The following is a 56,057-nucleotide window of genomic DNA, read 5'->3' on the forward strand; positions in this document are numbered from 1 at the left end:
CGCCCGTCCTCGAAGGCGTAGTCGCCGAAGGCGTTCTCCCAGCTGCCGTCGTGGGCGTAGATCGGGCTGGGGTCGGCGGCGACGGACAGGTACGGCACCAGGGCCTCGTACAGCGCGGTCAGCCGGTCGCTCTCCGCGCCGCTCGGTCCGGTCGGGGCGGGTGTGCGGTCCCGGCCCATCCAGCCGGCGGAACCCATCCAGGCGGCGAACATCAGGTAGGCCCCGTAGGGCAGCAGGACCAGGACGAGGAACCCGGCTCCCACGGAGGCCATCAGCGCCGGTCCGCGCCGGTCCTTGGGCGTGCTGCCCCACCAATCGCGCGCCCAGCCGGCCTGGCGGCGCAGCCCGCGCGCGATGACGAAGAGCGGGTGGAGGACGTCCGTGGTGCTGTCGACGGCGGCCCGCGCGAGCTCACGGCCGCGGGTGAGCGAGGGGCGGCTGCTCAGGAGGGCGGAGAGGGGACGCCGGACCACGGGGAGCTCCAGAGGATCGTTGCGGGGACGGTACGACGGAACGGAACGGGAAGGGCCCGGAGCGGAGCGGCGCCGGGCCCGGTGGATCGGCCGTGCGGGACGGCCTAGAACTTGATCCCGCCCAGGAGGCTCGCCAGGCTCGCCCCGCCGGCCTTGATGCTCGGGGCGATGGCGGTGCCCGCGAGGTAGAAGCCGAAGAGGGCGCAGACGAGCGCGTGGGACGCCTTGAGCCCGTCCTTGCGGAAGAACAGGAAGACGATGATGCCGAGCAGGACGACGCCTGAGATGGACAGGATCATGGGGGCTACTCCTGTGTGATGGGGACTGTCACCATGAGTTGTTCCAGAATTACAGATAGTAATATGTTCTGAAAAGAGGCAAATGGGTGATTTATAGGGAAGTTCACCTGTTCAGCTTCGCTGAACTGTCTTCCGGGGTGATCCTCGCCGGTCGTCCGGCGTGTCATGTGGCAGGCCCCGCCGACGGAGCAGCGAAGTCGCCCGTTCGAGTGATCAAAATCGTTAAGCTTCGGCCATGGCTTCTCGTGCGGTCCGCGCCCCCCGAGCCGGCGTGCACCGGCGGCACGCCCGGCAGGGCCAGGGCGGTGGGGGCCGCTTAGGGTGGATCACAGGCGGTCCCGCCCGCGCACGGCGAGCAGCCACGCCTAGTGAGGAACGATGAGCGAGCCGACCCCGCAGAACGACCCGGCCCAGGACCCCGAAGTCCTGCGACTCGCCGCCGAACTCTTCGACCTCGCCCGCCGGGGAGGCACGGAGACCCTGACGGCGTACGTGGACGCCGGGGTGCCGGCCAACCTCACCAACGACAAGGGCGACACCCTCCTCATGCTGGCCGCGTACCACGGCCACGCCGCCACCGTGGCCGCGCTCCTGCGGCACGGTGCCGACCCCGACCGCGCCAACGACCGCGGCCAGACGCCGCTGGCCGGTGCCGTCTTCAAGGGCGAGGACGAGGTGGTCCGCCTCCTCGTCGACGGCGGCGCCGACCCCGCCGCGGGCACCCCCTCGGCCATCGACACCGCCCGCATGTTCGGCCAGGACGCGCTCCTGGAACTCTTCGGCGCCGCATGACCCCCGGGCGCGCCACGACCACCGCCGCACCCACGATGAAGAGAAGTGGACCCATGACGGAAACCGACAGCTGGAACAACCCGCTGCGCGATCCATCCGACCGGCGGCTGCCGCGCATCGCGGGACCGTCCGGGCTGGTGATCTTCGGTGTGACGGGCGACCTGTCCCGCAAGAAGCTGATGCCTGCCGTGTACGACCTGGCCAACCGCGGGCTGCTGCCGCCGGGCTTCTCGCTCGTCGGCTTCGCCCGCCGCGACTGGGCGGACGAGGACTTCGCCCAGGTCGTCCACGACTCCGTCAAGGAGCACGCGCGCACCCCCTTCCGCGAGGAGGTCTGGACGGAACTGGCCGCCGGAATGCGCTTCGTGCCCGGCGACTTCGGCGACGACGACGCCTTCGACGCCCTCCGCGCGACCGTGGAGGAACTGGACAAGGCCCGGGGCACCAGCGGCAACTTCGCCTTCTACCTCTCGGTGCCGCCCAAGTTCTTCCCGACCGTGGTCCAGCAGCTGAAGAAGCACGGGCTGTCCGACCCGCCCGAGGGCTCCTGGCGACGCGCCGTCATCGAGAAGCCCTTCGGTCACGACCTGGCCAGCGCCCAGGAGCTCAACCAGGTCGTCCACCAGGTCTTCCCGCCCGCCGAGGTCTTCCGGATCGACCACTACCTGGGCAAGGAGACGGTCCAGAACATCCTGGCGCTGCGGTTCGCCAACACGATGTTCGAGCCGCTGTGGAACCGTTCCTACGTCGACCACGTGCAGATCACGATGGCCGAGGACATCGGCATCGGCGGCCGCGCGGGCTACTACGACGGGATCGGCGCCGCGCGCGACGTCATCCAGAACCACCTGCTCCAACTCCTCGCGCTGACCGCCATGGAGGAACCCGCCTCCTTCGAGGCCAAGTCGCTGGTGCAGGAGAAGCTCAAGGTCCTCCAGGCCGTCCGGCACCCCGACGACCTGGGCGCGCACACGGTGCGCGGGCAGTACGCGCACGGCTGGCAGGGCGGGGAGGAGGTGCTCGGGTACCTGGAGGAGGACGGCATCGACGCCAAGTCCAAGACCGACACCTACGCCGCCATCAAGCTGGCCATCGACAACCGCCGCTGGGCGGGCGTCCCCTTCTACCTGCGTACCGGCAAGCGCCTGGGCCGCCGTGTCACCGAGATCGCGGTCGTCTTCCAGCGCGCCCCGCACTCCCCGTTCGACAACACCGCGACCGAGGAGCTCGGGCAGAACGCCCTGGTCATCCGGGTCCAGCCGGACGAGGGCGTGACGATCAGGTTCGGTTCCAAGGTGCCGGGCACCTCGATGGAGATCCGGGACGTGACGATGGACTTCGCCTACGGCGAGTCCTTCACCGAGTCCAGCCCGGAGGCCTACGAACGGCTGATCCTGGACGTCCTGCTCGGCGACGCCAACCTCTTCCCCCGGCACCAGGAGGTCGAGGAGTCCTGGCGGATCCTCGACCCGATCGAGGAGTACTGGGACCGGCACGGCAAGCCCGAGCAGTACACCGCCGGTACCTGGGGTCCGAAGGCGGCGGACGAGATGCTCGCACGAGACGGCAGGAGCTGGCGCCGGCCATGAACATCGATCTGACCGAGACCACTTCAAGCAAGATCAATTCCGCGCTGATCAAGGCGCGCAGGGCCATCGGCAGTCCGGCCGTCGGCATGGTGCTGACCCTCGTCATCGTCACCGACGAGGGCAACCACTACGACGCCCTCAAGGCCGCCTCCGACGCCTCGCGCGAGCACCCCTCGCGCATCCTGGTCGTCATCAAGCGCCCCGGCCGCTCCCCCCGCGACCGGCGCAGCGCCCGCCTCGACGCCGAGGTGCGCGTCGGCGGCGAGTCCGGCACCGGCGAGACCGTCCTGCTCCGCCTCCACGGCGAACTCGCCGACCACGCCCACAGCGTGGTCCTGCCGCTGCTGCTGCCCGACGCCCCCGTGGTGGTGTGGTGGCCGGTCGACGCACCCGCCAACCCCGCCGCCGACCCCCTCGGCGCGCTGGCGCAGCGCCGGATCACCGACGCGTACGCCGTCGAGCATCCGCTGGAGGAGTTGAAGACCCGTGCCGCCGGCTACACCCCCGGCGACACCGACCTGTCCTGGACCCGGCTCACGCCCTGGCGGTCCATGCTCGCCGCCGCGCTCGACCAGGCCCGGGCCAGGGTCATCTCGGCCGCCGTCGAGAGCGAGGCCGACAACCCCAGCGCCGAACTCCTGGCCCGCTGGCTCGGCAACCGGCTGCGCGTGCCCGTCGAGCGCGTCGTCACCGACGGCCCGGTCGTCACCGCGGTCCGGCTGAGCACCGCGGACGGCGACATCCACATCGACCGCCCCGAGGGCCCGCTGGCCAACCTCACCATCCCCGGGCAGCCCAGCCGGCACCTCGCGCTGAAGGTGCGGTCGACCGCCGAGCTCATCGCCGAGGAGCTGCGCCGGCTCGACCCCGACGAGATGTACGCCGCGTCGCTGCGCCACACCGACGCGGCGGAGGCGCCCCGCCCGGCGAAGACCACCGCGCGGAGCAGCAAGAAGCGGCCCACCCCGGCCAGCGCGGAGGCCGCCAAGTAGACCGACTGCCGCAGCAGTACGCCGGGGGCGGCGCACACCGCCTGCAGGAGCAGCATCGCGGCCGTGGTGAACAGGTAGCAGACCACGACCGTCAGCGCCGACTCCAGGTGCGCCCGCCACCCGGCGCGGCCCCCGCCGAAGGTGAAGCGCGCGTGCAACTCGGTGGCCAGCACCGTCGAGGCCACGGTCACCACCGCGTTCGCCAGGGCGAACGGCACCGGTCCCGACAGCGCCATCAGCACTCCGGAGGACGCCAGCCCCACACCGCCGCCGCACACGGCGAAGCGCACGAACGCGGCCGGAGCGGAAGGCACGGGGCCCGCGGTGCGGAGGCGACGGGCGGCGGCGGGAGGGGCGGATCGCTCCGCGGTGACGGTGTCCATGCCCGCACACTGCCCGCCCCCGCTGACAGGGCGCTGACCGCACGCTGACACGCCACCCCCACGGGCCCGACGCCCCCGCCCGACGAGGTCGCGGCCCGGGTCAGGACAGGGCGAACGGGCCTTCCGTGGCCTTGCGGTGCTGCATGGCCGTCAGTTTGCGGACGAACAGGATGGCGAGGACCGCGGCGAGGATGTCCACGCCGTCCACGGCGATGGCGAAGCCGGCGGCGTCGCGGAGGTCGTCCGCGTAGCCCGAGCTCTCGTCGAACATGCCCCCCGAGAGCCGGCCCAGCACGGAGGAGGCTATCCACGCCGCCCACCAGTAGGAGACCGGGCCCGAGTCGGCGGGCCGAAGGCGGCCGTCCTGCGTCGTCTGGGAGCTCGCGACCCAGGTCTCGCGGGCGACCCTGAAGGGGATCCACAGGTTGCCGATGGGGATGAACCAGCCGCCGATCGCCCACCCGCGGCCCTTCTCGAACCCGTTGGGGGCGAACACCTCGCCGTTGGAGCGGACCCGGTGGAACCAGACGACGAAGACGACGGTCGTCGCCACCAGGGCGATGACCTGCAGGACCGCGGCGGAGCCCGTCCACAGGTCCGAGCGGTTCAGCGCGGACGGGTCGACGGTGGCGAGTTCGTCGGCGACCGCCGTGCCCATGAGGGCGTAGCGGGCGGCCTCCGCGGCGATGGCGAGCACATCGACCGCGATCACCAGCGACAGCAGCACCGTCACCGCGGCCGCCAGACCCAGCGGGGAACGGAGCACGGCGGAGGTCGCCGGAGGCCCGGCGGGTACGGGGTACGGAGCCCCGGGCGGCGGCCCGACAGGGTTGAGCGACATGGAATCCCCCCAGGGACACAACATGGAGACGTGCCCGTCGAGCGGCGGGCAGGAGGACATTACGGCAGGAGATCTTGACCAGTCCACATGATTGAGCCGCGCCCGCGCGCCTTCGGCCCGGTCACGTCGGCGGTGTGGGGGAACGGCGCGCCACCTGCGGGTTTCCGCAAGGGAAACGGGGTCGCAGGGGAGCCCTGTCCAGCGTAAGTAATGCGGGGGTCGAGAGATTCTCGTCCCCAGGTCCCGCGGCTCCCGGAGCCGGCCCTGGGGTTCACCTGCGAGCCCGGCGACGCACGTTCGACGCGGCACCAGTGTCGACACTCCTGCCACTGTGCGCGGGATCGGCCGGCGGACCCGACGGGCGCTCTGACCAGGCAAGATGTGATACCGGTGAAGACGATAAAGGGGAGGGGCGGGCACACTGTAATGACACCTTGTGGGTAGACATCGAGTGTATAGACAGCGTGTATATTCACTGCATGTTCTTCGACCCGCTCAGACTCCCGTTCGCGCCGCCCCCGCCCCAGGCCGCGTCCCGCAACCGCCGAGCCGTCACGCGCGACGGCATTCCGTGCCCAGGGGGCCCCGCATGAACCGTGACGGTGCCGGGGCCGCGCCGGGGCGGTTCCGTTCGGCGCTGGGAGATCTGTGGCTCGGCGCGCGGCTGGCGGGCTCCGGGGGCCGCGAGGGGCGGATCCGTACGGCGCTGACCGCGGTGGGCGTCGGGCTCGGGGTGGCTCTGCTGTTCCTCGCCGCCGCGGTGCCGAACGTCCTGGGCGCCCGCGCGGAGCGCGGGCACGCGCGTGAGACGCCGAACTTCGAGAGCGAGGTGTCGGTGCGGCGCGCGGACACGACGTTCCTCTGGTACGACGCGAGCACCGAGTACCGTGGCGAGGCCGTCGGCGGGCAGTTGCTGCGCCCGGACGGTCCCGGTGCTCCGCCGCCGCCGGGTGTGGCACGGATTCCCGGGCCGGGGGAGATGGCGGTCTCGCCCGCTCTGCGCGAGCTGCTGGGCTCGTCGTCCGGCGCGCTGCTCAAGGAGCGGCTCGGTTACCGGATCACCGGGACCATCGCGGACCGGGGTCTGCTCGAACCGGGGGAGCTGCGCTTCTACGCGGGGAGTGCCACGCTCACCAGGAGCGGGGGTGCGATCAGGTCCGCAGGGTACGGCCATGACCCCGGCTCCGGGCGGTTCGATCCGCAGTTGGTGGTCCTGGTCGCTTTGATCTGCGTCGTCCTGCTGGTTCCTGTGGGCGTCTTCATCGGTACGGCCGTCCGGTTCGGTGGGGACCGCAGGGACCGCAGGCTGGCCGCGTTGCGGCTGGTCGGTGCGGATGTCGGGATGACCCGGCGGATCGCGGCGGGTGAGGCGCTGTTCGGCGCCGTGCTGGGTCTGCTGGTCGGTACCGGGGTGTTCCTGGGGGCGCGCCGGCTGGCGGGGTCGGTGCGGCTGTGGGGCGTGAGTGCTTTTCCTGCCGATGTCGCCCCTGACCTGCTGCTGGCGGGACTGATCGTGGTGGCGATCCTGGTGGGGGCGGTTGTGGTCACCCTGTCGGCGCTGCGTTCGGTGGCGATCGAGCCGTTGGGGGTCGTGCGGCATGCCACGTTGCGGCCGCGTCGGTTGTGGTGGCGGCTGGTGAGTCCTGTGGTCGGTGTCGGTGTGCTGATGCTGACGGGGTCGGCGGACGGGGAGTTGGGGTCGGGTGGTGTGTATCCGGTCGCGCTGGGTGCGGTGCTGGTCCTGGTGGGGTTGACCGGGCTGTTGCCGTGGCTGGTGGAGGCCGTGGTGAGGCGGCTGCGCGGGGGGCCGGTCGCGTGGCAGCTCGCGGTGCGCCGGTTGCAGTTGAGCAGTGGGACGGCGTCGCGGGCGGTGAGCGGCATCACCGTGGCGGTGGCCGGTGCGATCGCGCTGCAGTTGGTGTTCGGCGGCATGCAGGAGGACTTCGCCTCGCCGTCCGCTCCGAAGGCGGGGCGTGGGTCTTCCGCTCCTGCCGATGTCGTGCGTGCGGATTTCCGGGTTGCCGCGGCTTCGGAGAGCGTGGGCGATCCGGTCCTGGCGGAGCGGATGGCCGAGGAGTTCCGACAGGTCAAGGGTGTGCGGCGGGTGGTCGCCACGGTCGAGGCGTATGTGAGTCGTCCGGATGCGGGTGGTGGGCCGGGGTCCGTCACCACGTTGACGGTGGGCAGTTGTGCGACGTTGCGGTCGTTGGCCTCGTTGTCTTCGTGCCGTGACGGTGATGCCTTCGTGGCGCACCGGCCGGGTGCGTCGCGGCGGGCCCGGGAGGCGAACCTCCTCACCGATGAGGCTGCCCGGCCGGGTGGGCGGATCGATCTCGACGCCGTTTCGGAGGGCGTTTCGGAGGGCGAGTCGTGGACGTTGCCGGTGACGGCTCGGGCGGTGGTGGCGGTCCGGGATCCGGTGGGCGAGGTCCATGACGGCATCCTGGCCACTCCGGGGGCGCTGGCCGGGCACCGGTTGCCGCAGGCGTCGACGTTCGCGTCCGTCGCGATCGACCGCCGGGTTCCCGATGCGGCGGAGTACCTGCGCAATGCCGCGGCGCGGGTGGATCCGATGCTGCGGGTGGGCGGGTTGGTGAACGTGCAGCGTGACCGGCAGTACTCCAGTGTGCAGACGGGTCTGCGGGTCGGGGGGACCTTGACGGTCGTGCTGATCGCGGCGGGGATGCTGGTGGCGCAGGTGGAGCAGTTGAGGGAGCGTCGGCGTCTGCTGTCGGTGCTGGTGGCGTTCGGTACGCGGCGCAGGACGTTGGCGTGGTCGGTGCTGTGGCAGACGGCGGTGCCGGTGCTGGCGGGTACGGTCGTCGCGATCGTTGGGGGGCTGGTCCTGGGGCGGGCGATGCTGGGCGTCGTGGTGAAGCCGGTGCGGGACTGGTGGGTGTTCCTGCCGTATGCCGGGATCGGTGCGGTGGCGGTCCTGGTGGTGGCGGTGCTGAGCCTTCCGCCGTTGTGGCGGATGATGCGGGCGGACGGGCTGCGTACGGAGTGAGGGTGTGTGCCGCCGGTCCGCTGTGCGGGCCGGCGGTGGTCAAGTGGGTCCGGCTAAAGGGCTGTTGACGTGCGGGGACGGCCTGGCGGGGTGGTGCCGGGGAGGAACCGCGTGAGGGCCCTTGACGTGTCCTGATGGCCGGTGCCAACATCGCGTCCATCAAATGTTTGCGTAAACGTGCGCCGGCTGCGGTCGCTGATGTTTGCGCAACCATCCCGGACCCGCCCGATGTGGCGGGACCCCGCACGACGATGTGAAGGATGGGATCATGGCTGCCATACCGCCGCCACCGGGCACCGGCCGGGCCGCTCCTCCCCGAGGACGCCGGGGCCGGCGCTGGCTGGGATGGGGCTTCGTGGCACCGTTCATGATCGTCTTCACACTGGTCTTCCTGGCGCCGATCGGCTACTCGATCTACCTGAGCCTGTTCCGCGACCGCCTCATCGGCGGGACCTCCTTCGTCGGTCTGGACAACTACGTCCAGGCCTTCCAGGACGGCCAGTTCTGGTCCGGCCTCGGCCACGTCGCGCTGTTCCTCGGCGTCCAGGTGCCGGTCATGCTGGGCATCGCGCTGCTGGTCGCCCTCGCGCTGGACAGCGGGCGGCTGCACGGCCGGAAGTTCTTCCGGATCACGATCTTCCTGCCCTACGCGGTCCCGGCGGTCGTGGCGACGCTGATGTGGGGCTTCATGTACGGGGACCGCTTCGGCCTGGTCGCCGACATCAACGACGCCTTCGGTGCCTCGCTGCCGAACCCCCTGTCGCCCGGACTGGTGCTGGCGAGCATCGGCAACATCGTGACCTGGGAGTTCGTCGGCTACAACATGCTGATCTTCTACTCGGCGCTGCACGTCGTGCCGCGGTCCCTGTACGAGGCGGCCGAGATCGACGGCGCGAGCCAGCTGCGGATCGTCACCTCCATCAAGATCCCGGCGATCCGCGGGGCCCTGGTCATCGCGACGATCTTCTCGATCATCGGCAGCTTCCAGCTGTTCAACGAGCCCAGCATCCTCAAGCCGCTGGCGCCCAACGCCATCACGACGTACTTCACGCCGAACCTCTACACCTTCTCGCTGTCCTTCTCCGGGCAGCAGCACAACTACGCGGCGACCGTCGCGATCGTCATGGGGGTCGTCACGATGATCATCGCCTACGTCGTGCAGCTGCGCGGCATGCGCAAGGAGGCCTGACGATGGCCCAGGCGAGCACCCAGGCGGCCGCCACGGCCCCGCAGCGCGAGCGCCGCGGCGCCGCACCGTCCGAGCGCCCGGCCGGCCGGCGGCACTCCTCCGACCGGCCCCGGCGCAGCGTCCTGCTCACCGTCCTGACCGCGCTGGTGGCGGTCTACACCCTGGTTCCGCTGGCCTGGCTGCTGTTCAGCGCGACCAAGACCCAGAAGAGCCTGCTGGACTCCTTCGGGTTGTGGTTCAGCGGTGACTTCGCCCTGTGGGACAACATCCGGCAGACCCTCACCTACGACGACCACATCTTCGTCCGGTGGCTGCTCAACACCCTGCTGTACGTGGCGGTCGGCGCCGGGGGCGCGACGTTCCTGGCCGTGCTGGGCGGTTACGGCCTGGCGAAGTTCGACTTCCCCGGCAAGCGCGCGGTCTTCGCGGTGGTGATCGGCGCGGTCGCCGTGCCGAGTGCCGCGCTGGCCGTGCCCACGTTCCTGATGTTCAGCAAGATGGGCCTGACCAACACCCCGTGGGCGGTGATCGTGCCCTCGCTCGTCTCGCCGTTCGGCCTCTACCTGATGTGGGTCTTCGCCTCCGAGGCGATCCCCGACGAGCTGCTGGAGGCCGCCCGGGTCGACGGTTCGGGGGAGATCCGCACCTTCTTCAGGATCAGCCTGCCGCTGCTGGGACCCGGCATCGTCACCGTGCTGCTCTTCACCGTGGTCGCGACGTGGAACAACTACTTCCTGCCGCTGATCATGATCAAGGACCCGGACTGGTACCCCCTCACCCTGGGGCTCAACGCCTGGAACGCCCAAGCCGCCACCGCGGGCGGGCAGCCGGTGTTCAACCTGGTGGTCACCGGCTCGCTGCTGACCATCGTGCCGCTGGTCGCGGCCTTCCTCCTCCTGCAGCGCTTCTGGCAGTCCGGGCTCGCCGCCGGCAGCGTCAAGGAGTGATCACCGGCGCGGCGGCGCCATACCCACCTCCCCCTGCGGTCCTGCGCCCGGCACACCCGTGCCGTGGCGACGGGCGGTGCCGCAGACCATCACCACAACGAAGTGAGATGCGATGACGAACAAGCCACTGCGCCGTTCGGCGCAGGCGATCGCGGTGCTCTGCGCGGCGGCGCTGTCCCTGACCGCCTGCGGTTCCTCCGACGAGTCCGGCTCGGGTGCCAAGGCCGCGGACGCGGGCAGCGTCGAGGCGGCGCTGGACAAGGGCGGCAGCCTGACGGTGTGGGCGTGGGAGCCGACGCTGAAGCAGGTGGTCACCGACTTCCAGGCCACGTACCCGAAGGTCAAGGTGAAGCTGGTCAACGCGGGCACGGGCAACGACCAGTACACCGCGCTGCAGAACGCGGTGCAGGCCGGCTCCGGGGCGCCGGACGTGGCACAGATCGAGTACTACGCGCTGAGCCAGTTCGCGCTCGGCAAGTCGGTCACCGACCTCAGCCCGTACGGCGCCAAGGACCTGTCCAAGGCGTACTCGCCCGGCCCGTGGAACTCCGTGGCCGTCAACGGCGGGGTGTACGCGCTGCCCATGGACTCCGGGCCGATGGCGATGTTCTACAACAAGAAGGTCCTCGACAAGTACAAGATCGCGGTGCCCACGACCTGGGACGAGTACCTGACCGCGGCCCGCGCGCTGCACAAGGCGGACCCGAAGGCGTACATCACCAACGACACCGGTGACGCCGGCTTCGTCACCAGCTTGATCTGGCAGGCCGGCGGTCACCCGTACGCGGTGGACGGCACGAAGGTGGACGTGGACTTCGGTGACGCGGGCACCAAGCAGTTCACGGAGGTCTGGCAGAAGCTGATCTCCGAGAAGCTCCTCGCGCCGATCGCGTCATGGAGCGACCAGTGGTACAAGGGCCTGGCCGACGGGACGATCGCCACGCTGTCGACCGGTGCCTGGATGCCCGCCAACTTCGTCTCCGGCGTCCCCTCGGCGTCCGGTGACTGGCGTGCGGCGGCGCTGCCGCAGTGGCAGGCGGGCCAGAGCGCCAGCGCGGAGAACGGCGGCAGCTCGCTGGCGGTGATGGAGGCGGCCAAGGACAAGCCCCTGGCCTACGCCTTCATCAAGTACGCGAACAAGGACGCCGGCGTCCAGGCCCGCATCAAGGGCGGTGCCTTCCCGGCCACGACGGCGGACCTGAACTCCCGGGCGTTCCTGGACACTTCGTTCCCCTACTTCGGCGGCCAGAAGGCCAACGAGATCTTCGCGAAGTCGGCGGCGGACGTCGTCAAGGGCTGGTCGTACCTGCCGTACCAGGTGTACGCCAACTCGATCTTCAACGACACCGTCGGCAAGGCCTACGTGTCCTCCACGCCGCTGTCCGACGCGCTGGGCACCTGGCAGGACGCCTCGGTGAAGTACGGCAAGGACCAGGGCTTCAGCATCGGCGGCTGACGCCCCCTCACGATCCGCGGCCGGCCCCGGCGGCCCTCTTCGAGGGAGCGCCGGCGCCGGCCAGGGGGGCCCGCGGACCGCCGGTCCGCGCAGCTCGGCCCCCTAGACTTCTGACCACCAACGGCAGTGAAACGTATGAGGTGTACGACGCACGTGGACGGGACCGGACAGAGCTCGGCGGCGGGTGCGCAGCGGCGGCGGCGCGGTGCGTCGATGGCCGACGTGGCCAAGCTGGCGGGTGTCTCCGCGCAGACCGTCTCCCGGGTCTCCAACGGTTTCCCCGGGGTGCTGGAGGAGACCCGGCAGCAGGTGCTGGCCGCGATGAAGGAGCTCGGCTACCGGCCCAACAGCGCGGCCCGGGCCCTCAAGCGGGGCGAGTTCCGCACCATCGGCGTCATCTTGTTCAACCTCTCCAGCACCGGCAACATGCGCACGCTGGAGGCCGTGGCCTCGTCCGCGGCCCGGGAGGGCTACGCCACGACGCTGCTGCCGGTCACCGTGCCCACGCAGGACGGGGTCCAGGGCGCGTTCACCCGGCTCGGGGAGCTGGCGGTGGACGGGGTCGTCATGATCATGGAGGTCCATCTGCTGGACGCGATGACGGTGGCCCTGCCGCCGACCGCGCCGGTGGTGGTGGTGGACTCCGACGCCGGGGACCGGTACTGCGTGGTCGACACCGACCAGGCCAGCGGTGCCCGGGCGGCCGTGGAACACCTGCTGGGTCTCGGTCACGGCACGGTGTGGCACGTCGCCGGCCCGAAGGAGTCGTTCGCCGCGGAGCGCCGGGTGGGTGCCTGGCGGGCGGCCCTGGAGTCGGCGGGGCGCGAGGTGCCGCCGCTGCTGCGCGGGGACTGGTCCGCGGAGTCGGGTTACCGGGCCGGGCTGCGCATCGCGCGGGACCCGGGCTGTTCGGCGGTTTTCGTGGCCAACGACCAGATGGCGCTTGGCCTGTTGCGTGCGCTGCGCGAGCAGGGCCGTCGGGTGCCGGAGGACGTCAGCGTGGTGGGCTTCGACGACATCCCCGAGGCCGCCTCGTACATGCCGCCGCTGACGACGATCCACCAGGACTTCGCCGAGGTCGGCCGGCGCTGCGTCGACGGGGTGCTGCGGCAGATCCGCAAGGACGAGGCGGAGCGGGGCACCACGCTGGTGCCCACCAGCCTGGTCGTGCGCAGCAGCACCGCGCCGCCGCCGCGCGGTCGCTGAGCCCAACCCCCCGACGGTTCCCCCGTGGTCACCGCATCGTCGCGATGGCAACGCAAACATCCCGTCACGGGCGTCCCCGCCGGCACCGGCGAGCTCCCCGCGACCGCACCACACGCACTGCACGCACCACACGCACCAGAACTCGACTCCACTGGAGGAGCACGGCCCATGCCCGTACTGCGGATCGAAGGGAACGAATTCCGCCTCGGCGGCGAGCCGTTCCGCATCATCTCCGGTGGCCTGCACTACTTCCGCGTCCACCCCGGCCAGTGGCGTGACCGGCTGCGCAAGGCACGGCTGCTCGGACTCAACACCGTCGACACCTACGTGCCGTGGAACCTCCACCAGCCGCGGCCGCACACCTTCCGCACCGAGGACGGCCTGGACCTGCCGGCCTTCCTGGAACTCGCACAGGACGAAGGCCTGCACGTGCTGCTGCGCCCCGGCCCGTACATCTGCGCCGAGTGGGAGGGCGGCGGACTGCCGTCCTGGCTGCTCGCCGCGCCCGGCATCCGCCTGCGCACCGCCGACCCGCGCTACCTGACCGCCGTGGACGACTACCTGGACCGGCTGCTGCCGCTGGTCGTCCCCTACCTCGCCACCAACGGAGGGCCCGTCCTGGCGGTGCAGGTCGAGAACGAGTACGGTGCCTACGGCGAGGACCCCGCCTACCTGACGCACCTTCAGGACAAGCTGCGCCAAGGCGGTGTGGACGTCCCCCTGTTCACCTGCGACCAGCCCGCCGACCTCGCCCGCGGCAGCATCCCGGGCGTCCTGGGCACCGTCAACTTCGGCAGCCGCCCCGCACAGGGCCTGGCCGCGCTGCGCGAGCACCAGGGCGACGGGCCGCTGATGTGCACCGAGTTCTGGAACGGCTGGTTCGACCGCTGGGGCGGTGTGCACGTCATCCGTGACGCCGCGTCGGCCGCCGCCGACCTCGACGAGATGCTGTCGGCCGGTGCGAGCGTCAACCTGTACATGTTCCACGGCGGCACCAACTTCGGCTTCACCAGCGGCGCCAACGACAAGCACACCTACCGCCCCACCATCACCTCCTACGACTACGACGCGCCCTTGGACGAGGCCGGCGACATCACCCCCAAGTACCTCGCCTTCCGCGACGTCCTCGCCCGGCACACCAGCGTCCCCGACGAGCCGCTGCCCGAGCCGTCCAAGAAGCTCAACCTCCTCGGCGTCCGGCTCACCGCGAACGCCCCGCTGCTCGGCTCCGCCGGCCACCTCGGCCAGGCGGTGACCGGGCCGCGCCCGCTGACCATGGAGGAACTCGGCCAGGACTTCGGCTTCGTCCTGTACGAGACCGCGCTGCGCGACCCGGGCCCCACCCTGCTGCACTTCGCCGCGATCGCGGACCGGGCACAGGTCTTCCTCGACGGCGCCGCCGTCGGCGTCCTCGAACGTGAACTGCACGAAGGCGCCCTGGCCGTCACGGTGCCGGCCGGCGGAGCGACCCTGACGGTCCTCGTCGAGAACCAGGGGCGCGTCAACTACGGGGAGGGCATCCACGACCGCAAGGGCCTCACCGGCACGGTCACCGCCAACGGCGCCGAACTGTCCGGCTGGAGCAGCAGGCCCCTGCCCCTGGACGACCTGTCGGGCCTGACCTTCACCACCGGCGGCCCGCAGCCGGTGGGGCCGGCGTTCCATCGCGGGGTGTTCGAGGTGGAGCAGCCCGCCGACACCTACCTGGACCTCACCGGCTGGACCAAGGGCAACGCCTGGATCAACGGCTTCGCCCTGGGCCGCCACTGGTCCCGCGGCCCCCAGCGGCGCCTCTACGTCCCCGGCCCGGTCCTGCGGCCCGGCACGAACGAACTCGTCGTCCTCGAACTGCACGCCAGCGCCCGCGCGACGGTCGACCTGCGGGACACCCCCGACCTCGGACCGACGGAGGAATGAGCGGGGCACGAGCCGGGATTGAGCGCGCCGCACCGCCCCGCCGTCCGGCACCCCGGACGGCGGGGCGGCTCTGCCATCAGGGGACGGTGTACCCGGCGGGCTTCGCGGCCCTGCTGCCCGTTCTCGCGGACATCGCCACCGGCCGCCGGCCGGGGAAGTCCCGGCCGGCGCTCGCACCGGCCGGCCGGATCGTGGGCGAGGAGGGGCAACTCCACGAGCCGGGACACGTCCGCGCGCACTGCGCGGCAGAGCTCGACGACATGCGCCGGGTGACCCGGCGGCACCTGGTGGCGCAGCCCTTCGACGGCGAGGAGGGCGAGTACCTCTACGCCCTGCAGGCCCTCCTGGCCTTCGAGGGGGGTACCGGTGTGGCACCAGGGCGTGGTCCCCGACACCCACGAGGTGGTGTGCCCTTCGTGCGCGGCGCCCCTGGAGATCGACCTGGACGACACGCGCAGGGGCAGCCGCCTCCACGATCCGGACCGGACGTGGAGGCGCGAGGTGCAGACCGGCGTCCGCCCTACCCCGGCCGCCGCGCTCGCGTAGCCGGCGTCCCGGCTCCACCGCCTGGCCACCGAGGCCGGGCAGCACGCGGCCGCCGAGCATCTGACCTACCTGTCCGGCCGCACCACGTGCCCGGCCTGCGCCGCCGAGTTCTCCGTCCCGGAGCGGATCGCGGCCTCCGTCCCTGCCCGGGCGCGCGCAGCGCTCGGCCCGGATGCGACCCTCGGGGCCGGAACCGTGCTCAGCGCCGGACGCACGGGACGCCCACAAGGCCGGCGCCGCCTTCCTCGTCACCCCTGCGGTCAGCGAGGGCATCGCTACCGGCCGGGAGCTCGGACTCCCGGTCCTCGCCGGGGTGATGACCCCCACCGACATCCTCCAGGCACTGCGGCTCGGCGCCGACGCCCTCAACGTGACTGGGGTTCATCTGCGGCGGCGGAGGCGCAGCATCAGCCACAGGTCGGCGGTCTCGGCCCACGATCTGACGCGGCCGGCGAGGCGGCGGACGGTGGAACGCCGCAGGGTGCAGAGCCAGACGTAGGCGCTCAGGGAGACGCAGAGACAGGCCCAGGTCCGCCACCACCACAACGGCGGCACGCTGCCGGCGCCGGAGTCGGCGAGCAGGCCGAGGATCCAGGTGAGCGCTCCGGCGGTGACGACGGCGACGGCGACGGCCCGGCGCGCGAGACCCCGGGCCGCCCAGCGGGAGCCAGGGCCCCGACGGGGATCTGCACGAGGACGTGGACCATCGCGATCCACAGCATCAGCACGAAGGTCTGCCCGTAGGAGATGGCGTCGGCACCGGCAAGGGTCAGCATGATGAAGCCCGCCGGCAGGAGCACTCCGCTCAGATGCATCGCCGCGATGTTCAACGGCCCGTGCCAGCCCCAGGCCCACCGGCGGTCGTCCTCACCCACCGGTCCCGCTCGCCCCGGGCTCGGCCGCGGTGGCCCGCAGAAGGTCGCGCAGGAGGTCGAAGTCCATGCGCTCGGGCGTGCGGAACCGCAGGCAGCCCTTGCCCATGTCCTGCCCGGCGAGGCGGTCCTCGAAGGCCGCGCGGACGTCGGCGCGCATGAGGTAGAAGGAGATGTACTGCTTCTGGGCGGCGAAGGCGATCTCGGCCGTGCCCCCGCGCTCGTAGACGGGCATGCCGTACGCCATCACCTCGTCGAACCCCTTCAGTTCGGCCCGGCACAGCTCACGCAGCCTGACCAGCGCCTCCCTGCGTTCCTCCGGGACCTCGGAGAGGTAGCCGTCGACGTCCGCCGCCCTGCTCTGCACCATGGGGCCAGGCTACGCGGCGGCGCGGGGTCAGGACGGGGCGCGGAGGGCATCCACGGGTTCCATCCGGGCGGCGCGCAGGGCGGGGTAGAGGCCGGCGAGGAGGCCGACCAGGGCGCCGGCGACCGGGGCGCCCAGGGCGAGGCGGAGGTCCAGGACGGGCGTCCAGTCCTTCACGGCGGCCACGCTGACGACGACCACCACGCCGAGGGCCGCGCCCACGACGCCGCCGAGGAGTCCGATGGTGGTGGACTCCGCCAGGAACTGCCCGGCCACCTGGCGCCGGGATGCGCCCAGGGCCCGGCGCAGCCCGATCTCGCCGACGCGTTCCATCACGGTGACGAGGGTGACGTTGGCGATGCCGATGGCGCCCACGACCAGCGAGACCAGCCCGAGGACCAGGAACAGGCCGTTGACGTCGCCCTGGACACCCTTCCTGGCCTTGGACAGGTCCGGTGGGGCGGTCACGGTGAGCGCCTCCTCGTGTCCGGGGGACAGGGCGATCGGCGCCTGCCGGGCGACCTGCCGGGCCGCGCCGAGGGAGGTGTTGACCAGGACCCGGGTCACGTTGTCCATGCCCATCCGGTCCGCCGCCGTGGTCGGGGGCAGGATCACCGAGGCGGACAGGCGCTGCTCGCGCTGGAACCCGCCGAGCACGCCGATCACCGTGTACGACTGCCCCTTGAAGAAGACGGCTGGGGCGTCGCGTACGTCGTCGATGCCCAGCAGCCGGGCCGCCTGGTCGCCGAGGACGGCGACCCGGTCGTGACGTGCGATGTCACCGGTGTCGAAGAACCGGCCGGTGGCCATCGTGCCGCGGACCGCCTCCGGCAGCGCCGGGGTGGCGGCGACGACCGCCAGGGTCTGCTCGGTCAGCGCGCCGGGGGCGACCACGTCGTTCGCCCGGACCTGGACGTTCGCGCTGTCCTCGGAATCGGAGAGCGCGGCGGCCGACTGCACACCGGCGAGGCGCTCGACCGCCTCGACACCCGGCCAGTCCACCAGCGGCGGGTCGGCGGACCCCGGCTGCGGGGCCGGCACCACGACGGTCACCGAGGTGGCGGTGAGGGCGTCGAAGCGGCCGACGATCTGGTTCGCCGCCGTCGAGGCCACGCCGATCGTGATGACCAGCGTGCCGATGCCCAGCACCGTACCCAAGGTCGTCAGGGCGGAACGGACCGGGCGGGCGAGCACCCCGGCCAGGGACTCCGACCACAGGTCCCGCGGGTCCATGAAGGGGCGCTCGTGGGCGGGGGCGCGGCGCCGCACGCCACGGATGCCGGGCCTCATGCGCCCTCCTGCCGCAGCATGCCGTCGCGGATCCGCACCCGCCGGCCGGCCCGCCCGCTCACGGCGTCGTCGTGGGTGATCACGAGCAACGTCATGCCCTGGGCCTGCAGTTCGTCGAAGAGCGCGAGCACCGACTCGGTGTTCTCGCTGTCGAGGTTGCCCGTCGGCTCGTCGCACAGCAGCAGGGCGGGCTCGCCCATCAGGGCCCGGGCGATGGCCACCCGTTGCCGTTCGCCGCCGGACAGGCGGCCCGGCAGGAAGCCGAAGCGGTGCCCGAGTCCGACCCGCGTCAGTGCGGCCCGGGCGCGCTCGGCACGGGTGCGGCGCGCACGGCCCGGGCGAGGGGTCCGGTAGGTCTCGGCGAGCATGACGTTCTCGTCAACGGTCCGGTACGGCAGCAGGTGGAAGGACTGGAACACGAAGCCGATGCGGGCACCGCGCAGCGCCGTACGCTCGGGATCGCTCAGGGTGTTGGTGAGGACCCCGTCGAGCCAGTAGCTGCCCGACGTGGGCCGGTCCAGCAGGCCCAGGGTGTTGAGCAGCGTGGACTTCCCCGAGCCGGAGGGGCCGACGATCGACAGGTGTTCCCCTCTCCTGACCTCCAGGTGCACGTCGCGCAGGGCGTGCACGGGAGGGTCGGTGTCGAACACCCGGCTCAGGCCGCTGAGCCGGATCACGGTGTCCGGGTCCGGCGCCTGCTCAGGGGCCGGGCGGGGCGGTACGGGTCTGCGCCTCACCGTCCGACCACCACCTGGTCGCCCTCGTCCAGCGAGCCGCCGTCCGCCCTCACCTCGACCTGCCCGGCGGCCGAGAGGCCCACGGTGACGGGCACGTTCACCACCTCGCCGTCGCGGTCCACCCGCACCCGGGCCTTGCCGTCGGCGCTGGTGTGGACCGCGGCTACGGGCACCACCAGGACGGCGCCCTTCGAGGCGCCCACCTCGATGGTCACCTTGGCGGTGCCGCCCGCCTGGTCCTTCAACGGGCCGGGTTCGGGTACGGAGATCACCAGCTGGACCGGAGCGGACGGGTCGGCGCCCGGCTCCGCGCCGGCGTCGGCACCGGGTTCGGTCCCGCCCTCGTCCTTCGCGTCCGCGCCGGTGCCGTCGCCGTCCTTTCCGGTGTCCGCCTGGTTCCCGGCGCCGCCCACCTGCGCGACGACGCCGCGTACACGGGTGCCGTCCGCCGTCTCGATCCGTGCGGTCATGCCCTCGCGCAACGCGGAGCCGTCGGCTCCGGGCACGACCGCCCGCACCACCACGTCGGAGCTCGTCACGGTGGCGACCTCGCCGGCCGGGGTGTCACCCAGGCGCACCTTGACCTTGTCGACCCGGACCGGCAGATCGGGCAGGAAGACGACTTCGCCCGCCGGGACCTTGGTGCCGTACGTGGCGGTGAACGCGCTGAGCGCCGCGTTGGCCCGGTCCAGCCGCTGCCGCGCGGAGCGCAGTTCGAGGGCCGACGCCTCGCCGGAGGCCGGCGGGCCCGCCGTGCCGGAACCGGCCTTGCCGCTGTCAGCCCCGCTGTCGCCTCCGCCTTCGCCCCCGCTGTCGGCTCCGCCGCCCTGCGCCGCGAGGACCGCGAGCTGCGCGTCGGTGACGGCGGCCTCCAGGTCGCCCAGCTGCTGCTGGTCGGCGACGCCCGGCTGCTGCGGCGTGAACCCCTTGCCCTGGTACCAGCGGGTCACCGCCGACGCGGTGCCCTGCCGGTAGTTCCCGGTGACGGCTCCCGGATCGTGCCCGATCCTGCGCAGCGCGCTCTGCAACTGCCTGACGTCGTCGCCCGAACTGCTGGGGCCGAGGGCCCGGTACATCGGGACCGAGCCGCGCAGCACGAACACCGGACGGCCGTTCACCTGCATCAGGACGCTGCCCTCGCGCAGTGTGGCACCGGCCTGCGGGAGCCTGGTGACCCGCTGGGTCGCCTCACCGTCCCCGGAACCGCCCGCGGACCCGACGGACCCGGACAGCGACACCCCGTGCGGTGCCCCGAACTCCACGCCGCCCTGAGCGATGACGTTCGCGGTCAGTTTCCGGCGTTCCACGGCGACGGTGACCGGACCCGCCTCCGGCGGCCGGCGCGAGGCGGCGGCGTCGGCGGGCGACTGCATCTGGGTACCGGCGAACCAGCCGCCCGCGCCGACGAGCGCGACGACGCCCACGATCATCCCGACCTGCTTGCCGCGCCCGTTCGGGCCGCTCGGCAGACGCCGGCTCATCCGGTGATCCCGTAGAGGGGGTGCTTGGCGAGCTTGGGGAAGTAGGCGGCCCGGAACTCCTTGCCGCACTCCAGGTCCTTGCGGGCGATGGTGATCTCCTGGGCGAGCTTGGCCCGCGCCGTGTCCTGGTCCATCTTCTGGACGCCGTCCTGCGGAGTCTGCTGGGCCGTCGCGAACTTCACCATGTCCCCGATGGCGGTCGGCTGCGTCGTCGTCACCGCGATGCCCTCGTCACGCAGGCAGGACGCGAACCGCTGCGCCAGGGAGATCAACCGGGGATCCCCGTTGAGGGCCTGCTTCGCGGCGCGGTCCCGCTCCTCGTTCGCGGCGTGCTCACGGTCGAGTTCGGCCTGGGACTTCTCCGGCCCGTAGGCCTTCTCGATCCCCTCCTTCACACATCCCGGGAGCATCACCTTCTTCCCGCTCGCGAGTTGCTTCGCGGTGCCCATCGCCTTGTCGTAGGCCTTCCGCTGGGCCGGGGACAGTGCGTTGAGGTAGGCCTCGTCCGGGTTGGTCATCTCCCGGGCCTCGTGGGCCTTGCTGCCGGGGACGTCGGGGTCGTCCGGGTAGACGGCGCCCGCGAAGAAGCCGAAGCCGTACTTGTCGCGGTACTTCTTGGCCAGTTCGTAATCCTGACCGTCGACCGGGATGGCGGCGGTTTCCACGCCCGACACGTGCGGCGTGTAGGTGAAGCCCTTCTTCCGCATGCAGGCGGCAATGGTGTTCTGCGACACGTATTGCTGTCTGGTCCCCTCGTCGGCTCCCTCGGGAACGGTCAGTTCACCGTTGACGGCGGCCCGCGAGGGCGACGTGTGGCCGTCGGAGGAGGAGCCGGCGGGTGCGGCGGAACCGCCGTCGCCCTGGGTGCATCCGGCGAGCGCCAGGGTGAGCGCGAGGACACCGGCGGCCGCGGCCGGCCGCAGTGCACGCGTGGTGGGTGTGGGAGCCATGTCGTTCCATCACTTCGTTCGAAAGGTGTCACGGCGGGGCGATGCGCCCCGTTGACGTCCTCAACCCGGTGGACCACCGCTCAGGGACGAGCCGTTTCCGGCGATGTGACGCACATCACGGTTCGGGGCGGGAGGCCTGGTCGGCGGCGGGTGTTCCCCGGGCAACCGAACGGCGCCCCACCTGGTTGGAACAGGAGTGAGGAGTTCAACCGGGAAGGGAGCGCGATGGCAGGGGGCCTGCACGGTGCGGGAGTCGGGGCCGGGCTGCCGTCCCGTGGAGGGGAGTGAGGACCATGCGCGCCGCACCTGACGAGCAGTGGCACGAGACGGAACAGGCGCTGCGCCGCCTCCTGCGCGACGTGGTGCCGCAGACCGCCGGCCCCGCCGACCGCATGACGCGGATCAGGCGGCGTGTGCAGCGGCGCCGGCGGCGCCGCGCGGCAGCCGCCGGCGCGGCCACGGCGGTGGCCGCCGTCGTGGCCTGCGTGACCCTCGCACCGGGGCTGTGGCCACCGGGCGGGGCACGGACGCCGGCCGACGCGGCGGGACAGCGGCACGCCCTCCCCGCAGCGACGCCCTCGCCGGGAGCCACGGGGGACCGCACGACGGTACGCCTCCTGAGCGGCACCGGACTGACGCTGCGGGTACCGCGGACCTGGCACAGCCTGTCCGTCGACGACCGCGGCACGGCGACGGGCTTCGTCGCCTCGCAGCTCCTGAGCCTCCCGTCACGCGACTCCTGCCCCGACCTGGCGGAGGAAGCGCTGCCCGCCTGCGAGCCGCTGGAGGAACTCGGCGAGGACGGGGTGCTGATGACGTTCCGGACCGCCGTGACGGGCAAGGCCGGCCCGGCGACGCCCCTCACCCTGGGCGATCCGGTGGCCGCGGGAAAGGGGTGCCAGGTACTGCGGGGCGACACGGAGATCCTCGCCTGGGGTTACGGCCGCTCGGCGGCGTACGGCAAGCCCTTCGAGGTGCGCATCGACGTGTGCCTGCGCGCACCGTCGGACGCCACCCTCACCACGGTCACGGAGGCCCTGAAGTCGGCGTTCTCCAGCGCCGGCGGCTGACGGGAGACGGCGGGCCCGTGGACCGACCGGCGACGGCGCGTTCCAGGGCGTCCCGGCACAACCAAACCCTTGCCCGGCATGTCGTACATCGAAAGCAGGCAAGAGCCGCAATGCAAGGGGGAACCATGCGTGCGAAACGATACGGGGCGGTCCTGGCCGCCCTGGTGATGGCGGGTGCGGGGGTGGCCGTGGCAGCGCCCGCGGTGGCCGCGGCGCCCGCGGCGGCGTGCCCGACGGGCTGGGGCAGCCTCCCGAAGTCCGGGACCGACGCCGACCTCGGGTCACTGACCGACATCAGGACCGGCAGCCACGAGTGCTACGACCGTGTGGTGTTCGACGTGCCCACCGCAGGCACGGACGCGATCGGCTACACCGTGCAGTACGTCGACGCCGTCCACCAGGACGGCTCGGGGCGGGTCATACCGGTCTCCGGTGGGGCGATCATCGAGATCCGGGTGGCCGCCCCCTCGTACGACCCGCAGACCGGCGCCGCGACGTACCCGGGCCGCGCGGGGCGGACGCTGCCGGGCGTCGACCTGACCGGCTACCGGACCTTCCGGGACGCGAGGTTCGCGTCGAGCTTCGAGGGTGACACGCAGGTGGGCCTCGGTGTGCGGGCCCGGCTGCCGTTCCGGGTGTTCCAGCTCTCCGACCGTCTGGTGATCGACGTGGCCCACACCTGGTGAGGTGCTCCCGCCGGCCGGGCCCGGTGGCGTGGCGCCACCGGGCCCGGTCTGGGCGGCCACGGCCTTGACCAGTAACTCCTGTGAATTCCTGGGGCGGTTGAACACTCCGGGGGTGGTGTCCGTATGTGTGGACGGCTTGTCGTGTTCAGGCCGCCAATCATCAGGCGCGCAGGAGGGTTTCCTTGGTACGCAATTCGCGCAGACGTGCTACCGGCACACGTAGTGGCACCTTTGTAGCCGTCGCCCTGATGCTGGGAGGCGGTGTCCTGGTGACGGCGAACGTGTTCGCCTCGGCGACCGAGGGGGACTCGTCGGGTCAGACGGCCCAGACGACCTCCGCGGGCCAGGCGATCACGGTCGACTGTCCGGACGTCGGCACGGAGCTCACCTCCGTGCCCGAGCAGGCGAAGGAGGACGTCGACAAGGAACTCGCCCTCCTGGACCAGCAGATAGCCGAGGCCTACCAGAGGCTGAAGGACACGTCGGCGGCCCAGCAGCAGGACCCCGGTTTCGTGGACAACGCGGTCCTGGGCCCGCTGAAGGACAAGCGCGCCGCGACGATCGCGCGCATCCTGCAGGCCATCGACCGCGTGGGGGACCCCCCGCAGGGCGTCGAGGGCCTCGCGGGGTGCACGGTCCGCTCCACCGACGCCCAGGAAGGCCGGCAGGGCCAGCAGGGACAGGAGGGCCAGCAGGGTCAGGAGGGCAGCGCGCAGCCGTCCACGGGTGACGGCGGCCAGAACGGCCAGAACGGCCAGAACGGCCAGGGCGCCCCGGCCGGACAGGGCGGCAACGGCCCTGTCGTGGCGGACTTCGCCGACATCATGAGCGTGAACCCGAACGCGCCGCGCGGCCCGCAGCCGTCGGACGCCTCTTCCGGCACGTTCTCGTCCGAATGCGGTGTCAACGCAGGCGGCCTGTTCAACTCCGACAACATCATCGTCGCCCCCGGAGTGACCAACGGCGCCCACCACTTCCACGACTACATCGGCAACCAGTCCAACAACGGACTCGCCACCATCGACGACCTCGCCGAGGCGGAGACGAGCTGCAAGGACCAGGGCGACAAGTCGTCGTACTACTGGCCCGTGCTGCGCGTGCAGGACGGCACCGTGGAGCGGGACGCCGGGGCGCCCGGCGGCGGCACCGAGGGCAACGCCGGGAAGATCGTGACCCCCAAGGAGGTCACGCTCACGTTCGTCGGCAACCCCGTCAGCAAGGTCACGCCCATGCCGCGCCTGCTGCGCATCATCACGGGCGACGCGAAGGCCTTCGTCAACGGGCCGGCCAACGCCAACGCCTCCTGGAGCTGCACGGGTCTGGAGGACCGGCAGCTGAAGGACAAGTACCCGCTCTGCCCCGACGGCAGCGACGTGGTCCGCACCTTCCGGTTCCAGAGCTGCTGGGACGGCCAGAACGTCGACAGCGCCAACCACCGCACCCACGTGGCCTTCGCCGACGCGGGCGGCAACTGCCCGCAGGGCTTCAAGGCCATCCCGCAGCTCGTCCAGCGCATCGTGTACGACGTCCGGACGCCGAGCGTCCAGGACGGCGGCAAGACGGTGCCGTTGTTCGCGGTGGACTCCTTCCCCGAGAACCTGCACAAGCCGATCACCGACCACGGCGACTTCATCAACATCTTCGACGAGGGCCTGATGCAGGAGGTGGCCGACTGCATCAACCAGGGCCGCACCTGCGGCGCCGGCGACGACGGTGCAGAGGAGCCCGGCAACGGCGGGAACGGCGACCCGGGTACGGAGGAGCCCGGCAACGGCGGGAACGACGACCCCGGTACGGAGGAGCCCGGCAACGGGGGCAACGACGACCCCGGTACGGAGGAGCCCGGCAACGGGGGCAACGACGACCCCGGTACGGAGGAGCCCGGCAACGGGGGCAACGACGACCCCGGCGCCGAGGAGCCCCCGGCGGACAACCCGGACGACGACCAGAACGGAGGCGACGACACCCCCGACGCTCCTGTCACGGTGACGCCCAAGGCCGACACCACGCCTACGGCGGGCCAGGACGACACCGCCAACCCCCCCGCCGGCGGCCACCAGCACCACGGCGAGGAGCAGGGCGGGCAGCAGGGCGAGGAGCAGGGCGGCCAGCAGACGACGGCGCCCGGGCAGTCCCCCGCCCCCGGCGGGTTCGCCCCGAGCCCCGCGGGACAGGCCAACCAGCAGGCGATCAACGGCGGTCTGGCCGACACCGGGACCAACCTGTGGCCGGCCGGCCTCGGAGCGGTCCTGGCGATCGCGGGATTCCTCCTGCTCCGCCGGGTGAAGCGCGGCGCGCTCTAGCTCCGCTTCCCCTGCGGCCGCAGTGAAGTCCCCCTTGGCGACCGGGCGTACCGCCCGGTCGCCAAGGGCGTCGTCCACCTAGTCGGGGACCCCGGCGCCGTCCAGGAGCCGGTGCATGTCCTCGGCGGGCAGACCGGGGTTGCCGGCGGCGTGATGGGTCGTGCCGGGGTCGTCGAGCAGTTCGCGGATCAGCGGTACGGGCAGCCGCGGGTGACGGGCCGCAGCCCAGCGCCGGTCGGGGTCGCGGGCGAACTCCTCCAGGGTCCGCACGGGCAGGTCCGGGTCGGTCAACGCGAGACGACCTGCCTCGGGGTCCGCCGAGTCCGCGAAGCGCTCCGCGAGGCCCGCGGCGGGGAACCGCGGGTGGTTGGCGAACCACTCGACCGCGCGGTGGGTGCCGTTGAGGTAGAGGTCCAGCAGCGTTTCCGGCGGCGGTTCCGGGTGGAACTCGCACAGCAGGAGCCGCACGGCGAAGTCCTCGTCGCGGGACAGCAGTTCGACGTACTCGGGCTCCAGGCCGGGGCACACGGCGGCGCTGCGGCGCAGCCACGTGTGCGCGGAGGTCGCACATCGCCGCAGGACCTCCGGGTCGTCCTGGGCCTCCCGAACCCAGTCCAGCGCGTCCAGGCGGTCCTCGGGGCCCACGGTGTAGTCGACGGCCGCGCGTTCCCGCTCCGTCAGCTCCGGCCTGGCGGAGACGACCAGCCGCACGTGCGGATCCGGGTGGGTGGCCAACCGCGCGACGAGGTCCGGTGGGAGGGAGGGGTTGGCGGCGACGGCCCCCGGGCGGTCGCCGGTGACCAGGCGTTCGGCGAGCTCGCGGCTGAGCAGCCCGCCGCGGAGCACCCTGGCCAGGTCCCAGGGGTTCGTGAGGCTCTCCACGAGCCAGGCCGTGCGTTCTGCGTCCTGATGGCAGACGCGCATTGCGGCGGCGCGTCGCACATCGAGGTCGTCGTCGTGGAGCAGCGCTTCCTTGGCGTCGTCGGTGAGGGAGTCCCACGCGCGGCAGGCCGCCTGGCGCAGGGGGCCGTCCGCATGGTCCGCAAGTCGCGCCAGGAGGTGGCCGGGCACGAGGCGCGAGATGACGGTCTCGCAGCGGATCCGCCCGTCCGGGTGGGCGAGGAGACGTTCGTACGCCCAGTCGGGCAGCGGGTCCACGCGTGTCCTGTACGGCGTCGGGCCGATGGCCAGGCCCAGGATGACCCGCGGCGACGGATCGTCGAGGAGGCGGGCCCGCTGGGCCGGGTCCGCGTTCTCGCTCTCGGCGAAGCATGCCCGTAGCGCCGGGTCCGGGTCCGTCAGGATCGCGTCGACCACTTCCAATGGCAGACCTCTTCGCTGGGCGACGTTCCGTCTGATGACCCGGTCGTCGTGCCTGAGCAGTCGCAGCAGGACGTCCGCGGGCGCGGAGGGATTCCAGGACAGATACGCCAGGGCGGCGACGTGGTGGTCGGCCATGGTGTCAGGAACCCCCCACCGCGCGGCGCTCGGCGACCCGGAGCGTGGTGGCGGCCGCCACGCCCGCCGCAAGGCCGAAGGTCAGCGCGGCCGGGACCCCGATGCCCAGACTGGCGGAGAGGGACAGCAGCCCCCAGTGCAGACCGGCCCCGTCCACGGTGACCCGCAGCAACTGCGAGGCGATCAGCCCGAGGACGGTCGCGCAGACCGCGCCGACCGCCATCGCGGGGAACGTGGCCCGTGTCAGCAGTACGGGCAGCCGCCGCAGCATCCACCACACCACGGCGAGCAGCAGCAGGTCGGCGGCGCGGGCCAGGAGCCAGTCGGTCAGCGGGCCGCCTGACGGGGTCGTCCAGGCACCGAGGAGCAGCCACTGGCGCAGCAGGTCGCCCGGTTCGGAGAGCAGGCCGATGCCGGGGGAGTAGGTCTGGAGGGCGGCGGCGACCGACTGGTACGAGAGCACCACGAGGGACACCGCGACCACCGCCGTCCCGACGGTCGCGGCCAGCCGGCCCGCACGCGCCGGGACGACCGCCTGGGGGAGCGGGTCCGCGCCCTTGGCCGTGATGCGCGCCGTGAGCACCGTCACCGCCGCCGCGAGCAGCGCGGCCACCGCGACGGCCTCCCGCCCGGTGGTGATCACCGCGGCCAGCTGGGGCAGGAAGCGGTAGCTGCCGTGCCCGTGCGAGGCGATCAGCCACGGCGCGGAGACGGTGACCGCCAGCGTTCCGGCCACCAGGCCCCACGCCCACACCGCGAGCAGCGTGGCGGGCCACCGGCCGTGCACCGGGGGCAGCCTGCGCAGCAGGAGCAGCGCCCCGGGCACGAAGGACGCGAAGACCGCGGCGAACCGGATCTGCAGCCCGGTCCTGTACAGCGTGAGGTAGTCGGTGCCGCCGGTCGGCGCGCCGAAGGGCTGCCCCCAGCCCGGCGGGTCGTACGACCAGGGGGTCAGCCACGTGCCGAGTTCCGTGGCCGCCCGGCCGCCGATCACGTCGACGGTGCCCGGCAGGTTCAGCGCGTGCGCGCTCGACCCCGCCCACCACAACAGCGCCGTGAGCAGCAATCCCCCGGTCAGGACCGGTATCGCCGCACGCCGGTAGGTCATCGTCCGCCCCCGCTTCGATCGTTCGTCCAGCGGGCGTTGATCATAGGGGCACCCGGCCCCTCCGGATCCCGCAGCTCCCGGGTGCCGGCCGCCACCGGCGGTTCGATGTGCCCCGTACGCCGACGACAGCGCATGCACTTCATGCCTTCCCACGCCCCGAATTCCGGTTACGGCGGGCGATTCTGCGGCACCCCCAGGGGCTTGCCGCAAGCCCCCCGGTGCGCTGTACGTTGGGAACGGATTGGAGCGGACGAGCTCCTTTCCCTTTCTTTTTTGCGCGCGCCGGAGCCCGCCGGAGGGGCGTCCCGGTACCGTCCCGGCGCCTTCGCAGCACCGAGGCCCAGGCCCCGCCCCCGAACGCAGGAAATCCCCGTACCGCAATTGCGGTACGGGGATTTCCTCACGTATATTGAGTGTTTCTGTGCGCGCACAGAAACGGCCCCTCACCGGGGGCCACTGGAATCACCATATCGGACAGGGAGCGAATGTGTCAACTCGCGAAAGAGTCGAACTGCAGAAGGAGCAGGAATTCATCGACCGGCTCTACGAGCGGGTCGACACGCTGCGCGGGGTCGCCACCCGGCGCGTCGAGGACGCGCTGACCCCGGTGGGCAACGGCATGCAGGCCCGTCTCGAACGCGACGTCCTCGTCGCCGAGCGTTCCGGTCTGCTGGCGGCCCTCAACGCGGTCGACGGCTCGCTGTGCTTCGGCCGGATCGACCTCCAGGACGGTGCCGCGCACCACATCGGCCGCATCGGGATCCGTGAGGACGACACCGACCACACCCCGCTCCTGATCGACTGGCGCGCACCGGTCGCCCGGCCGTTCTACGTCGCCACCGGGCACACGCCCATGGGACTGCGCCGGCGCCGGCACATCACCACCGACGGCCGCCGGGTCACCGAGCTGCACGACGAGATCCTCGACCTCGAGGACGACGACCGCAGCGGCTTCGAGGACCGCACCGGCGACGCGGTGCTGCTCGCCGCCCTCAACTCGGCCCGCACCGGCCGCATGGCCGACATCGTGCGGACCATCCAGGCCGACCAGGACCGCATCATCCGCGCTCCGCACCGCGGCGTCCTCGTCGTCGAGGGCGGCCCCGGCACCGGCAAGACCGCGGTCGCGCTGCACCGGGCGGCCTTCCTGCTGTACGAGCACCGTGAGCTGCTGGCCAAGCGCGCGGTCCTGATCGTGGGTCCCAACCCGGCCTTCCTCCGCTACATCGGCGAGGTGCTGCCCGCCCTCGGCGAGACCGGCGTCATGCTCGCCACGCAGGCCGAACTCTTCCCCGGCGTCCACGCCCGCGGCACCGACACCCCGCGCGCGGCGGCCGTCAAGGGCAGCGCGGAGATGGCCGAGGCGCTCGCTCTCGCCCTGCGCGACCGCCAGGTACTGCCCGAGCCCGGTGCGCCGATCGTCATCCCGCACGACGACGGCGAACTCGTCCTGGACTGGGAGATCGCCTACCAGGCCCGGGACGCCGCCCGCGAGACGCGCCTGCCGCACAACCTCGCCCGGCCGTACTTCGCGTTCCACGTCATCGACGCCCTCACCGCGCAGCTCGCCGACCGCATCGGCGCGGACCCGTACGGCGGCCCCAACTTCCTCGGCCCGGACGACCTCGCACAGCTCGGCAAGGGCGTCGCCGCCAGCGCGGGGGTGCGGGCCGCCGTGGCGGAGCTGTGGCCGCTGCTCACCCCGCAGGAGTTCCTCGCCGGCTACCTCGCCGAGCCGGCGTACCTGCCGGACGAGGACGCCCGGGCGATCCGCCGCGCCCCGGACGACGGCGAGTGGACCCCGGCCGACGTGCCGCTCCTGGACGAGGCGGCCGAACTGCTCGGCGTCGACGACAGCGCCGCGCGGGCCGCCGCCGAGGCCGAACGCCAGGAGCAGATCGCCTACGCCCAGGGCGTCCTGGAGGTGTCGCGCGGTTCGGAGTCGTTCGAGTTCGAGGACGCGGAGTCCGAGGTCCTGGCCGCCCACGACATCATCGACGCCGAGCGGATGGCCGACCGGCAGGAGGAGGCCGACCACCGCAGCGCCGCCGAGCGGGCCGCCGCCGACCGTACGTGGGCGTTCGGGCACATCATCGTCGACGAGGCGCAGGAGCTGTCGCCGATGGCGTGGCGCCTGCTGATGCGACGGTCCCCGACCCGCTCGCTGACCCTGGTCGGCGATCCGGCGCAGACCTCGGAGGAGGCGGGCGTCGGCTCCTGGGAGAAGATCCTCGAGCCGTACGTCGGCGACCGCTTCGAGCACGTGCGGCTGGGCGTCAACTACCGTACGCCCGCGGAGATCATGGACCTGGCCGCGCAGGTCGTACGCATCGAGGACCCCGCCTTCGAGCCGCCCCGGTCGGTCCGTTCCACCGGCGAGAAGCCGTGGACGCGGCACGCCGGCGCGGACCTGGCCGGCGCGGTGGCGCGGGCCGTTGCGGAACTGACCCCCCACGAGGGGCGCCTCGCGGTGATCGCGCCGCGCGCGCTGCACGCGGAGATCGCCGCCCCGCTCGACGGGGTCACGGCCGGCGCCGAGCCCGACCTCACCCTGCCCGTGGTGCTGCTCGGCCCCCGGGAGGCCAAGGGGCTGGAGTTCGACCACGTCCTGGTCGTGGAACCGGCACGGTTCGGCACCAGCGACCTGTACGTGGCCCTGACCCGCGCCACTCAGCGCATGGGCATCGTCCACCGCGAGGACCTGCCCGCGTCGCTGCGCTGACCGCCACCCCCACCGCCACCTCACGACCCCGGCCCGGCGCTCACCGGCCGGGGTCGTCCGGAGCCGTACGGGCCGTGCCGGTGTTCCCCGCGCGGCGCGGTGACGCCACACTGGGCGCGTGGACCCCGACCTCTATCCCGACCTGATCGCCGCAGCTGGCCTGTCCGCCGCCCTGGAGCAGGCAGCGGCCGGCCTCGGCGCCGATCTCGTGATCGTGCGTGACGGCGGTGACGCAGTCCTCCAGGCGCGTGTCGCCACCGCCGTGCCCGACCGTGATCCGCTGGTCGTCCACACGTACGCCAAGGAGCGCGGTTTCACGTTCTCCGGATGGAGCCGGGGGGTCGAGCTGATCTCGGGGAGCACGGCCGACCTCGGGGACGTGGTGCGGGTGGGGGCGGCCTGGGGGGACGGCACCGGATTCCGCGACCTGCACCAACGGTTCTCGTTCCTCCACCCCAGCGAGCGCGCCGAAGCCCATGAACGCGGACCGGCCGCCGAGGTCGAGCTGCAGTGGCGAAGGCTGCACGAACAGGCGGCGGAGGCGCCTGACTTCGACGGCTTCCGGCTCCTCGTGCAGGCGGCCCATGCCGAGCCGCGGCTGCGGCAGCTCTTCGCGTTCTCCAGCCACTGGGTACTGGGCTTCAGCGCCCGCACCGGGCACCCGTCCCGGTTGGAGGTGGCCATCGTCCCCGCGCACGACGGCCATCCGTATCGCGTGAAGGACCACCTCCACCTCGGGGACGGTGTGATCGGCGAGGTGGCCACCGCGGAAGAGGCGGTCGCGCTGGCGGTCGCCCACCTCCCCGCCGGGCTCGGACCGGCCGTCGCCGGCACCTCCGCACCCGATGACGGCAGGTGAGCCCTTCGAGGTGCTGCTGGAACGGCTGACGGTGCACCGGTAGCCGGCGGGCGCCGTCGGCGAGTCCGGACCGCCCACCGCGTCCACGCTCCGGCGGCTCGCGCCCACGCTCGGGCTGCACACGCCGGACCTCTTCGTCATCGTAGGCGTCGACGTACCCGGCGATCTCGCTCCCGCCGACCCGAAGCCCGGACGTCGCGTACCGGATCTCGTCCGGCACGCCGTCGCCCTCCCGTCCTGCGCCGGTACGTGGCGTCACTGCCGCCGCCGCACGAGCGGTACCGGACGGCCCCGGCGCCGTCCTCATGGGCCTGCCACGCGACCGCAACCTCGGTTGGATGGCCACGGCCGAGACGTTCTTCCTGATCACGGGCCGCTGCTGGTCCGCGGCACGGGGAAAGGTTCACGGCCTTTTGACCCGGGTGAGGATGATCGCGTAGCGGCACTCGGCATCGCTGGTGTTGGCGAACACGCACGGGACGGGTGCGTCGACTTCGATCGAGTCGCCCGGGCCGAGTTCGTGCACCACATCGCCCTCGTGGAAGGTGAGCCTGCCGTCGAGCACCCAGACGGCCTCCCGCTGGAAGGCCAGGGAAGCCGCCGGATACGGCACGCGGGCATCGAACAGGCCCCTGGAGACCGCCTCCGAGGGGCCTGTTGGCGCTCAAGCGGCATCGAGGAGGCCATCACCCCCGCACCACCAGGCCCGGCCGGAACCCGGCAGCAACCCGCGGGAACCGGACCCCGTGGCTACGGGCTGACGTCGACGTAGTCCGAGGCCCTCTTGCGGACGAAGTAGCCGGTCCCGGTCGCGTCGTCGAAGGTCACCGCCCAGGTGCCGTCCTGGGTCGCCCGCTCCAGATTGAAGAAACGGCCCTTGCCGTCGACGCCCAAGGCGTGCACGTACCGGTAGCTCTTGGCGCCGCGGGGCCGGAAGTACAAGGACACCCGGGTGTCGCGAAGGGCCTTCCAGGTGGTGCCGCTCCGGTACTGGACGGTGCCCCCCACCTTCGTGAGGGCACCCTTCCGCACAGGCTCGGGAGAGGCGTTGAACCCAGCGGCCGCCAGCCGGCGGGCGTCTGGATCTCCGCGAGGCCGGTGACGGTGCCGGTGGCGCCCGGCGCGAGGTTCAACGCATGGGTGTTCACCGAGACCCTGGTGGGGGACTGCACGGTGGTGAGGTCCGTCAACGGCGTCACCGCGTTGATGGTGTGGGGGTCGGCCGCGGAGGAGCGGTGCCGGGCGACGTTCGCAAGCCCGCGCAGACAGATACCGTCAACCTTCCGCTGCGCTCGCCACTTCGGCGGCCGCCGCCGACCTCGACGGACGCTAGTACCAGTTGTTGGCCTGCCAGAACGACCAGGCGCCGCAGGGGCTGCCGTAACGGCTGTCCATGTATTTGAGGCCCCATTTGATCTGGGTGCCCGGGTTGGTGCGCCAGTCGGCGCCCGCGGAGGCCATCTTGGAGCCGGGCAGGGCCTGGACGAGGCCGTAGGCGCCGGAGGAGGAGTTGGTCGCGGTGTAGTTCCAGCCGCTCTCGTGGGTGACGATGTTGGAGAAGCACTGGTACTGCGAGGCGTCACCGATGATCGCCTGGGCCATGGCCTTGACCTCGGCGACGGTGTACGAGGCCTTCACGACCAGCGCCGCGCGGGCGGCGGCCTTGGCCTTGCGGTCGGCCTCCGCCTTCTCCTCCGCCGCCTTGCGGGCGGTGGCGTCCTTGGCGGCCTGCTTGCGGGCGGCCTGTTCCGCGGTCTTCCTGGTGCCGACGTCGGCGGCGTCGGACTGCGCCTGCACCTGCTGCGTCAGCGACGCCTGCTGGACCCGCTGGCCGGCGGGTATGTCCGACAGGACGGTGTCGACTTCGGAGGCGGCGAAGGGCTGCTCACTCGCCTGGCTGCTCGAGGCGACACCGACGACGGCGCCCACGGAGGTGACCGCCGTGGCCGAAGCCACCGCGATCCCCCGGACCGAGATCCGGCTCACACGGTTTCCTTCCAGCGCGGCCCGTTCGGTGATCTCCCGGACGCGATCGTGCCCCTCCCACCGGCTCGGACCGCCCCCGGCGACCACCGGCCAACTCCGTTGCCCCGTACGCGTGTACGTACGGGTGTGCGGATGACAGGGCCTGACTGGAGCGACAGCCTGCCGTAGGGGAGCACCCCAAGGCAATTCCCCCGGCACATTTCCTTACACACGCATCATCAGCCCCGGCAGTCCCGCCCCGTACCGGTGAAGGACCGCCGGCCGCACCTACACCACCGGCCGTACGTCCGCTACGGCACCCTCAAATCGCCCTCTGAACCCCGCCCCGGCAGGCTTCGACCACCCCCGCCGATGGGCACGTACCGGGCACACGCACGGGGGGTGGTGCCATGGACGAGGGAACGGCGGTCCGGCTGGAACCGCACGAGATCGCGCTGCTGCGCGGGGGCCCGAGGGCCGCCGTGACGGTCGCCGTGGTGGCGCTGCACCTGCGCGGCGCCGTGGAGTCCGGCCGGCCGGGCACCCTGCGCCGGGAGGTCTCCCCGGAACAGGCGGACCCGCCGCCGCACCGCCACCCGCTGGAGAAGGCGATACGGGTCGGGCTGTACCGCCCCGCGGGGATCAGGGAACTGCTCGGGCGCGCGGTCGTGCGCACGGCGCTGTCCCGGATGCGGGCGGAACTTGCCGGGGCGGGGCTGCTGCGCCTGGTGCGGGTCAGCCCGACCCGGGCCGCCCGCCGGTACCTGGCGGACCTGCGGCGGGGTACGCCGATGCCGCAGGGTCCCGCAGGGCTCGCGGAGGAGGACATCCTGCTCGCGGTCGCCCTCTACGGCGACCCGGCGCTGACCGCGCTCGTCCCGGCCTTCACCGGTGAGGCGGGGCTGATCGGCCGCGGAGCGGTCGCGGACGAGGGCCTGTTCCCGTTCGGCAGGCACGAGTTCCTGCGCTGGCGCGCCGACTACCCCGACGGCGACACGGGCCACGGCGCCGACGGCGGTGCCGGCCATTCCGGCTACACCGACCACTCCGGCGGCTTCGGTTGCGGCGGCGGAGGCGGCGGTTCGGACTGACGAGGCGGACGAGGGTGGCCGGACGGTCAGAAGCCGAAGGACTTCGTCGTGTAGGCGCACTCGGTGTAGATGTAGCCGGGCTTGAGCGTGGCCTTGTCGGACGCCGGGCTCGATCCGTCGGACGACGTCGACTTGTGCAGGAAGTACGTGGTGCCGACGGGCAGGCGGATGGTGCGCTGGGGGTAGTTCGTGCCGCTGTCCTGGCAGGGCTTGAACCCCGCGAGGGAGGGCGTCAGGAGTGAGTACGAGGTGCAGCTGCGGCAGGCCTTGAGCGTGAGGCTGCCGGTCACCGGCCCGGTGTAGAGCACCGTGATCGGGTTGGGGCTGTCGTTCTTGATCGTGACCGAGATGCTGCCGCCGGAGGCCAGCGTGGGCAGGCGCTTGCCCGCCGCGGGGATCTCGTCCGCGACCTCCGCCGCGATGGCGAACTTCTTGGCCAGCGCCCGGTTCTTCGCGCTCTTGTTGTCGGCGACGAACGTGTTCATCGTCTCCCGCGCCTCACCGAAGTCGCCGTCCTTGTACTGGTCGACCCCACAGGCGTACACCCCCGAGTCGGCGCTCCTCCCGGCCCGGGCGGCGGAGGCGGCGACGGCGTCGCCGACGTCCCCGGCGCCGGCGTTCAGCCCCCCGGCCTGGGTGCCGAGGGTGCGCAGCCGGTCGACGGCGGGGCAGGGGTCGGAGCCGCTCACGTCCTTCGCGGCCTTGTCCACGGCCGAGTCGACGGCGGGTGCGACCTTCGCGGCCTGCTCGGAGTCGGGGAAGGTGCCCAGGAGGTCGCCGAAGTTATCCGTCCAGCCGGCGTCCTCGTTGCCCAGTCGCTGCGCCCCGCACTCGTAGAGGGAGGCGGCCAGGCGGTCGTCGGGCCACTGGGCGAGCGCGCCGAGCGTCTGCTTGCCCATGGTGTCCGGGACCGTGCGCAGGTACGTCAGTGCCGGTATCGCCGCGCAGTAGTCCTGCTGCTCGTAGGCGGCGCCGACGGTCGTGTAGTAGGTCTTCAGGCGGTCGGGTACCCGGGCCGCGGCCCGCGAGCCGGGGTGGCCGGATCTGATGTCCCGGTACTCGCCCAGGGCCTTGCGGTAGTCGGACCGGGCCGCGTCGAAGGGTCTGCTCCCCCCGGCCCGCACGAGCCGGTCGGCCTGGTCGAGCCGGTCCAGGAGCGCCTGCTCGTTGGCCTCGTCGCGGGCCATGTCGTACAGCACGACGCCGCCGGCCGGTACGGCCAGCAGCACCAGTCCGAGGGCGATCGCCAGGGGAGCGCCCGCGGGCCGCACCAGCCGGGTGCGCAGGCCGACCACGGCGCCGTGGACGGCCGCGGCCAGGAGGAGGACCAGGTAGACGGCCACCAGGCCCACGGGCACGCCGTCGGGGTCCGCGGGCAGCGCCACCAGCAGCAGGATGCCGGTCGCGAACCAGCACACGGCCATGAGCACCCAGCGCCGGGTAAGGGCGTAACCGAGGCCGAGACCACTGAGGTTGAGCAGCCCCACCGCCGCCGCGCGCAGCCCGTCCGGCGGCGCGGGCGGCGGGGTGGACGGCATGGGCGGGATGACGAATCCGTATCCGTATCCGTGCGCGGTGCCGTGCGGTTGCTCGGACATGGCGGCTCCCCCCGGTCAGCACTGCCCGCATGCCTGCAACTTGTCAGTGTACGGACGGTAGCCGGATCTCGACAGTGAGTTCGAGGGGTGGAATCGGGCCAACCGCCCGCAATGGGGTCGGTCCGGGCCGGAGCCGCCGCCGCGCCGGAGCCGGCGTGATCACACCGCCTTGAAGGGCTCCCGGTAGGACTTGCGCAGGGATGCGGCGGCGACGGGGAGCAGGGTGGCGAGCACCTTGCCCTTGAGCGTGCCGGGGGTGCGGGTGAGCTCGACGTCGACCCGTGTGCCGTTCCCCTCGGGGGTCAGCTGGAAGATCCATCCGCCGCCGGGGCCGAACACCTTCGAGTCGTGCGTGGTGATGGCGACCCTTCCCGTCCCGGCGTCCCAGTCGTAGCGCGCCCGCTCCCAGGCGGACGCGGTGCCCTCGGTCACCTCGGCCCAGGTGTCGCCGATCGCGTGCACCGTGAGGTGTTCGGCGTCGATGGTGGGCCAGGTCCGGGCCCGTGCGGGACCGAAGTCGGTGAGCACCGCCAGTGCCTCGGACGGGCTGAGCGAGGAGAGCAGGTGGAAACGTACGACAGCCATTGTGGCGTCCCCCACATCATGAGTAACCGTTCTGAACGGTGACGACCGTGTCACGGGGCGAAGTCACCTGTCAAGCCAGTGACGAATCGCGGGTCACCGGTTAGGATGGTGATGTGAACCATGCCTTCCCCTGTGGGACGCTCGCCCTCGACTTCCTGGGCACGCTGCGCGCACGACGCAATGCGGTGCCCACGGAGAAGCTCGCCTCGCCCGAGCTCCTCGACTCCTGGTTCGTCGAGTCCCGGATGCTCGACCGCGAGCCCGGCTCCGACGCGTCGGACCTCGCGGCGGCCGTGGACCTGCGGGAGTCGATCTACGCCCTGGTCGTGGCGCGGCTCGACGGCGAACCGCTGCCCGCCGGAGCGGTCGCCGCGGTGAACCGCCACGCGGCCCAGGCACCCGTGGTGACGCAGCTCGGCCCCGACGGTACGAGCCGTTCCGGTTCGGCGTCACAAGGCCTCGCCGCCGTCGCCCGCGAGGCCGTCGAGATCATCGGCGGCGAGGAGGGGGCGCTGCTGCGCGAGTGCGCCCGCCCGGAGTGCACCCAGGTCTACCTCGACCGCTCCCGGGGCCGCCGGCGTGAATGGTGCGCGATGAGGACCTGCGGGAACCGCGTCAAGGCAGCGGCCTTCCGGGCCCGGCACCGCACCACCGAAGCCTGAGGCGAGCGAGGGGCATCAGAACCTGACGGTGAGGTGACGGGGCCCGCGCAGCATGGCGTTGCGCCGGTAGGGAGGCGGGTCATGCAGCAGGGTCGCCGTACCCAGACCGGGCAGCAGCGCGCCGAGCGCCGCCTGGGCCTCGATGCGCGCGAGCGGTGCGCCGAAGCAGAGGTGGACGCCGCTGCCGAAGCCGAAGTGCTCGTTGTCCTTGCGGGCGGGGTCGAACCGTTCGGGGTCCTGGAACCGCAGGGGGTCACGGTTGCCCGAGGCGAGCGCGAGGATCACGGACGTGCCCTTCGGCACGACGGTGCCCGCGATGTCCACGTCGGCGAGGGGGATGCGCTCGCGCAGGTGCACCGGCGGCTCGTACCGCAGCAGTTCCTCCACCGTCTCCGGCAGCAGTTCCGGCTCCCGGCGCAGCCGCTCCAGCTGGTCGGGGTGGCGCAACAGCGTGAGCACACCGTTGGTGATCAGGTTGACCGTGGTCTCGTGCCCCGCGATGAGGAGCAGGATCGCGGTCTGCGCCAGTTCCTCGTCGGTGAGCCGCAGCTCCGGATCCGGTTCGTTGACGAAGTCCGAGAGCAGGTCGCCGGTGGGCCGGCCGCGGCGCTGCTCCGCGAGGCCGAGCAGGTACGCGCCCATCTCCATCTGGGCCTTGCGGCCCGCCTCGGCCCGCGCGGCGGTGTCCTCGCCGGGGCCGATGTCGGCGGAGGCGACGAGCAGGTCGGTCCACTCCCGGAACCGCGGCTCGTCCTCGCGCGGCACACCGAGCACCCGGCAGATGACCGTGACCGGCAGGGGGTAGGCGAGGTCGTCGACGATGTCGATGTGGTCGCGGCCCCGGAGCCCCTCGACCAGTTCCCCGGTGATCCGGGTGATCTGCCCGCGCATCGCGTCGACCCGGCCGGGGTTGTGGGGCGGGCCGAACGGCCGCATGGCCAGCGTGCGCAACCGGTGGTGCTCGGGGTCGTCCAGCCGCAGGAACGGCAGGTGCTGCGTCTCCTCCGCCGCCGGGGCAGCCGGTGTGGTGCGGTTGCGGGGGTCGGCGCTGAGCCTCGGGTCGTGGAGCAGGCCGACGATCTCGTGGTACGTGCCGACCAGGTAGCTGCCGTCCGTCTGCCGCACCACGGGCCCGGCCTCGCGGAGCTCCGCGTACAGCGGGTACGGGTCGGGGCGGCTGGCGTAATCGGTGATCCGTTCCAGCAGGGTCTCGGCGGTCATGCGTGGTGGCTCCTCGTGGATGGGCGGGGGTGGGTCACCCGGCGGGCCTCGCCAGGACCAGCCGCCGGTCCGGCAGGTACCCGGTGAGCGCGACCGTGGGACCGTGCGAGAGCCGGCTCGGGTCCGGCACATCGGAAGGGAGCACGACCTCGGCCGCCGTACGGCGGTCCGACGCGCCCAGCGGGGGCGGGAACGGGGCGGCCGTCTCGATGAGGCGCTCGTAGTACTCCAGCGACTTGGCCATGTTGACCGTGACCGCGGCGGTCAACCGGCCGCGGTAGCCGTACGCCATGACCAGGCGGCGCTCCTCCAGTGAGCCCTGCGCGATGACCACGTGGTCGGAGAAGGTGGGGACGCCCACCGACTTGATGTTGTAGCCGAACTGGCTCGACCAGAACGTCGGCACCGCGAGGTGCGGACGCCGCAGCGGCCCCGGACTGACCATGTTGTGGGCGGCGACCTCGGCCTGGTCCACCGCGTTGCGCCAGTGCTCGAGGGAGAGCAGCTGGTACTCGTACAGCGGGTGCGGGAAGCGCGAGACGTCACCGGCCACGAAGACGTCGTCCGTGACGATCCCGTACATGGTGAACGCCCGGCAGCCGGCGTCGCAGGCGATCCCGCGCGGGCCCGCGGCCAGCCCGGACTCCGCCAGCCACTCGACGTTGCGGACCGCGCCCATCGCGACGACGCACACGTCCGCGTCGACACGGGTGCCGTCCGACAGGTCCGCACCGGTGAACCTGCCGTTGCCGCGCAGCGAGGTGACGGTCACGCCGCAGCGCAGGTCCACACCGTGGGCCCGCTGCATGGCGGCGGCGAGCTTCGACAAGGTCCCGCCGAGCGCCCCCACCAGCGGCGCCGGGCCGCGTTCGGTGACCGTGACCTCCAGACCGCGCTCGCGGCAGACCGACGCGATCTCCGAACCGGTGAAGCCCGCGCCGATCACCAGCACCCGGCGCGGCCCGGCGGCCAGCCGCTCGGCCAGGCGCGCGGCGTCGTCGCTGGTGCGCAGGGTGAACACCCCGTCGAGGGCGGCCTCCTCCGGAACGGGCCAGGGCCGCGCCCGCGTCCCGGTCGTGATCAGCAGCCGGTCGAACGGCAGCGACGAGCCGTCGCCCAGCAGGACTCGCTTCCCCACCGGGTCCAGCCCGGTGGCGCGCACCCCCAACCGCCACTCCGCCTCCGGATCACGGCGCATCGGCAGCCCGGTGGCGTCCGCCGACACCTTGCCGAGCAGCACCCCCTTGGACAGCGGCGGCCGGTCGTACGGCGGGTGGGGTTCGTCCCCGACGACGGTCAGCGAACCGGTGAAGCCCTTCTCGCGCAGCGTCTCCGCGGCCCGCAGGCCCGCCAGCGACGCCCCGACGATGACGATCCGGCCCTCCAGGAGGTCAGCGGACACCGGCGCTCACCTCCTCGCCCACCAGGATCGCCTGCACCGGGCACGCCGCGGCGGCCTGGCGCACGCGTTCGTACTGGTCGCCCGGGACCGCCGGGTCGTACAGCAGTGCCTCCTCGCCGTGCAGTTCGAACACGTCCGGCGCAAGGAACACGCACTGCGCATAGCCTTGGCAACGGGTGAGGTCCACGACAACGCGCATGCCCAGCCACTCTCTCCGGCGCTTTGATGTCCCTCCATTCGTAAGCCCTGCGGGGCCGCGGCGCTCGCCCGGATACTCCGACCGGACATTCCGCCAGGATGCGTTCCCGCCCCTGCGGGTCCACGCTGAGCCGGTGCGATGCCGAGTGATCGTGTACCCGCCCTCGGGCACCGGCGGCCGCCGCGTGCGGTGCGACGGCAGGATCCTCGGCCTCGCCTACGGACCCCGGGACGTCCTCGCGCTGGCCCGCCGCGCCGGGCTCCGCATGCGCCTGGGCGACCTGTACGACAGCGACCTCGTCGAGTGGCGCGGCGCCGGCCCCACGACCTGGTGACGGCCCGCCGACGCGGCTACGGACGCGGCCAGAGCGGCGCCATCACACCGAGGTCGATCACCGACACCCACTCCGCCGACGGGATGGCCCGCTCGAGCACGAACCACTCGTCCGGACGACCGTCGAACCGGGACGCCGCGAGCGCCTCCGCGGACCCCGCGGGCAGCCTCGTACCCGCCCACGCGTGCCACCGCTGCGCCTCCGGCGCGGGAACCTCCACCGTGAACCGCACGGTGCGGTCCCGGAAGGCCCCCGGCAGCGACCCCGGACTCGGATCGGCGGTCAGGTGCACGGACCGCGCCAGTTCCGGTACGTCCTCCAGCTCCTCCGGCCAGGTCGCCCTGATCTCCGCGTCTGCCAAAATCAGCGGCCACAGCCCCGGCCGCGTGAAGTGGAAAAGGAGCATGCCGGGACCCTACTGGCGGATCGTCGCCGCGTATGTTTCCGGCATGTGACGAGGCGCGCACCTCGATGCGCGCGTTGTCGTCGCATCGGAAGAGCGAGGCCGCGCCAACGGTGAGCGCGGTCAGGTGACTCACTCACAGCAGTACGTCGCGCCCTTCCGGGTCGCCGCACACGGGGCAGTCGTACTCGTCAAGCGATTTTCCAGGAACCGGATGCCCGCAGAAGACGCAGGGGCGCATGTCGGCGTCCAGCGTTTCGACCGGGGGTTCGTCGTCGTTCACGACCGCAGGGTTCCACGCCGCGGACGGTTCGGGTGAGGCTTGCGCACACAAAGGGTCGCAGCGGCGGTGGACGGGGCGCGAGCCGGCCCGAGCCTGCCGTGTCGGTGGCGGCCCATAAGGTGCGGGCAACGTCTCCAAGAAGGAGTTCCCGTGGGGTTTTCCGGGCACCTGCTCTTTGCCCGCAGCAAGCGTCCGCTGCTGGAAGCGCCCGTGTTCGACGGCATCGACCAGGAGCTGAAGGACGGGGTGCACGAGTGGTGGCCGCGAGCGGGTGGTTGGCAGACCCTCCAGTTCGACAATGAGATCTGGGAGGACGACGATCTGCCCGCCCTCGTCGAGTGGACCGGCGCACCGGCCTGCGTCGGGTCCGTATCCGACAGCAGTGTCGCCCTGGTGACGGGGCTGGGAACCGACGGGCGACGTTGGCAGGCGTGGCTCAACCTGCACATTGCCGCGGCACTCGTCACCGAGGAACCGGAGGACCTGGAAGATCAGCTCCTGTGGGTGGACACCCCCGAGTTCGACGAGGCTGTGAGCCGCACACGCGCGGAACTCGACGCGGAGATTCCTTCCGACGCCGAAGGCGCTCTCGCCTGGGCCGCAGCGGCAGGCATCCCGGCCGTGGAACCGCAGTCCCGGATCGAGGAGATACTGCGTTCGGAGGAGACCTTCGTGGAGGACCTCTTCGCCGTACTGCTGGATGCGTTGGGTTTTCCGGAGGGGACCGAGCCCACGCCGTAGCCGCAGGAAACGGCGTTCAACCGGAGGGCCGAGCGCCGATCCGGAGCCTGTACTGGTGATCTTCCGAACCGGCAGGGGTGGGCTGTTACAGCTTGGTCATGAGTTGAACCAGGGCCCATGACGTGTGGGCGCCAGGGTGATCGCCGACGCGCCGCGATTCGCGCGCCGTCGGCTGATCTCCTCGCGCTCGAAAGGTACGGCATTGTTCGCTCTCGTCTTCGGAGGGCACATGTTGTACCTCCTCCTCGTCGCCCTCGTCTCCGCGGCCGTGCTGGGGGTCGTCTCGGTCGCCCTGCGTGGCCGTTCCGACCGGCCCTGGACCTACGGGGCGTGGGCGGCCACGACGACGGCCGCCTTGTTCCTGACGCTTTGGCTCAGACCCGTCGGTACAGGCGCGGTGAAGTGCACGGTGAGCAAGGACGTGTGGGAGGCGTTCGGGACGACCCAGGGCTGGATGAACGTCGCCCTGTTCGTGCCGATCGGCTTCTTCGGTGTGCGGGCGGCCCGGCGTCCGGTGCCTCCTGTGCTGCTGTCGGTCCTCCTGGCGTGCGGGATCGAGACCGTCCAGGCCTGCCTTCCGGTCATCGGCCGTTACTGCGACACCAGTGACTTCACCACCAACGTGGCGGGCGCCGTCGTGGGCGCGGGCATCGGGGTCCTGTCACTGCGCCTCGCCGGTACGAGGGTCCCGCCCTGGCCCACGCGCCACCGCGGGCTCCAGGCCGCGACCGGTGCGGGGTTCCTGGCCGTGGCCCTCGTGCTGACGACCGTCGTCGACGTGCGGGTCGTCGACCACGCCGAGCCGAGCAGGCAGGCGTCCGCGGAGCAGCAGGCGGTGATCGGGCAGGCGGTGCGCAAGGCGCTGGGCGACGACGTCAGGATCGTCCGGGTCCAGGACAACACGCCGTGCGGGATCGACGGCGTGAACGAGGAGGTGTGGGCGGAGCTGGACCCGAGCGGGGTCGCCTTCATGAGTTGGCCCGACCCGGACGGGTTCCGCGTCGACGTGTCGACGGGCCCCCGGACCGGGGCCGCGGCGGTCGGGAAGCCCATCCCGGGCTCTTCCTGGTCGGTGCACGACGCGGCGGCCGCCGAGCGGTCCGCGGACCGGTACGTGGCCCTGCACTACCCCACTGCCGACACGAAGCGGCCCGCGGTGGACCGCGTCGACGACGGCGCGGGCGGGATGTGGACCGTGACGTACCCCTACCGTGACGCCAGCATGCGTTCCGTGACGTCGCTTCAGGTGACGGTGAACTCCGCCGGGCGTCTCCTCGGCGTCCGCCTCGCCGCGACCGCCGGCACCGGCCCGGACACCAAGTCCGGCGACTACTGCGGCTGACGACCCGGCGGACCCATGCGGTCACAGCGCTAGCTGTCGTAGGGGACCCAGGCACGCCGGCCTGCGTCGTTCGTGCCGTACCAGTAGTGCGGCAGTGCCGTGATGCCGCTGGTGCGGAACGGGCGGCCGTGGTCGTCGATGCGGATCGTGCCGGTGCGGCCCTGGGAGGACCAGTCGAGTTCGAGGTACCAGCGGGCGTCGTGGGTCCGTGTCATCGCGTCGACCAGCAGCACCTCCGGGTCCTCGGCGGAGACGCGGTACGGGAAATGCGCGGCCGGGATGACGTGTTCGCTGTCGGCGCCGTCCTCCGGGCGGGTGATGGGGCGGTCGACGTCGAGGTTCACGGTGAAGCGGCGGGGCGTGAGGTCGCTCCCGCAGCCCTGGCCCATGGCGTACGCACTCCCGGCGGCCGGGTTGCCGCGGCTGACGATCCGGACGTGGAGCGCCTCGAGGACCACGGCCGCCGACGACCGCCCCTGCACCGAGATCTGCACCCTCGTCTGCCGCCCGTGCACCGCGCCCTGCGTCGCCGCCCACGCCCGGGCATCCTGCTCCACCGGCGGTGCAGGTACCTGTGCGGGCGGCTTGGCGATGACGTAGTCGTGGCCGCAGCCCTTGTCCCAGACCAGGGAGTCGGCGCTCCACGCGAGGGGCAGGCCGGTGGTCTGCTTCGCGGCCGCGGTGGGACCGCTGCCGGTGGCGGGCGGGGAGGAGCTCCGGGAAGGGGAGGGGGACGTGGTGGCCGACGTCGGCGACCGGTGGGGTGCGCCGGGGGCGGTCGTCCGCGAGCCCGCGGTGCGGGAGGCGTCCGCCTCGGAGGACCGCTCGCCCGACAGGGCGGACGTGCTGCGCAAAGCGGCGACCAGCGCGCAGGCGACGGCGATGGACGCCAGGACCCCTCGGCGGCGGTACCAGGGGCGGGGAGCGGGGGTGGGAGCGGGCGCGTCCGGGTCGGGGCCGTCCCCGGGCTGCTCCGCGGAGCTGCCCTCCTCGACGAGCACCCCGTCCCCGTCCGGTGCCGCCGCTTCCGCCGGACCGTCCGTACGCACCTCCTGCCGAGCCGCCATCGCCGACAGCCACAGACGGTGCAGCTCGAGCCGCTCCTGCGGGCCCGCGTCGCAGAAGGCCGCGAGCCGTTCCACGGGCGCGAAGTCCTGAGGCACCGCGTCGCCCGTGCAGTACCGGTGCAACGTCGAGGTGTTCATGTTGAGGCGGCGGGCCAGAGAGGCGTAGCTCCGGTTCGTGCGGTCCTTCAGCCGGCGCACCAGCGCCGCGAACTCCTCGACATCGTCGCGCATCGACACCGTTCTCCCGTCGTCCGGCCGCCGATCCTGCATCCCAGGCACTCATATCCCTGCACGTCAGATGGGCCGGGATGGTTCCACCGCCGCCAAGGGGGCGGTAATCGTTGCGCAGGACTCCGGTGGCCGCCGATGCTCTTCGTGTCGCACCGACCAGGGCCGGACCGACCAGCCGGCGTCGGGCGACGTCCGGCACCGATGCACTGCACTCATGCATCCACCGCATTCACCGCATTCACGGGGGGACACCCATGCCCAAGCGCACCCGAGCAGGCGCGCTCCTCGCAGCCGCCGACCTGCCGCCGCACCGCACCTCGTCCTGAACGGCCCGCAAGGCCACCACCGGCGTACCGGAGGCGACGGACCGGGACACCGGCCCGCGGACACTGCCGGACCACTCGATCACCCGAAACGGAGAACCGACATGAACAACAAGACTCGCACCGCCCTCACCGCCGGCGTCCTCGCCGTTGCCCTCGGACTCGGCGCAGGCATCCAGGCCTCCGCCGGGACCCCGCACAGCGTCAGCGCCAAGTCGTCCGAGTCGGCACAGGCGTCCGTCCACGCCCCCGCGAAGGCGTCCACCGCAGCACCGCAGTCGGTCAGCGGCACGCCCGGTCGGGCGGTGACCCGGGTCGCCGACTTCTACGGCGCGTACATCGACGCGAAGGGCGACTACACGGATCCGGACGTCACGCTGGCCACGGCCCTCCGCAAGCACTACCTGACGCCCGACTTCGCCCTGCGGCTGGCGGCCTGGGAGAAGGAGAACGGGGCGGACGGCGTCCTGCGCGCCCAAAACGTCCCGGCCCGGTGGACGGTGACCGACAACGGAACCGTGGGAAACGGCCATGAGGTCATCGTCACCCTGACCTTCGGCAGCGGGGAGACGGCGCAGAAGACCAAGCTCTTCGTGCTGCTGGAGCGGTACGACCACATCGTCGACATCGAGACCACGAGCGCCCGCTGACGGCTGACGGCACCGCTGACGCACACCATGGGGCCCCGCCGGGCAGTGCAACTCCGGCGGGGTCCTGTGTACCCACCGCGCAGGAGGCGCGTGCGGTGCGTAGGCCCGGGCGGCGAGGACGGCTTCCCTCGCCGCCCCGGACGCCGCCCCGGGAAGTCCATCCTGGGCTCAGGTGTGGCTAGTCACCCATGAACCACAAGTAGCTGCCCGGCGTCGCCGCACACGCTTCGAGAAGTTCGGCGAGGTCGAGCAGAGCCGCCTTCTGCTCCTCGTCAGTGCACCGCTGCGTCAGGACGGCGACCTCCTGGCGGACGACGTGAGCCTCCTGCTCGTTGAACAGCGACCTCCTGGCGGACGACGTGAGCCTCCTGCTCGTTGAACAGCGTGTCGCCGTAGGGTCCACCCAGCCGAGCTTGCCGGAGTCGTGCCGGCCGAGCGTGCCGAGCACCCTCGCCAGCGCTTCACCGTGCTCATAGGACCCTCGCAGCAAGGTCCCCCGGGACGTCCCCTTGCGTGCTGGTCGCCCAGAGTGCAGTTCCAGTTCGATCCCCACGGCCCCTCCCTTGGCTCGGTAGTCCAGAGACGACCTGCTGAACTGCTGGGAGCTCATCGTCCGACAGCGTGCCCGTCCGATCCGGGGTGGCGTTCACGCGGATCAAGGTACCGGGAGCGCAGCGCAACGGCTCCGGGCGGGGATTGGCTGCGCACGGTGATCCCGCGCCCCGACTGCGGGCGCCGGTGGCGGCGCCGCTACTGCGACGGCCCCTGAGCGCGCTCGTCCCAGCCGACCGCGACCGCCCAGGTGACCCCGGGCCCCGCGGTCACCGCCCTCGAAGTCAAGGACACGCGGGGGCGGGACCACCGTCCACGCCCCGCCTCAGTTCCCGGCGTCCGCGCTGTGCACGATCTGGATCAGGTTGCCGCAGGTGTCGTCCAGTACGGCGGTCGTGACGGGGCCCATCTGCACCGGTTCCTGCGTGAAGTGCACCCCGAGCCCGCGCAGCCGGGCGAACTCCGCGCGCACGTCGTCCACGGCGAAGGAGGTCGCCGGGATGCCGTCCTCGGCCAGCGCCGTCTTGTACGGCTTCACCGCGGGGTGGCCGGAGGGCTCGAGCAGCAGCTGCGTCCCGTCGGGCTCCTCCGGTGAGACCACGGTCAGCCACCGGTCCGTACCGATCGGGACGTCGTGCTTCTTCACGAAGCCCAGCACGTCGGTGTAGAAGCGCAGGGCCTTCTCCTGGTCGTCGACGAAGACGCTGGACAGGTGGATCCTCATGGGGGGCTCTCCGATGCGTCGGGCCTGAGCCACCGGGTCACGATGTGCTCCAGGGGTTCGGTGTTCAGGTCGTGGTATTTGTACCGGCCCTGGCGCCGCGTGAGCACCAGCCCCGCCGATTCGAGCACGGCCAGGTGCTGGCTGACCGCCTGGCGGGACAGCCCCAGGCCGTGCTTCATCGCCAGCCGCCCGCAGATCTCGAACAGGGTCTGGCCGTCCCGTTCCGCCAGCTCGTCAAGGATGCGTCGGCGGGTGGGGTCGGCCAGCGCCTTGAACACATCCTCTGCCATGACCGCAACGATAGGCAAGTGGATGCTTGCCTATCAAGCCCGGGTTCCGGGGTCGCCGTCCGGCGGTTCAGCTGTCCTGGATCCGGTCGGCCGCGGAGGCCCCGTCTTCCGTCGGGGTGTGTGTGATGGCCAGCAGCGCCGTGTCGTCGGTCCTGCGGCCGCCGGTGTGGCGGTGGTGGTCGGCGAGCAGGGTGTCCACGAGGGCGTCGGGGTCGGGGCGGCGGCGGCCCGTGCATCGGGCGACGGGGTCGTAGAAGGTGCCCGACGCGTCGCGGGCTTCGGTGAGTCCGTCGGTGTAGAGCAGCAGACTGGCCCCTTCGGGGAACGCCACCGTGTCGACGCGGTCGACGGTGTCGGTGCCGTCGTCGAGGGCGCCGAGGCCCAGGGGCAGGCCCGGCCCGGTGGGCTCGACGTACCGCACGGTGTCGCCCAGGAAGAGCAGCGGCGGCGGGTGGCCGCGGTTGACCAGCCGGACCTCGTTCCCGTGCCGGGGGAACTCCGCCAGCACGCCGGTGATGAACCCCTCGAACTCGGTCAGGGTCCCCGACTGCCGGGACTCGAGGGTGACGGCCCGCTCCAGCCGTTGCGCGAGGGCGGTCAGGCTGGGCTCCTGCAGGGCCGCCTCGCAGAAGGTCCCGATGCCGACGGCGACCGCCCTGACCGCTTCCATCCCCTTGCCGCGTACATCGCCGATGACGCAGCGGACGCCGAAGGGGGTGTCGACCACGGCGTAGAGGTCCCCGCCGATCTGCGCGTCCGTCTGGGCGGCCTCGTACCGGGCGGCGAAGCGCAGCGGGCCGATCCGCTCCGGTGGTGTCGGCAGGACGGCGCGCTGGACGGCGGCGGCGATGTCGCGTACGGAACGGAGCTGCGCATCGCGGTGGTACAGGAGCCGGTTCAGGAGGACGGCGATCCCGGTCACCGTCGCGACCATGAACAGCTCGCTGAACGCGATGGCACTCCGGCGGTAGCCGAAGACCCAGAACATGACCGCGTCGAGGACGAGGGCGGTCAATCCGATGAGGACCGTCCCGCGCAGCGACAGCAGAGCGGCGGCCACCAGCACCGCAGCCGCGTAGAGGGCCGCGGCGCTGACGGTGCGTGGCGTGGCGAGGTCGATCACCACGGCGACGAGCAGCAGGACGGCCGGCAGCAGGCGACTCTCCGTTCCCGCCCAGCTCCGCGTTCCCAGCCTTGCCACGTGCTGCTCCCGAGGTCGACCGGGCTTCCGGCCAGCTCAGGCTAACCGTCGCCCGTCCGCCCCGCCCTCCACGTCACCCGGCTCGCCCACCGCGGACATCGCCACGTGCCGGGTGTCACCCGGCTGGAGCAGGGGGCCCGCAGTGGGCCGGTGGTGGGCCGGTGGTGGGCCGGCGGTCAGGCCGTCCCACCGGCCTCGCCGGTTCGCAGACCGCGGCGGAGGGCGTCGAGCTGCTCGGCGATCATGCGGCGGCTCACCTCGGTCCGCGGGGCCAGTTGGGCCGCGCCGTGGAAGGCGCCCGGGAAGTGGTGCATCTCGGTGGGGACGCCCGCGGTGATCAGCCGGTGGGCGTAGGCCAGGTCCTCGTCGCGCAGCGGGTCGAACTCGGTGGCCGCGATGTACGTGGGCGGCAGTCCGGCCAGGTCCTCCGTCCTGGCCGGGGCGGCGTACGGGCTGACGCCGTCGCCGCCGCGCAGCCCCTTGCCGCCGAGGTAGTGGTCCCAGCTCCGTTGGGCGTTGCGGCGGTTGAAACCGGGGGTGTCGGTGAAGGCCCGCATGGAGGCGGTGGCGAGGCGGTCGTCCAGGATGGGGGCGCCGAGGTACTGCATGCTCAGGGCGGGGCCGCCGTGGTCGCGTGCGTACAGGGCGACCGCGGCCGCGAGGTTCCCGCCGGCGCTCTCACCGGCCACCCCGATGCGGTCGGGGTCGACGCCCAGTTCGTCGGCGTGCCCGGCCAGCCAGCGCAGGGCGGCGTAACAGTCCTCCAGGGCGGCCGGGTAGGGGTGTTCCGGTGCGAGGCGGTAGTCCACCGACACGACCACCGCGCCCACCTCGGCGGCGATGCGGGTGGTCTCGTTGTGGAAGAAGTCCACGAGCCCGATCACGAAGCCGCCGCCGTGCACGTACAGCAGGCCGGGCAGCTTGCCTTCGTGGCCCTCCGGCCTGTGGACGTGCACCCGGACGTCCGGGGCGCCCTGCGGACCCGGAACGGTGACCTCGCGGAAGTCGACCGGGACCGGCGGGGTGTAGGGATCGGCTTCGAGGCCCCCGCGGCGGCGGTCCTCACTCGAACGAGGGCCACCGGCCGGCGGCCCACTCGCGCCATCCCGGCCACCCGGCGGGAGGGTCGCCCACGTCCTCGCCGGCGAGTTCGGCGGCGTCGGGCTCCTCGAACAGCGCCCGCCATTGCAGGAGGTCCGCCTCGCTCATCGGGAAGGTCCGTTCCGGTGTCGTGGCCTGGCGCCGGGCGACGCGGGCCCGTTGGGTCTCGTGGTCCACCGGTACGTACACCAGGCGACAGGACCCGCCCGCGGATTCCGCCAGGCGGCGGATCGCCGACCTCTCGTCACGCGACCAGCACCCGAAGTCCAGGACCACATCGGTCCCGAGCGCCAGCGCCTGCAGCGCGAGCCGCAGCAGCAGCCCTTCCAGCACGTCGCGCTTCCCGTCGGCCTCGGATGCGCCGAACAGCGGGATCATCCACTCGTCCGGCGTCAGGCGCAGCGCGCCGTGTTCCCCGGCGAGCCGCCGGGCCACGGTGGTCTTCCCGGCCCCGGGCAGGCCGACCATCAGGAACAAGGAGGTCACCCGGAGATCCTGCCAGGGGAGGGACGGGGTGGGGCCATCGGTGGCACGGCATGCGACCCCCATGGACCTAACGTCCGGCGTGCCGCCTGCCGGACGGCGCCGCAGGGCGTCACGCTGCTGCCGTGATCGGCCGTGCGGTGGACCGCCCGTCGCGACGTCCGGCTCGCAGGCCGCACATCCCCACGAAGGGCCTCAGACATGTCCGCTTCCCCGCTCGGCACACTGTCCCGCTCCGGCTCCCACGCCACCGCCGAGTTCGGCGTCCCGCCGTACGTCCATGACGCCGGGCTGCTGCTCCTGCGGCTGGTGCTCGGGCTGACGATGGCGGGCCACGGAGCCCAGAAGCTGTTCGGCTGGTTCTCCGGGGTGGGCCTCGACGGCGCAGGACGCGTCTTCACCTCCGGCGGCTACCCGGCCGGGAAGGCGATGGCGGTGCTGGCGGGGCTCAGCGAGGTGCTCGGGGGCGTGGGCCTCGCCCTCGGGCTGCTGACCCCGCTCGCCGGGGCGGCGGTGGTGGGCGTCATGGTCAACGCCGTCGTCGTGAAGTGGGGTGGCGGGTTCTTCGCCCCGACGGGGGTGGAGTACGAACTGCTCATCGCCGCGCTGGCCACCACGCTGGCCGTCGGCGGGCCCGGCCGCTTCGCGTTCGACCGTCACCTTCCGGGCGTGCGCGCGCACCGGGTGGGCCACGGCGTCTCCGCGGTGGTCCTCGGCGTGGTGCTCGGCGTGTTCGTGCTGCTGTTCCGCAAGTGACCGGGGACGGCGGCGGGGTCCGCGCGCGTGGGGCCCGTCAGCCGTCCGACGGGCCCTCTCGCGCTGCGCGCTATGCCGCGGCGGCGGCGGTGAGGCGCTCGGCGACCTCCGAGGCCGAGGGCATCGCGGCGATCTCGTCACGCAGGCGCTCCGCCGCCGCGGTGAACGCGGGCTCGGCGAGCACACGGCTGACAGCGGCGGTGACCGCTTCCGGCCCCTGCTCGCCGATCGGCATCGCCACGCCCGCTCCCGCGGCCTGGAGCCGGAACGCCTGACGCTGCTGTCCGGCCGCTCCCGGGACGACGACGGCCGGGATCCCGCGCGCCGCCGCCCCGAACGTGTTGCCGGAACCGCCGTGGTGCACGACGACCGACACGCCGTCCAGCAACTCCGCGGCCGGCACGAAGGACACCAGCTCGACCCTGCCCGGCTCCAGCCCGAGGTCGTCGACCGGGGCGCCTCCCGTCGTGGCGACGAGGTCGACGTCCAGGACGCTCAGCGACCGGAGCAGCGGACCGAGTGCGGAGGCCCTGCCGGAGACGGTGCTGAGGCTGACGAGCACCCGGGGCCGGCCGGTACCGGGGACCCTGGCCGCGCGCGGCGTGCCCTCGGGGCCCTGGTGGGGCTCCGGCCGCAGCGCCATCCGTTCGAGGGGCGGCAGAGCCCCGCCGCGCTGCAGGCCGGGCGGGCAGAGGTCCACCAGCCAGCGGCCGGACGGCGCGTGGGCCGGGGCCTGCAGACCGCGGTCGAGGTAACGGGACCGCGCCGTCGCGGCCAGGGCGTCCAGGACCTCGGGCTCGAGCGCCGGGTCGATGCCCATCACCGCGGACGGCACCTTGAGCACGGCGGCGACCAGCGGCCCCACGAAGTCGCAGTGCTCCGACACGACCAGGTCCGGCTCCCACGTGCGCGCCTCCGCGAGGGCCTCGTCCACGGAGAGGTCGACGCGTACCCCGGCGAAGAACTCGGCGACCAGCGCCGGCGAAGGATTCGACGCCATGTCGACACCGCTGCGGCGGGACACTTCGGCGATCGCCACGTCGACGGCCGGACCGGCGGGGATCAGCTCAAAACCCTGCGCCTCGACCGGGCCGGCCATGGCGGCGGCGGAGACGAAGGCAACGGTGTGCCCTTGCGCGCGCAACGCCCGGGCGAGCGGCAGCAGGGGCAGGAAGTGGCCGGTCAGGGGGGTGTTGAACATGAGGATGCGCATGGGTATCGAGATCACCTGTGTGCTTGTGCCACCTGCGTGGCCGCGGTGGGCGGACCGTCGTCGCGGTGCGACTCCCCGGGCCGGCGTGCTGCCCAGGACCCGGAAATGATTGTCGGCGCAAGTATATGGGGGCTACTTGCCGAAGCAAGCAGGGGCCCCCGGGTCGCTCGTGGACACCGCTTGTCAGACGGGCCCGTCATGATCGGCACATGATCGAAGCCGACGACCCGGCCGATGACCTGGCCGACGACCTGGTGGTGCGCGCGGCGGCGAAGGCCGGGGCCACCACCGGGACCTTGCCCGCGCCCGCCCGGGCCGCGCAGGTGGCGGAGGCCGAAGCCCTTCTGGGCTTCGCGATACCGCCGTTGCTCGCCCGCCTCTACACGGAGGTGGCCAACGGCGGCTTCGGGCCCGGGTACGAGCTGTTCCCGCTGGTCGGGCAGGGGTGCAGCGCGGTGGCCGCGTACCAGGCCCGGCGGGCGGAGTCACAGGCCGCGCCTCCCCGCACTGGCCCGAGGGCGTACTGCCGATCCTCGACTGGGGCTGCGGCATGTACGGCGCGGTGGACTGCCGGAGCGCGAGCGGCACCGTCCTGATCTTCGAGCCGAACGCCGACACCGGTGACTGGTCGGACGGCTGGTTCGTCGACGAGCGGAGCCTGGCCGACTGGCTCGGGACCTGGCTCGCCGGCGGCGGCTGGTACCGGCTGGACGGCCACAGCGACGACGAGCTCCCGGAACCCGGCAGGTGGGAGGAGGCGGCCACGCGGCTCGCCGCCTGAGGGCACGCCGCGGGGGCGCGGTTCTGTCCCGTGTCTCCGCGGTCGTGGTCGGCCGGTGCCGGGGCGGTCGGGTCAGTAGCGGGCGCCGACGGGGCGGTACGGCGTCGAGGCTCGGCGACATCACTCTGGGCCACCAGCCGATGCAACCGGACGGCACCCCTGGTCACCGTCTGGTCACCCACTGCGCCGAGGAAGGGAGCCCCGACCACGACACGACGGTCCTCCTCGACATGATCGGCACCCGGCGGGACCCCGCGACCGCGGGTCAGGGCATCGGCCTGCCGGCCTCGCCCCGTCGGCGGGACATCCCGCGGTGGACCGTCCAGCAGCTCACCAGGACCAGCAACGCCCCGGCGACGGGCCATCCGATGGACCCGCCGTCGCGGTACTCCCGTACGCCGGTGAAGAGCAGGAGCCCTGACGGGATCAGTACCGCCCAGTCGATTGCCCTGCCCCATCTCCTGAGGGCCGTCTCGTCGATCATGCGCGGATCATACGGTCGACGCGTGCGTCCGGCGGAGCCGGATCCGGATCCGCCTACTGCTCGATGAGGCGAAGGGCCCCGATGATCGCGAGCGTCGGGCCGGCGATCGTGAGGACCGAGCCGACGATCTTCGTCTTGATGCGCGAGGCCGTGCGTGTGGCCGAGGTCGGTGCGGGCACCCATCCGTAGGCGTCATGGGCGTCCTGCTGTGATTGCTCGTCGTACGCCACCCAGAAGCGGGTGTGCCGGATTCCGAGCAGGCCGAACACGGTCATCCCCAGGCCCATGAGCAGCATGAAGACGGCCTCACCGCGGGGTGACATGGGCGCACCCGCGAGGACTGCTGCGAACTCGTGCACGGTGGCTCCTCGAGCGGCGTCGGGTTCGGGCGGCTGCGCGCTGCACGGGGCAGGGGTGCGGTGCTACCTCGTGCGGAGGCGTTGCCGCAACTGGCGGGTCTTCTCCACGGTCGCCACGGCCGGCATCAGCGTGCCCACCGTCGTGGCGGAGTCGATCAGGTCCTCAGGACCTCCGAGGAGGTGGGCCAGGCCCCATCCGGCGAGGGACAGCGCCGGCCATAGGACGAGACGGTGACGGCGAGCCGGCGCCGGAACGGGGTGGTGTCGGCCATGGGGTCGAGGGTATCGGCCGATCCGCAGGCCGGACCGCGTGTTCGACCGGGCCCCTGCGATCCGTTCGCGCAGCTCGTGCCCCGGATGGCTCCGGTTGCGGGCTGTGGGGGATGCGGACAGCATGTTGCGGGGGCGAAAAGCCCCGCTCGCTTCACCTGTGGCACTGGCGGTGGCCGTTCCCGTGGTGCCCGCCGCACTCCGCGCCGCCCGGCGAGGCCGGCACCGACTCCACCGGAGACCGGCGCCCTGGGGCGGTGGTGCCGTCACCAGGAAAGGAACCTCCCCATGTCCACCACCGTCATCCAGCACGTCCTGAACCGGCTGCGGGACATCGGCGTGCGTCATGTCTTCGGCGTCCCGGGCGACTACGCCTTCCCCGTCAACGACGCCATCTCCCAGCACCCGGACATCCAGTGGATCGGCAGCTGCAACGAGCTCAACGCGGGGTACAGCGCCGACGGCTACGCCCGCGTGCACGGTGTGGGCGCGGTGAGCACCACCTACGGGGTCGGCGAACTCAGCGCGATCAACGCCATCGCCGGTGCGTACACCGACCACCTGCCCGTGTTCCACCTGGTCGGCATGCCCAAGATGCCCGTGCAGGCGCACCACTCGGTCGTCCACCACACCCTGGGCAACGGTGAGTTCGACCTCTTCCTGAAGATGTCCGATGCCGTGGTGTGCGCGAGCGCGATCATGACGCCGCAGAACGTCGCGTCCGAGACCGAGCGGCTCATCGCGGCGGCGGCCTACCACCGCCGCCCGGTCTACATGGCGTTCCCCGCCGACCTGGCGGAGATGCCCGTGGTCGGATCGGCCCAGCCGATCCCCGCACCCGCCAGCGATCCCGCGCAACTGGACGCCGCCGTGCGGGCCGTCGCCGACATGCTCGGCCGGGCCGAGAGCGCCTGTGCCCTGCCCGGGGTGCTCGCCGCCCGTTCCGGCCTCGGACCGGAACTGCAGCGGTTCCTGGACGCCACCGGGATGCCCTTCGCCACGATGATGGCCGACAAGGGCGTCCTGAACGAGGAACAGTCCGGCTACTGCGGCATGTACGACGGCAAGCTCATGAACGAGGGCGTCCGCCGCTTCGTCGAGAGCAGCGACGTCGTCGTGCTGGTCGGTGCGCTGATGCACGACTTCAACAGCGGCGCGTTCACCGCCGACCTCGACCCCGGTCGCACGATCGACATCCGCCACCACCACGTGAGCGTCGACGGCATGACCTACCAGAGCGTGGAGATGAAGGACCTGCTCGTCGCGCTCACCGAGAAGCTGCCGCGCAAGCAGTGGCCGCACCTCGAGGCCCGGGTGACCCGCATGGCCCCGGCAGGAGGCAGCGGCGGCGACTCCATCACCGCCGAGAACCTCTACCCCCGCTGGGAGGACTTCCTCAAGCCGGACGACATCCTGGTCGCCGAGACCGGAACGGTCTCCATGGGCCTGGCGTTCGCCCAGCTGCCCAGCGGTGCCACCTTCCACAACCAGACCCTGTGGGGCTCGATCGGCTGGGCCACGCCCGCCGCCGTCGGCGCGGCCGTCGCGGCCCAGGACGGCCGGCGCGTCGTCCTCATCACCGGCGAGGGCTCGCACCAGCTCACGGCGCAGGAGATCAGCCAGTTCGGGCGGTACGGGCTGCGCCCGGTGGTGTTCGTGCTGAACAACCACGGCTACCTGATCGAGCGTCTGCTGTGCAAGCACCCGGACATCGCCTACAACGACCTCGCCAACTGGCGCTACGCCGAACTGCCGAAGGCCCTGGGCTGCGAGGACTGGTTCACCGCCCGCGTCTCGACCCTCGCCGAGCTCGACCAGGCCATGGACGCGGCGGCGAAGGCCGGCACCGGCTGCTACATCGAGGTCATGACCGACACCTACACCGCTCCGCCGCTGGCCAACCAGCTCCACGACAACATCGAGAGCCTCTACGCCGGCTGACCGGCCGTCAACCGGCGGGCGGCTGCGGCAGAATCAGAAGTCGTGGCCCAGCAACGTGATCCAGCCCATCTCTTTCCCGACATCGCGAGTCGGGGCGGTCTCGCCCAGGCACTGCGAGCCGTGGCGGAGGAGGAAGGTTTCTCCCTCCCCGTGACCGCCCCGTCCGCGGACGCGTTGACCCACGCCGCCGTCGAGAGCAGGTTGCCGCACCGGGGTGCCCTGCGGATCAACGCGTCGGAGTTCGCGCGGGAGTGGTGGATCCGTG

Annotated in this window: 57 protein-coding genes (2 of these 57 only partly in view); 26 read left to right on the forward strand and 31 right to left on the reverse strand. The window is 72.3% G+C overall.

The genetic code is table 11. From position 1 onward, the window contains the following. On the reverse strand, positions 1-473 hold the beginning of the coding sequence (locus PV410_RS21940) for a hypothetical protein (RefSeq protein WP_500326952.1). It extends 1,150 nt beyond the left edge of the window; only the first 473 of its 1,623 coding nucleotides appear in the window; the start codon lies at positions 471-473; its stop codon lies beyond the left edge, outside the window. 104 nt (positions 474-577) lie between these two features. Continuing rightward, a complete protein-coding gene (locus tag PV410_RS21945) occupies positions 578-772 on the reverse strand; it encodes a hypothetical protein (RefSeq protein ID WP_018534760.1) in 195 nt (64 codons plus the stop codon). A gap of 378 nt (positions 773-1,150) precedes the next feature. On the opposite strand from PV410_RS21945, the gene PV410_RS21950 reads away from it, so the two are divergent. Genes PV410_RS21950 through opcA form a run of 3 tightly spaced genes read left to right on the forward strand, consistent with a single transcriptional unit; the run spans position 1,151 to position 4,145 of the window. Continuing rightward, entirely contained in the window at positions 1,151-1,564 is a 414-nt protein-coding gene (locus PV410_RS21950; RefSeq protein WP_500326954.1) for an ankyrin repeat domain-containing protein, read from the forward strand. A 53-nt stretch (positions 1,565-1,617) separates the two neighbouring features. After that, complete coding sequence (gene zwf, locus PV410_RS21955) at positions 1,618-3,153, forward strand: glucose-6-phosphate dehydrogenase (protein WP_500326956.1); 1,536 nt, start codon at positions 1,618-1,620, stop codon at positions 3,151-3,153. Then, on the forward strand, positions 3,150-4,145 hold the full coding sequence (gene opcA, locus PV410_RS21960) for a glucose-6-phosphate dehydrogenase assembly protein OpcA (RefSeq protein ID WP_500326958.1): 996 nt from the start codon (positions 3,150-3,152) through the stop codon (positions 4,143-4,145). Before zwf ends, opcA begins: the two co-directional genes overlap by 4 nt. Positions 4,146-4,628: 483 nt before the next feature. Here opcA and PV410_RS21965 read toward each other — a convergent pair whose 3' ends face one another. Beyond that, entirely contained in the window at positions 4,629-5,369 is a 741-nt protein-coding gene (locus PV410_RS21965) for a DUF4328 domain-containing protein (protein ID WP_500326959.1), read from the reverse strand. A gap of 589 nt (positions 5,370-5,958) precedes the next feature. On the opposite strand from PV410_RS21965, the gene PV410_RS21970 reads away from it, so the two are divergent. The 7 genes from PV410_RS21970 to PV410_RS22000 all read left to right on the forward strand — a co-directional run bounded on the left by PV410_RS21970 (position 5,959) and on the right by PV410_RS22000 (position 15,637). Next, the gene (locus tag PV410_RS21970) at positions 5,959-8,376 is read left to right on the forward strand and encodes an ABC transporter permease (RefSeq protein ID WP_500327188.1); all 2,418 of its coding nucleotides are present in this window, start codon (positions 5,959-5,961) and stop codon (positions 8,374-8,376) included. A gap of 268 nt (positions 8,377-8,644) precedes the next feature. Continuing rightward, positions 8,645-9,565 (forward strand): carbohydrate ABC transporter permease, encoded by a 921-nt coding sequence (locus PV410_RS21975; RefSeq protein WP_500326961.1) that lies wholly within the window; start codon positions 8,645-8,647, stop codon positions 9,563-9,565. A gap of 2 nt (positions 9,566-9,567) precedes the next feature. Next, on the forward strand, positions 9,568-10,512 hold the full coding sequence (locus PV410_RS21980; protein ID WP_500326963.1) for a carbohydrate ABC transporter permease: 945 nt from the start codon (positions 9,568-9,570) through the stop codon (positions 10,510-10,512). A 112-nt stretch (positions 10,513-10,624) separates the two neighbouring features. Beyond that, positions 10,625-11,968 carry an ABC transporter substrate-binding protein gene (locus PV410_RS21985; protein ID WP_500326964.1) on the forward strand — a complete coding sequence of 448 codons (1,344 nt, stop codon included), beginning with the start codon at positions 10,625-10,627 and terminating at the stop codon, positions 11,966-11,968. A 153-nt stretch (positions 11,969-12,121) separates the two neighbouring features. After that, positions 12,122-13,174 carry a LacI family DNA-binding transcriptional regulator gene (locus tag PV410_RS21990; RefSeq protein ID WP_500326966.1) on the forward strand — a complete coding sequence of 351 codons (1,053 nt, stop codon included), beginning with the start codon at positions 12,122-12,124 and terminating at the stop codon, positions 13,172-13,174. Between the two features lie 168 nt (positions 13,175-13,342). Continuing rightward, positions 13,343-15,091 (forward strand): glycoside hydrolase family 35 protein, encoded by a 1,749-nt coding sequence (locus PV410_RS21995; RefSeq protein ID WP_500326967.1) that lies wholly within the window; start codon positions 13,343-13,345, stop codon positions 15,089-15,091. Positions 15,092-15,457: 366 nt separating this feature from the next. Further along, on the forward strand, positions 15,458-15,637 hold the full coding sequence (locus PV410_RS22000) for a hypothetical protein (protein WP_500326969.1): 180 nt from the start codon (positions 15,458-15,460) through the stop codon (positions 15,635-15,637). A gap of 381 nt (positions 15,638-16,018) precedes the next feature. Here PV410_RS22000 and PV410_RS22005 read toward each other — a convergent pair whose 3' ends face one another. The 6 genes from PV410_RS22005 to PV410_RS22030 form a co-directional block, all read right to left on the reverse strand. Continuing rightward, positions 16,019-16,354, reverse strand: a complete 336-nt coding sequence (locus tag PV410_RS22005) for a hypothetical protein (protein ID WP_500326971.1) — start codon at positions 16,352-16,354, stop codon at positions 16,019-16,021. 150 nt (positions 16,355-16,504) lie between these two features. Then, a complete protein-coding gene (locus PV410_RS22010) occupies positions 16,505-16,879 on the reverse strand; it encodes an iron chaperone (RefSeq protein WP_500326973.1) in 375 nt (124 codons plus the stop codon). Positions 16,880-16,906: 27 nt separating this feature from the next. Continuing rightward, positions 16,907-18,166, reverse strand: a complete 1,260-nt coding sequence (locus tag PV410_RS22015) for an ABC transporter permease (RefSeq protein ID WP_500326975.1) — start codon at positions 18,164-18,166, stop codon at positions 16,907-16,909. After that, positions 18,163-18,903: an ABC transporter ATP-binding protein gene (locus tag PV410_RS22020; RefSeq protein ID WP_500326977.1), complete on the reverse strand. Its 741-nt coding sequence runs from the start codon at positions 18,901-18,903 to the stop codon at positions 18,163-18,165. The genes PV410_RS22015 and PV410_RS22020 overlap by 4 nt, the downstream gene beginning before the upstream one ends. Then, complete coding sequence (locus tag PV410_RS22025) at positions 18,900-20,384, reverse strand: peptidoglycan-binding protein (protein WP_500326979.1); 1,485 nt, start codon at positions 20,382-20,384, stop codon at positions 18,900-18,902. The genes PV410_RS22020 and PV410_RS22025 overlap by 4 nt, the downstream gene beginning before the upstream one ends. After that, positions 20,381-21,334 (reverse strand): hypothetical protein, encoded by a 954-nt coding sequence (locus PV410_RS22030; protein ID WP_500326981.1) that lies wholly within the window; start codon positions 21,332-21,334, stop codon positions 20,381-20,383. Before PV410_RS22030 ends, PV410_RS22025 begins: the two co-directional genes overlap by 4 nt. Positions 21,335-21,627: 293 nt before the next feature. On the opposite strand from PV410_RS22030, the gene PV410_RS22035 reads away from it, so the two are divergent. The 3 genes from PV410_RS22035 to PV410_RS22045 all read left to right on the forward strand — a co-directional run bounded on the left by PV410_RS22035 (position 21,628) and on the right by PV410_RS22045 (position 25,393). After that, positions 21,628-22,404: a hypothetical protein gene (locus PV410_RS22035; protein WP_500326983.1), complete on the forward strand. Its 777-nt coding sequence runs from the start codon at positions 21,628-21,630 to the stop codon at positions 22,402-22,404. 125 nt (positions 22,405-22,529) lie between these two features. Beyond that, positions 22,530-23,090: an AMIN-like domain-containing (lipo)protein gene (locus PV410_RS22040; RefSeq protein WP_500326985.1), complete on the forward strand. Its 561-nt coding sequence runs from the start codon at positions 22,530-22,532 to the stop codon at positions 23,088-23,090. 248 nt (positions 23,091-23,338) lie between these two features. Beyond that, entirely contained in the window at positions 23,339-25,393 is a 2,055-nt protein-coding gene (locus PV410_RS22045; RefSeq protein ID WP_500326987.1) for a DUF1996 domain-containing protein, read from the forward strand. 78 nt (positions 25,394-25,471) lie between these two features. Here the strand turns inward: PV410_RS22045 and PV410_RS22050 are convergent, their stop codons facing one another. Beyond that, positions 25,472-26,851, reverse strand: coding sequence for a hypothetical protein (locus tag PV410_RS22050; protein ID WP_500326988.1), 1,380 nt, complete (start codon positions 26,849-26,851; stop codon positions 25,472-25,474). A gap of 4 nt (positions 26,852-26,855) precedes the next feature. Then, positions 26,856-27,959, reverse strand: coding sequence for a hypothetical protein (locus PV410_RS22055; RefSeq protein ID WP_500326990.1), 1,104 nt, complete (start codon positions 27,957-27,959; stop codon positions 26,856-26,858). Positions 27,960-28,470: 511 nt separating this feature from the next. Here PV410_RS22055 and PV410_RS22060 point away from each other — a divergent pair. Both PV410_RS22060 and PV410_RS22065 read left to right on the forward strand, forming a co-directional pair. Further along, positions 28,471-30,681, forward strand: a complete 2,211-nt coding sequence (locus PV410_RS22060; protein ID WP_500327190.1) for a HelD family protein — start codon at positions 28,471-28,473, stop codon at positions 30,679-30,681. A gap of 118 nt (positions 30,682-30,799) precedes the next feature. After that, positions 30,800-31,540, forward strand: coding sequence for a DUF6193 family natural product biosynthesis protein (locus tag PV410_RS22065; RefSeq protein WP_500326992.1), 741 nt, complete (start codon positions 30,800-30,802; stop codon positions 31,538-31,540). Between the two features lie 403 nt (positions 31,541-31,943). Here PV410_RS22065 and PV410_RS22070 read toward each other — a convergent pair whose 3' ends face one another. The 3 genes from PV410_RS22070 to PV410_RS22080 form a co-directional block, all read right to left on the reverse strand. Next, complete coding sequence (locus PV410_RS22070; protein ID WP_500326994.1) at positions 31,944-32,153, reverse strand: cupin domain-containing protein; 210 nt, start codon at positions 32,151-32,153, stop codon at positions 31,944-31,946. A 137-nt stretch (positions 32,154-32,290) separates the two neighbouring features. Beyond that, on the reverse strand, positions 32,291-32,548 hold the full coding sequence (locus PV410_RS22075; protein WP_500326995.1) for a hypothetical protein: 258 nt from the start codon (positions 32,546-32,548) through the stop codon (positions 32,291-32,293). 321 nt (positions 32,549-32,869) lie between these two features. Then, positions 32,870-33,526 (reverse strand): aggregation-promoting factor C-terminal-like domain-containing protein, encoded by a 657-nt coding sequence (locus PV410_RS22080; protein ID WP_500326997.1) that lies wholly within the window; start codon positions 33,524-33,526, stop codon positions 32,870-32,872. A 389-nt stretch (positions 33,527-33,915) separates the two neighbouring features. Between PV410_RS22080 and PV410_RS22085 the strand changes: the two genes are divergently transcribed. Beyond that, positions 33,916-34,596 carry a TIGR04222 domain-containing membrane protein gene (locus PV410_RS22085; RefSeq protein ID WP_500326999.1) on the forward strand — a complete coding sequence of 227 codons (681 nt, stop codon included), beginning with the start codon at positions 33,916-33,918 and terminating at the stop codon, positions 34,594-34,596. A gap of 26 nt (positions 34,597-34,622) precedes the next feature. Here PV410_RS22085 and PV410_RS22090 read toward each other — a convergent pair whose 3' ends face one another. After that, the gene (locus tag PV410_RS22090; protein ID WP_500327000.1) at positions 34,623-36,194 is read right to left on the reverse strand and encodes a hypothetical protein; all 1,572 of its coding nucleotides are present in this window, start codon (positions 36,192-36,194) and stop codon (positions 34,623-34,625) included. A 159-nt stretch (positions 36,195-36,353) separates the two neighbouring features. Continuing rightward, positions 36,354-36,779 (reverse strand): hypothetical protein, encoded by a 426-nt coding sequence (locus PV410_RS22095; RefSeq protein WP_500327002.1) that lies wholly within the window; start codon positions 36,777-36,779, stop codon positions 36,354-36,356. A gap of 113 nt (positions 36,780-36,892) precedes the next feature. On the opposite strand from PV410_RS22095, the gene PV410_RS22100 reads away from it, so the two are divergent. After that, positions 36,893-37,441, forward strand: a complete 549-nt coding sequence (locus PV410_RS22100; protein WP_500327004.1) for a CGNR zinc finger domain-containing protein — start codon at positions 36,893-36,895, stop codon at positions 37,439-37,441. A gap of 15 nt (positions 37,442-37,456) precedes the next feature. Here PV410_RS22100 and PV410_RS22105 read toward each other — a convergent pair whose 3' ends face one another. From PV410_RS22105 to PV410_RS22115, 3 genes are read right to left on the reverse strand one after another with little or no spacing between them, the layout of a single operon-like run. Further along, complete coding sequence (locus PV410_RS22105; RefSeq protein ID WP_500327005.1) at positions 37,457-38,662, reverse strand: cytochrome P450; 1,206 nt, start codon at positions 38,660-38,662, stop codon at positions 37,457-37,459. 34 nt (positions 38,663-38,696) lie between these two features. Next, positions 38,697-40,064, reverse strand: coding sequence for an NAD(P)/FAD-dependent oxidoreductase (locus PV410_RS22110; RefSeq protein ID WP_500327007.1), 1,368 nt, complete (start codon positions 40,062-40,064; stop codon positions 38,697-38,699). Further along, on the reverse strand, positions 40,054-40,263 hold the full coding sequence (locus PV410_RS22115; RefSeq protein ID WP_500327009.1) for a ferredoxin: 210 nt from the start codon (positions 40,261-40,263) through the stop codon (positions 40,054-40,056). The genes PV410_RS22110 and PV410_RS22115 overlap by 11 nt, the downstream gene beginning before the upstream one ends. A 133-nt stretch (positions 40,264-40,396) precedes the next feature. On the opposite strand from PV410_RS22115, the gene PV410_RS22120 reads away from it, so the two are divergent. Then, positions 40,397-40,597 (forward strand): hypothetical protein, encoded by a 201-nt coding sequence (locus PV410_RS22120; RefSeq protein ID WP_499510265.1) that lies wholly within the window; start codon positions 40,397-40,399, stop codon positions 40,595-40,597. 16 nt (positions 40,598-40,613) lie between these two features. Here PV410_RS22120 and PV410_RS22125 read toward each other — a convergent pair whose 3' ends face one another. Together PV410_RS22125 and PV410_RS22130 are read right to left on the reverse strand one after the other, a co-directional pair. Further along, on the reverse strand, positions 40,614-41,003 hold the full coding sequence (locus PV410_RS22125; RefSeq protein WP_500327011.1) for a hypothetical protein: 390 nt from the start codon (positions 41,001-41,003) through the stop codon (positions 40,614-40,616). A gap of 133 nt (positions 41,004-41,136) precedes the next feature. Continuing rightward, entirely contained in the window at positions 41,137-41,283 is a 147-nt protein-coding gene (locus tag PV410_RS22130) for a hypothetical protein (protein ID WP_500327012.1), read from the reverse strand. Positions 41,284-41,433: 150 nt separating this feature from the next. Here PV410_RS22130 and PV410_RS22135 point away from each other — a divergent pair, with 150 nt between their 5' ends. Then, positions 41,434-42,024, forward strand: coding sequence for a hypothetical protein (locus tag PV410_RS22135; RefSeq protein WP_500327013.1), 591 nt, complete (start codon positions 41,434-41,436; stop codon positions 42,022-42,024). A gap of 229 nt (positions 42,025-42,253) precedes the next feature. Beyond that, a complete protein-coding gene (locus PV410_RS22140) occupies positions 42,254-43,366 on the forward strand; it encodes a VanZ family protein (protein WP_500327015.1) in 1,113 nt (370 codons plus the stop codon). Positions 43,367-43,395: 29 nt separating this feature from the next. Here PV410_RS22140 and PV410_RS22145 read toward each other — a convergent pair whose 3' ends face one another. Then, positions 43,396-44,664, reverse strand: coding sequence for a helix-turn-helix domain-containing protein (locus tag PV410_RS22145; RefSeq protein WP_500327017.1), 1,269 nt, complete (start codon positions 44,662-44,664; stop codon positions 43,396-43,398). A 427-nt stretch (positions 44,665-45,091) separates the two neighbouring features. On the opposite strand from PV410_RS22145, the gene PV410_RS22150 reads away from it, so the two are divergent. Next, on the forward strand, positions 45,092-45,637 hold the full coding sequence (locus tag PV410_RS22150) for a hypothetical protein (RefSeq protein WP_500327018.1): 546 nt from the start codon (positions 45,092-45,094) through the stop codon (positions 45,635-45,637). Between the two features lie 178 nt (positions 45,638-45,815). Here PV410_RS22150 and PV410_RS22155 read toward each other — a convergent pair whose 3' ends face one another. The 6 genes from PV410_RS22155 to PV410_RS22180 form a co-directional block, all read right to left on the reverse strand. Beyond that, on the reverse strand, positions 45,816-46,190 hold the full coding sequence (locus PV410_RS22155) for a hypothetical protein (RefSeq protein ID WP_500327020.1): 375 nt from the start codon (positions 46,188-46,190) through the stop codon (positions 45,816-45,818). A 324-nt stretch (positions 46,191-46,514) separates the two neighbouring features. Next, positions 46,515-46,913 (reverse strand): VOC family protein, encoded by a 399-nt coding sequence (locus PV410_RS22160; RefSeq protein ID WP_500327022.1) that lies wholly within the window; start codon positions 46,911-46,913, stop codon positions 46,515-46,517. Further along, entirely contained in the window at positions 46,910-47,203 is a 294-nt protein-coding gene (locus PV410_RS22165; protein WP_500327024.1) for an ArsR/SmtB family transcription factor, read from the reverse strand. The genes PV410_RS22160 and PV410_RS22165 overlap by 4 nt, the downstream gene beginning before the upstream one ends. A 67-nt stretch (positions 47,204-47,270) precedes the next feature. Continuing rightward, positions 47,271-48,404 carry a PP2C family protein-serine/threonine phosphatase gene (locus tag PV410_RS22170; RefSeq protein ID WP_500327026.1) on the reverse strand — a complete coding sequence of 378 codons (1,134 nt, stop codon included), beginning with the start codon at positions 48,402-48,404 and terminating at the stop codon, positions 47,271-47,273. 176 nt (positions 48,405-48,580) lie between these two features. Then, complete coding sequence (locus PV410_RS22175; protein ID WP_500327027.1) at positions 48,581-49,360, reverse strand: alpha/beta hydrolase; 780 nt, start codon at positions 49,358-49,360, stop codon at positions 48,581-48,583. 106 nt (positions 49,361-49,466) lie between these two features. Further along, positions 49,467-49,991 carry a P-loop nucleotide/nucleoside kinase family protein gene (locus PV410_RS22180; RefSeq protein ID WP_500327029.1) on the reverse strand — a complete coding sequence of 175 codons (525 nt, stop codon included), beginning with the start codon at positions 49,989-49,991 and terminating at the stop codon, positions 49,467-49,469. Between the two features lie 198 nt (positions 49,992-50,189). Here PV410_RS22180 and PV410_RS22185 point away from each other — a divergent pair, with 198 nt between their 5' ends. Then, positions 50,190-50,744, forward strand: a complete 555-nt coding sequence (locus tag PV410_RS22185; protein WP_500327031.1) for a DoxX family protein — start codon at positions 50,190-50,192, stop codon at positions 50,742-50,744. 70 nt (positions 50,745-50,814) lie between these two features. Here the strand turns inward: PV410_RS22185 and PV410_RS22190 are convergent, their stop codons facing one another. Continuing rightward, on the reverse strand, positions 50,815-51,972 hold the full coding sequence (locus tag PV410_RS22190) for a glycosyltransferase (RefSeq protein ID WP_500327032.1): 1,158 nt from the start codon (positions 51,970-51,972) through the stop codon (positions 50,815-50,817). A 194-nt stretch (positions 51,973-52,166) separates the two neighbouring features. On the opposite strand from PV410_RS22190, the gene PV410_RS22195 reads away from it, so the two are divergent. Beyond that, positions 52,167-52,553, forward strand: a complete 387-nt coding sequence (locus PV410_RS22195; protein ID WP_500327034.1) for a hypothetical protein — start codon at positions 52,167-52,169, stop codon at positions 52,551-52,553. Continuing rightward, the gene (locus tag PV410_RS22200) at positions 52,520-52,738 is read left to right on the forward strand and encodes a hypothetical protein (protein WP_500327036.1); all 219 of its coding nucleotides are present in this window, start codon (positions 52,520-52,522) and stop codon (positions 52,736-52,738) included. Before PV410_RS22195 ends, PV410_RS22200 begins: the two co-directional genes overlap by 34 nt. Before the next feature lie 265 nt (positions 52,739-53,003). Here the strand turns inward: PV410_RS22200 and PV410_RS22205 are convergent, their stop codons facing one another. Further along, a complete protein-coding gene (locus tag PV410_RS22205) occupies positions 53,004-53,222 on the reverse strand; it encodes a hypothetical protein (protein WP_500327038.1) in 219 nt (72 codons plus the stop codon). Positions 53,223-53,275: 53 nt separating this feature from the next. After that, positions 53,276-53,581: a hypothetical protein gene (locus PV410_RS22210; protein WP_500327039.1), complete on the reverse strand. Its 306-nt coding sequence runs from the start codon at positions 53,579-53,581 to the stop codon at positions 53,276-53,278. Positions 53,582-54,139: 558 nt separating this feature from the next. Here PV410_RS22210 and PV410_RS22215 point away from each other — a divergent pair. Continuing rightward, complete coding sequence (locus PV410_RS22215) at positions 54,140-55,792, forward strand: alpha-keto acid decarboxylase family protein (protein ID WP_500327040.1); 1,653 nt, start codon at positions 54,140-54,142, stop codon at positions 55,790-55,792. A gap of 150 nt (positions 55,793-55,942) precedes the next feature. Continuing rightward, a protein-coding gene (locus PV410_RS22220; protein ID WP_500327042.1) for a DUF6193 family natural product biosynthesis protein crosses the window boundary here: on the forward strand, positions 55,943-56,057 show its 5' portion. The gene runs 518 nt beyond the window's last position; the window shows 115 of its 633 coding nt (coding positions 1-115); its start codon is at positions 55,943-55,945; its stop codon lies off the right edge, out of view.

Source organism: Streptomyces sp. PA03-5A (assembly GCF_033792725.1).
Classification (GTDB): domain Bacteria; phylum Actinomycetota; class Actinomycetes; order Streptomycetales; family Streptomycetaceae; genus Actinacidiphila.

Coding starts and splice junctions, on each gene's coding strand:
- PV410_RS21980 (WP_500326963.1), top strand. CDS start 9,568: ATGGCCCAGGCGAGCACCCAGGCGGCCGCCACGGCCCCGCAGCGCGAG.
- PV410_RS22165 (WP_500327024.1), bottom strand. CDS start 47,203: ATGGCAGAGGATGTGTTCAAGGCGCTGGCCGACCCCACCCGCCGACGC.
- PV410_RS22150 (WP_500327018.1), top strand. CDS start 45,092: ATGAACAACAAGACTCGCACCGCCCTCACCGCCGGCGTCCTCGCCGTT.
- PV410_RS22040 (WP_500326985.1), top strand. CDS start 22,530: ATGCGTGCGAAACGATACGGGGCGGTCCTGGCCGCCCTGGTGATGGCG.
- PV410_RS22125 (WP_500327011.1), bottom strand. CDS start 41,003: ATGCTCCTTTTCCACTTCACGCGGCCGGGGCTGTGGCCGCTGATTTTG.
- PV410_RS22090 (WP_500327000.1), bottom strand. CDS start 36,194: ATGTCCGAGCAACCGCACGGCACCGCGCACGGATACGGATACGGATTC.
- PV410_RS21945 (WP_018534760.1), bottom strand. CDS start 772: ATGATCCTGTCCATCTCAGGCGTCGTCCTGCTCGGCATCATCGTCTTC.
- PV410_RS22095 (WP_500327002.1), bottom strand. CDS start 36,779: ATGGCTGTCGTACGTTTCCACCTGCTCTCCTCGCTCAGCCCGTCCGAG.
- PV410_RS21975 (WP_500326961.1), top strand. CDS start 8,645: ATGGCTGCCATACCGCCGCCACCGGGCACCGGCCGGGCCGCTCCTCCC.
- PV410_RS22085 (WP_500326999.1), top strand. CDS start 33,916: ATGGACGAGGGAACGGCGGTCCGGCTGGAACCGCACGAGATCGCGCTG.
- PV410_RS22140 (WP_500327015.1), top strand. CDS start 42,254: ATGTTGTACCTCCTCCTCGTCGCCCTCGTCTCCGCGGCCGTGCTGGGG.
- PV410_RS21965 (WP_500326959.1), bottom strand. CDS start 5,369: ATGTCGCTCAACCCTGTCGGGCCGCCGCCCGGGGCTCCGTACCCCGTA.
- PV410_RS22050 (WP_500326988.1), bottom strand. CDS start 26,851: ATGGCCGACCACCACGTCGCCGCCCTGGCGTATCTGTCCTGGAATCCC.
- PV410_RS22105 (WP_500327005.1), bottom strand. CDS start 38,662: ATGACCGCCGAGACCCTGCTGGAACGGATCACCGATTACGCCAGCCGC.
- PV410_RS22015 (WP_500326975.1), bottom strand. CDS start 18,166: ATGAGGCCCGGCATCCGTGGCGTGCGGCGCCGCGCCCCCGCCCACGAG.
- PV410_RS22205 (WP_500327038.1), bottom strand. CDS start 53,222: ATGATCGACGAGACGGCCCTCAGGAGATGGGGCAGGGCAATCGACTGG.
- PV410_RS22160 (WP_500327022.1), bottom strand. CDS start 46,913: ATGAGGATCCACCTGTCCAGCGTCTTCGTCGACGACCAGGAGAAGGCC.
- PV410_RS22025 (WP_500326979.1), bottom strand. CDS start 20,384: ATGAGCCGGCGTCTGCCGAGCGGCCCGAACGGGCGCGGCAAGCAGGTC.
- PV410_RS22055 (WP_500326990.1), bottom strand. CDS start 27,959: ATGACCTACCGGCGTGCGGCGATACCGGTCCTGACCGGGGGATTGCTG.
- PV410_RS22035 (WP_500326983.1), top strand. CDS start 21,628: ATGCGCGCCGCACCTGACGAGCAGTGGCACGAGACGGAACAGGCGCTG.
- PV410_RS21970 (WP_500327188.1), top strand. CDS start 5,959: ATGAACCGTGACGGTGCCGGGGCCGCGCCGGGGCGGTTCCGTTCGGCG.
- zwf (WP_500326956.1), top strand. CDS start 1,618: ATGACGGAAACCGACAGCTGGAACAACCCGCTGCGCGATCCATCCGAC.
- PV410_RS22185 (WP_500327031.1), top strand. CDS start 50,190: ATGTCCGCTTCCCCGCTCGGCACACTGTCCCGCTCCGGCTCCCACGCC.
- PV410_RS22215 (WP_500327040.1), top strand. CDS start 54,140: ATGTCCACCACCGTCATCCAGCACGTCCTGAACCGGCTGCGGGACATC.
- PV410_RS21950 (WP_500326954.1), top strand. CDS start 1,151: ATGAGCGAGCCGACCCCGCAGAACGACCCGGCCCAGGACCCCGAAGTC.
- PV410_RS22195 (WP_500327034.1), top strand. CDS start 52,167: ATGATCGAAGCCGACGACCCGGCCGATGACCTGGCCGACGACCTGGTG.
- PV410_RS22030 (WP_500326981.1), bottom strand. CDS start 21,334: ATGGCTCCCACACCCACCACGCGTGCACTGCGGCCGGCCGCGGCCGCC.
- PV410_RS22145 (WP_500327017.1), bottom strand. CDS start 44,664: ATGCGCGACGATGTCGAGGAGTTCGCGGCGCTGGTGCGCCGGCTGAAG.
- PV410_RS21985 (WP_500326964.1), top strand. CDS start 10,625: ATGACGAACAAGCCACTGCGCCGTTCGGCGCAGGCGATCGCGGTGCTC.
- PV410_RS22045 (WP_500326987.1), top strand. CDS start 23,339: ATGCTGGGAGGCGGTGTCCTGGTGACGGCGAACGTGTTCGCCTCGGCG.
- opcA (WP_500326958.1), top strand. CDS start 3,150: ATGAACATCGATCTGACCGAGACCACTTCAAGCAAGATCAATTCCGCG.
- PV410_RS21995 (WP_500326967.1), top strand. CDS start 13,343: ATGCCCGTACTGCGGATCGAAGGGAACGAATTCCGCCTCGGCGGCGAG.
- PV410_RS22115 (WP_500327009.1), bottom strand. CDS start 40,263: ATGCGCGTTGTCGTGGACCTCACCCGTTGCCAAGGCTATGCGCAGTGC.
- PV410_RS22010 (WP_500326973.1), bottom strand. CDS start 16,879: ATGGTGCAGAGCAGGGCGGCGGACGTCGACGGCTACCTCTCCGAGGTC.